Origin of the sequence: Roseovarius conchicola (assembly GCF_041403425.1) — a bacterium.
Classification (GTDB): domain Bacteria; phylum Pseudomonadota; class Alphaproteobacteria; order Rhodobacterales; family Rhodobacteraceae; genus Roseovarius; species Roseovarius conchicola.
The window spans coordinates 1124941-1179540 of sequence record NZ_JBGEHK010000001.1 but is presented as its reverse complement, the minus strand read 5'-3'; the positions used below and the strand labels follow the sequence as shown (position 1 = coordinate 1179540).

Annotated in this window: 61 protein-coding genes, 3 tRNA genes and 1 pseudogene (2 of these 65 cut by a window edge); 28 read left to right on the top strand and 37 right to left on the bottom strand. The window is 58.5% G+C overall.

The window, feature by feature from the left end:
• The 3 genes from V6N02_RS05785 to lpdA all read left to right on the top strand — a co-directional run.
• Positions 1-284: the 3' portion of an MFS transporter gene (locus tag V6N02_RS05785; RefSeq protein ID WP_371224541.1), read on the top strand. The gene continues 979 nt to the left of window position 1, outside the view; 284 of the gene's 1263 nt are visible here — the last part of the coding sequence; its start codon lies beyond the left edge, outside the window; its stop codon occupies positions 282-284.
• Positions 285-376: 92 nt separating this feature from the next.
• Entirely contained in the window at positions 377-961 is a 585-nt protein-coding gene (locus V6N02_RS05780) for a DUF924 family protein (protein WP_371224540.1), read from the top strand.
• Between the two features lie 122 nt (positions 962-1083).
• Entirely contained in the window at positions 1084-2478 is a 1395-nt protein-coding gene (gene lpdA / locus V6N02_RS05775; RefSeq protein WP_371224539.1) for a dihydrolipoyl dehydrogenase, read from the top strand.
• 20 nt (positions 2479-2498) lie between these two features.
• Here the strand turns inward: lpdA and V6N02_RS05770 are convergent, their stop codons facing one another.
• Entirely contained in the window at positions 2499-4040 is a 1542-nt protein-coding gene (locus tag V6N02_RS05770) for a calcium-binding protein (protein WP_371224538.1), read from the bottom strand.
• Between the two features lie 212 nt (positions 4041-4252).
• On the opposite strand from V6N02_RS05770, the gene V6N02_RS05765 reads away from it, so the two are divergent.
• Positions 4253-4819: a methyltransferase domain-containing protein gene (locus V6N02_RS05765; protein WP_371224537.1), complete on the top strand. Its 567-nt coding sequence runs from the start codon at positions 4253-4255 to the stop codon at positions 4817-4819.
• A 116-nt stretch (positions 4820-4935) separates the two neighbouring features.
• Complete coding sequence (uvrA, locus tag V6N02_RS05760; RefSeq protein WP_371224536.1) at positions 4936-7794, top strand: excinuclease ABC subunit UvrA; 2859 nt, start codon at positions 4936-4938, stop codon at positions 7792-7794.
• 27 nt (positions 7795-7821) lie between these two features.
• Here the strand turns inward: uvrA and V6N02_RS05755 are convergent, their stop codons facing one another.
• The 8 genes from V6N02_RS05755 to V6N02_RS05720 all read right to left on the bottom strand — a co-directional run bounded on the left by V6N02_RS05755 (position 7822) and on the right by V6N02_RS05720 (position 16150).
• A complete protein-coding gene (locus tag V6N02_RS05755; RefSeq protein ID WP_371224535.1) occupies positions 7822-8025 on the bottom strand; it encodes a YgaP family membrane protein in 204 nt (67 codons plus the stop codon).
• Between the two features lie 92 nt (positions 8026-8117).
• Positions 8118-9782, bottom strand: a complete 1665-nt coding sequence (locus V6N02_RS05750; RefSeq protein WP_371224534.1) for a glycosyltransferase family 4 protein — start codon at positions 9780-9782, stop codon at positions 8118-8120.
• 65 nt (positions 9783-9847) lie between these two features.
• Entirely contained in the window at positions 9848-10723 is an 876-nt protein-coding gene (mmsB, locus tag V6N02_RS05745; protein WP_371224533.1) for a 3-hydroxyisobutyrate dehydrogenase, read from the bottom strand.
• Positions 10720-11772 (bottom strand): enoyl-CoA hydratase/isomerase family protein, encoded by a 1053-nt coding sequence (locus V6N02_RS05740; RefSeq protein ID WP_371224532.1) that lies wholly within the window; start codon positions 11770-11772, stop codon positions 10720-10722. The genes mmsB and V6N02_RS05740 overlap by 4 nt, the downstream gene beginning before the upstream one ends.
• Positions 11769-12911: an acyl-CoA dehydrogenase family protein gene (locus tag V6N02_RS05735; RefSeq protein ID WP_371224531.1), complete on the bottom strand. Its 1143-nt coding sequence runs from the start codon at positions 12909-12911 to the stop codon at positions 11769-11771. Before V6N02_RS05735 ends, V6N02_RS05740 begins: the two co-directional genes overlap by 4 nt.
• An 80-nt stretch (positions 12912-12991) precedes the next feature.
• The gene (locus V6N02_RS05730; protein ID WP_371224530.1) at positions 12992-14125 is read right to left on the bottom strand and encodes a carboxylate-amine ligase; all 1134 of its coding nucleotides are present in this window, start codon (positions 14123-14125) and stop codon (positions 12992-12994) included.
• 71 nt (positions 14126-14196) lie between these two features.
• Entirely contained in the window at positions 14197-14580 is a 384-nt protein-coding gene (locus tag V6N02_RS05725) for a GFA family protein (protein WP_371224529.1), read from the bottom strand.
• A gap of 70 nt (positions 14581-14650) precedes the next feature.
• A complete protein-coding gene (locus V6N02_RS05720) occupies positions 14651-16150 on the bottom strand; it encodes a CoA-acylating methylmalonate-semialdehyde dehydrogenase (protein ID WP_371224528.1) in 1500 nt (499 codons plus the stop codon).
• Between the two features lie 104 nt (positions 16151-16254).
• On the opposite strand from V6N02_RS05720, the gene V6N02_RS05715 reads away from it, so the two are divergent.
• The 3 genes from V6N02_RS05715 (at position 16255) to coaD (ending at position 18231) form a co-directional block, all read left to right on the top strand.
• Positions 16255-17151 (top strand): LysR family transcriptional regulator, encoded by an 897-nt coding sequence (locus V6N02_RS05715; protein ID WP_371224527.1) that lies wholly within the window; start codon positions 16255-16257, stop codon positions 17149-17151.
• Between the two features lie 58 nt (positions 17152-17209).
• Positions 17210-17644 carry a CBS domain-containing protein gene (locus V6N02_RS05710; protein ID WP_371224526.1) on the top strand — a complete coding sequence of 145 codons (435 nt, stop codon included), beginning with the start codon at positions 17210-17212 and terminating at the stop codon, positions 17642-17644.
• Positions 17645-17739: 95 nt separating this feature from the next.
• Positions 17740-18231, top strand: a complete 492-nt coding sequence (coaD, locus tag V6N02_RS05705) for a pantetheine-phosphate adenylyltransferase (RefSeq protein ID WP_371224525.1) — start codon at positions 17740-17742, stop codon at positions 18229-18231.
• Here coaD and V6N02_RS05700 read toward each other — a convergent pair whose 3' ends face one another.
• From V6N02_RS05700 to gap (V6N02_RS05685), 4 genes are all read right to left on the bottom strand, one after another.
• Positions 18232-18657 (bottom strand): RidA family protein, encoded by a 426-nt coding sequence (locus V6N02_RS05700; RefSeq protein ID WP_371224524.1) that lies wholly within the window; start codon positions 18655-18657, stop codon positions 18232-18234. It lies immediately after the preceding gene.
• Complete coding sequence (gap, locus tag V6N02_RS05695; RefSeq protein WP_371224523.1) at positions 18654-19661, bottom strand: type I glyceraldehyde-3-phosphate dehydrogenase; 1008 nt, start codon at positions 19659-19661, stop codon at positions 18654-18656. The genes V6N02_RS05700 and gap (V6N02_RS05695) overlap by 4 nt, the downstream gene beginning before the upstream one ends.
• A 63-nt stretch (positions 19662-19724) precedes the next feature.
• The gene (locus V6N02_RS05690; protein WP_371224522.1) at positions 19725-19868 is read right to left on the bottom strand and encodes a hypothetical protein; all 144 of its coding nucleotides are present in this window, start codon (positions 19866-19868) and stop codon (positions 19725-19727) included.
• A 72-nt stretch (positions 19869-19940) separates the two neighbouring features.
• Complete coding sequence (gene gap, locus V6N02_RS05685) at positions 19941-20942, bottom strand: type I glyceraldehyde-3-phosphate dehydrogenase (protein ID WP_371224521.1); 1002 nt, start codon at positions 20940-20942, stop codon at positions 19941-19943.
• 172 nt (positions 20943-21114) lie between these two features.
• Between gap (V6N02_RS05685) and V6N02_RS05680 the strand changes: the two genes are divergently transcribed.
• The gene (locus tag V6N02_RS05680) at positions 21115-22077 is read left to right on the top strand and encodes a DUF808 domain-containing protein (protein WP_371224520.1); all 963 of its coding nucleotides are present in this window, start codon (positions 21115-21117) and stop codon (positions 22075-22077) included.
• Positions 22078-22087: 10 nt separating this feature from the next.
• Positions 22088-22681, top strand: a complete 594-nt coding sequence (locus V6N02_RS05675) for a dimethylsulfonioproprionate lyase family protein (RefSeq protein ID WP_371224519.1) — start codon at positions 22088-22090, stop codon at positions 22679-22681.
• Positions 22682-22689: 8 nt separating this feature from the next.
• On the opposite strand, the gene V6N02_RS05670 is transcribed toward V6N02_RS05675, so the two are convergent.
• Both V6N02_RS05670 and tkt read right to left on the bottom strand, forming a co-directional pair.
• The gene (locus V6N02_RS05670; protein WP_371224518.1) at positions 22690-23238 is read right to left on the bottom strand and encodes a DUF4329 domain-containing protein; all 549 of its coding nucleotides are present in this window, start codon (positions 23236-23238) and stop codon (positions 22690-22692) included.
• A gap of 25 nt (positions 23239-23263) precedes the next feature.
• On the bottom strand, positions 23264-25282 hold the full coding sequence (gene tkt / locus V6N02_RS05665; protein ID WP_371224517.1) for a transketolase: 2019 nt from the start codon (positions 25280-25282) through the stop codon (positions 23264-23266).
• 190 nt (positions 25283-25472) lie between these two features.
• Between tkt and V6N02_RS05660 the strand changes: the two genes are divergently transcribed.
• Together V6N02_RS05660 and V6N02_RS05655 are read left to right on the top strand one after the other, a co-directional pair.
• Entirely contained in the window at positions 25473-25967 is a 495-nt protein-coding gene (locus V6N02_RS05660; RefSeq protein WP_371224516.1) for a hypothetical protein, read from the top strand.
• Positions 25967-26353 (top strand): cell division protein ZapA, encoded by a 387-nt coding sequence (locus V6N02_RS05655; protein WP_371224515.1) that lies wholly within the window; start codon positions 25967-25969, stop codon positions 26351-26353. Before V6N02_RS05660 ends, V6N02_RS05655 begins: the two co-directional genes overlap by 1 nt.
• An 80-nt stretch (positions 26354-26433) precedes the next feature.
• On the opposite strand, the gene infC is transcribed toward V6N02_RS05655, so the two are convergent.
• The gene (gene infC, locus V6N02_RS05650) at positions 26434-26892 is read right to left on the bottom strand and encodes a translation initiation factor IF-3 (RefSeq protein WP_478013482.1); all 459 of its coding nucleotides are present in this window, start codon (positions 26890-26892) and stop codon (positions 26434-26436) included.
• A 291-nt stretch (positions 26893-27183) separates the two neighbouring features.
• Here infC and V6N02_RS05645 point away from each other — a divergent pair, with 291 nt between their 5' ends.
• A complete protein-coding gene (locus V6N02_RS05645; RefSeq protein WP_371224514.1) occupies positions 27184-27999 on the top strand; it encodes a translation initiation factor 3 in 816 nt (271 codons plus the stop codon).
• Between the two features lie 230 nt (positions 28000-28229).
• Here the strand turns inward: V6N02_RS05645 and V6N02_RS05640 are convergent, their stop codons facing one another.
• The 7 genes and pseudogenes from V6N02_RS05640 to cobA form a co-directional block, all read right to left on the bottom strand.
• Entirely contained in the window at positions 28230-29057 is an 828-nt protein-coding gene (locus V6N02_RS05640) for a class I SAM-dependent methyltransferase (protein WP_371224513.1), read from the bottom strand.
• A gap of 192 nt (positions 29058-29249) precedes the next feature.
• Positions 29250-30095: a ferredoxin--NADP reductase gene (locus tag V6N02_RS05635; protein WP_371224512.1), complete on the bottom strand. Its 846-nt coding sequence runs from the start codon at positions 30093-30095 to the stop codon at positions 29250-29252.
• An 82-nt stretch (positions 30096-30177) separates the two neighbouring features.
• Positions 30178-30582 (bottom strand): DUF934 domain-containing protein, encoded by a 405-nt coding sequence (locus tag V6N02_RS05630; protein ID WP_371224511.1) that lies wholly within the window; start codon positions 30580-30582, stop codon positions 30178-30180.
• On the bottom strand, positions 30579-31313 hold the full coding sequence (locus V6N02_RS05625; RefSeq protein ID WP_371224510.1) for a phosphoadenylyl-sulfate reductase: 735 nt from the start codon (positions 31311-31313) through the stop codon (positions 30579-30581). Before V6N02_RS05625 ends, V6N02_RS05630 begins: the two co-directional genes overlap by 4 nt.
• Complete coding sequence (locus tag V6N02_RS05620) at positions 31300-32967, bottom strand: nitrite/sulfite reductase (RefSeq protein WP_371224509.1); 1668 nt, start codon at positions 32965-32967, stop codon at positions 31300-31302. The genes V6N02_RS05625 and V6N02_RS05620 overlap by 14 nt, the downstream gene beginning before the upstream one ends.
• A complete protein-coding gene (locus V6N02_RS05615) occupies positions 32967-33269 on the bottom strand; it encodes a DUF2849 domain-containing protein (protein WP_371224508.1) in 303 nt (100 codons plus the stop codon). The genes V6N02_RS05620 and V6N02_RS05615 overlap by 1 nt, the downstream gene beginning before the upstream one ends.
• Position 33270: 1 nt before the next feature.
• Positions 33271-34098: pseudogene (gene cobA, locus V6N02_RS05610) on the bottom strand (uroporphyrinogen-III C-methyltransferase); the annotation flags it as partial.
• A gap of 111 nt (positions 34099-34209) precedes the next feature.
• Here cobA and V6N02_RS05605 point away from each other — a divergent pair.
• On the top strand, positions 34210-34671 hold the full coding sequence (locus V6N02_RS05605) for an Lrp/AsnC family transcriptional regulator (RefSeq protein ID WP_371224507.1): 462 nt from the start codon (positions 34210-34212) through the stop codon (positions 34669-34671).
• Between the two features lie 39 nt (positions 34672-34710).
• On the opposite strand, the gene tpiA is transcribed toward V6N02_RS05605, so the two are convergent.
• Positions 34711-35463 carry a triose-phosphate isomerase gene (gene tpiA / locus V6N02_RS05600; protein ID WP_371224506.1) on the bottom strand — a complete coding sequence of 251 codons (753 nt, stop codon included), beginning with the start codon at positions 35461-35463 and terminating at the stop codon, positions 34711-34713.
• A gap of 129 nt (positions 35464-35592) precedes the next feature.
• Between tpiA and V6N02_RS05595 the strand changes: the two genes are divergently transcribed.
• Positions 35593-36507 (top strand): isopenicillin N synthase family dioxygenase, encoded by a 915-nt coding sequence (locus V6N02_RS05595; RefSeq protein ID WP_371224505.1) that lies wholly within the window; start codon positions 35593-35595, stop codon positions 36505-36507.
• A 116-nt stretch (positions 36508-36623) separates the two neighbouring features.
• Here V6N02_RS05595 and V6N02_RS05590 read toward each other — a convergent pair whose 3' ends face one another.
• The 6 genes from V6N02_RS05590 to rimK all read right to left on the bottom strand — a co-directional run bounded on the left by V6N02_RS05590 (position 36624) and on the right by rimK (position 40577).
• Positions 36624-36827: a TfoX/Sxy family protein gene (locus tag V6N02_RS05590; RefSeq protein ID WP_371224504.1), complete on the bottom strand. Its 204-nt coding sequence runs from the start codon at positions 36825-36827 to the stop codon at positions 36624-36626.
• Between the two features lie 3 nt (positions 36828-36830).
• Positions 36831-37211, bottom strand: coding sequence for a HesB/IscA family protein (locus V6N02_RS05585; protein WP_371224503.1), 381 nt, complete (start codon positions 37209-37211; stop codon positions 36831-36833).
• 30 nt (positions 37212-37241) lie between these two features.
• Entirely contained in the window at positions 37242-37961 is a 720-nt protein-coding gene (locus V6N02_RS05580; RefSeq protein WP_371224502.1) for a DUF3307 domain-containing protein, read from the bottom strand.
• Positions 37958-38581, bottom strand: coding sequence for a MarR family transcriptional regulator (locus tag V6N02_RS05575; protein WP_371224501.1), 624 nt, complete (start codon positions 38579-38581; stop codon positions 37958-37960). The genes V6N02_RS05580 and V6N02_RS05575 overlap by 4 nt, the downstream gene beginning before the upstream one ends.
• Positions 38582-38632: 51 nt before the next feature.
• On the bottom strand, positions 38633-38995 hold the full coding sequence (locus V6N02_RS05570; RefSeq protein ID WP_371224500.1) for an SUF system Fe-S cluster assembly protein: 363 nt from the start codon (positions 38993-38995) through the stop codon (positions 38633-38635).
• A gap of 172 nt (positions 38996-39167) precedes the next feature.
• Positions 39168-40577: a 30S ribosomal protein S6--L-glutamate ligase gene (gene rimK, locus V6N02_RS05565; RefSeq protein WP_371224499.1), complete on the bottom strand. Its 1410-nt coding sequence runs from the start codon at positions 40575-40577 to the stop codon at positions 39168-39170.
• A 153-nt stretch (positions 40578-40730) separates the two neighbouring features.
• Between rimK and V6N02_RS05560 the strand changes: the two genes are divergently transcribed.
• The gene (locus tag V6N02_RS05560; protein ID WP_371224498.1) at positions 40731-41273 is read left to right on the top strand and encodes a hypothetical protein; all 543 of its coding nucleotides are present in this window, start codon (positions 40731-40733) and stop codon (positions 41271-41273) included.
• A 28-nt stretch (positions 41274-41301) separates the two neighbouring features.
• On the opposite strand, the gene V6N02_RS05555 is transcribed toward V6N02_RS05560, so the two are convergent.
• Together V6N02_RS05555 and V6N02_RS05550 are read right to left on the bottom strand one after the other, a co-directional pair.
• Complete coding sequence (locus V6N02_RS05555) at positions 41302-41580, bottom strand: NfeD family protein (protein WP_371224497.1); 279 nt, start codon at positions 41578-41580, stop codon at positions 41302-41304.
• On the bottom strand, positions 41580-42470 hold the full coding sequence (locus tag V6N02_RS05550) for an SPFH domain-containing protein (RefSeq protein ID WP_371224496.1): 891 nt from the start codon (positions 42468-42470) through the stop codon (positions 41580-41582). Before V6N02_RS05550 ends, V6N02_RS05555 begins: the two co-directional genes overlap by 1 nt.
• Positions 42471-42580: 110 nt before the next feature.
• Between V6N02_RS05550 and tgt the strand changes: the two genes are divergently transcribed.
• The 3 genes from tgt to lon all read left to right on the top strand — a co-directional run bounded on the left by tgt (position 42581) and on the right by lon (position 46939).
• On the top strand, positions 42581-43711 hold the full coding sequence (tgt, locus tag V6N02_RS05545; RefSeq protein WP_371224495.1) for a tRNA guanosine(34) transglycosylase Tgt: 1131 nt from the start codon (positions 42581-42583) through the stop codon (positions 43709-43711).
• Between the two features lie 47 nt (positions 43712-43758).
• Positions 43759-44154, top strand: a complete 396-nt coding sequence (locus tag V6N02_RS05540) for a hypothetical protein (RefSeq protein WP_371224494.1) — start codon at positions 43759-43761, stop codon at positions 44152-44154.
• 376 nt (positions 44155-44530) lie between these two features.
• On the top strand, positions 44531-46939 hold the full coding sequence (gene lon, locus V6N02_RS05535) for an endopeptidase La (RefSeq protein ID WP_371224493.1): 2409 nt from the start codon (positions 44531-44533) through the stop codon (positions 46937-46939).
• Positions 46940-47094: 155 nt separating this feature from the next.
• On the opposite strand, the gene V6N02_RS05530 is transcribed toward lon, so the two are convergent.
• Positions 47095-47292 carry a hypothetical protein gene (locus tag V6N02_RS05530; protein ID WP_371224492.1) on the bottom strand — a complete coding sequence of 66 codons (198 nt, stop codon included), beginning with the start codon at positions 47290-47292 and terminating at the stop codon, positions 47095-47097.
• 134 nt (positions 47293-47426) lie between these two features.
• Here V6N02_RS05530 and V6N02_RS05525 point away from each other — a divergent pair, with 134 nt between their 5' ends.
• The 5 genes from V6N02_RS05525 to V6N02_RS05505 all read left to right on the top strand — a co-directional run bounded on the left by V6N02_RS05525 (position 47427) and on the right by V6N02_RS05505 (position 49373).
• Positions 47427-47936 carry an HU family DNA-binding protein gene (locus V6N02_RS05525; RefSeq protein ID WP_371224491.1) on the top strand — a complete coding sequence of 170 codons (510 nt, stop codon included), beginning with the start codon at positions 47427-47429 and terminating at the stop codon, positions 47934-47936.
• A gap of 19 nt (positions 47937-47955) precedes the next feature.
• Positions 47956-48030: transfer RNA gene (locus V6N02_RS05520), tRNA-Val, on the top strand.
• Between the two features lie 30 nt (positions 48031-48060).
• On the top strand, positions 48061-48654 hold the full coding sequence (locus tag V6N02_RS05515) for a histidine phosphatase family protein (RefSeq protein ID WP_371224490.1): 594 nt from the start codon (positions 48061-48063) through the stop codon (positions 48652-48654).
• The gene (locus V6N02_RS05510) at positions 48651-49250 is read left to right on the top strand and encodes a histidine phosphatase family protein (RefSeq protein ID WP_371224489.1); all 600 of its coding nucleotides are present in this window, start codon (positions 48651-48653) and stop codon (positions 49248-49250) included. The genes V6N02_RS05515 and V6N02_RS05510 overlap by 4 nt, the downstream gene beginning before the upstream one ends.
• A 47-nt stretch (positions 49251-49297) precedes the next feature.
• Positions 49298-49373 (top strand) — tRNA-Val (locus tag V6N02_RS05505).
• 548 nt (positions 49374-49921) lie between these two features.
• On the opposite strand, the gene V6N02_RS05500 is transcribed toward V6N02_RS05505, so the two are convergent.
• Positions 49922-50377 carry a hypothetical protein gene (locus V6N02_RS05500; RefSeq protein WP_371224488.1) on the bottom strand — a complete coding sequence of 152 codons (456 nt, stop codon included), beginning with the start codon at positions 50375-50377 and terminating at the stop codon, positions 49922-49924.
• Positions 50378-51213: 836 nt separating this feature from the next.
• Here V6N02_RS05500 and V6N02_RS05495 point away from each other — a divergent pair.
• Positions 51214-51828, top strand: a complete 615-nt coding sequence (locus V6N02_RS05495; protein ID WP_371224487.1) for a hypothetical protein — start codon at positions 51214-51216, stop codon at positions 51826-51828.
• Here the strand turns inward: V6N02_RS05495 and V6N02_RS05490 are convergent.
• On the bottom strand, positions 51811-52539 hold the full coding sequence (locus V6N02_RS05490; RefSeq protein WP_371224486.1) for a helix-turn-helix domain-containing protein: 729 nt from the start codon (positions 52537-52539) through the stop codon (positions 51811-51813). The genes V6N02_RS05495 and V6N02_RS05490 overlap by 18 nt on opposite strands.
• 103 nt (positions 52540-52642) lie before the next feature.
• Between V6N02_RS05490 and V6N02_RS05485 the strand changes: the two genes are divergently transcribed.
• The 3 genes from V6N02_RS05485 (at position 52643) to V6N02_RS05475 (ending at position 53692) form a co-directional block, all read left to right on the top strand.
• Positions 52643-52873 carry a hypothetical protein gene (locus V6N02_RS05485; protein WP_371224485.1) on the top strand — a complete coding sequence of 77 codons (231 nt, stop codon included), beginning with the start codon at positions 52643-52645 and terminating at the stop codon, positions 52871-52873.
• Between the two features lie 149 nt (positions 52874-53022).
• Positions 53023-53099: transfer RNA gene (locus V6N02_RS05480), tRNA-Asp, on the top strand.
• A gap of 56 nt (positions 53100-53155) precedes the next feature.
• The gene (locus V6N02_RS05475; protein WP_371224484.1) at positions 53156-53692 is read left to right on the top strand and encodes a hypothetical protein; all 537 of its coding nucleotides are present in this window, start codon (positions 53156-53158) and stop codon (positions 53690-53692) included.
• On the opposite strand, the gene V6N02_RS05470 is transcribed toward V6N02_RS05475, so the two are convergent.
• Entirely contained in the window at positions 53685-54545 is an 861-nt protein-coding gene (locus tag V6N02_RS05470) for an alpha/beta fold hydrolase (protein ID WP_371224482.1), read from the bottom strand. The two genes, V6N02_RS05475 and V6N02_RS05470, sit on opposite strands and share 8 nt — an antisense overlap.
• A 27-nt stretch (positions 54546-54572) precedes the next feature.
• Positions 54573-54600: the 3' end of a M20/M25/M40 family metallo-hydrolase gene (locus V6N02_RS05465; RefSeq protein WP_371224481.1), read on the bottom strand. 1352 nt of this gene lie beyond the right edge of the window; only the last 28 of its 1380 coding nucleotides appear in the window; its start codon lies beyond the right edge, outside the window — the gene reads right to left on this strand; it ends in the stop codon at positions 54573-54575.

Below are 54600 nucleotides of genomic sequence, written 5' to 3'. Positions count from 1 at the left end.
GTCTTGTCTTCATCAACGGGTTGGGGGCCGTTGCCGGCCCCCTAATCACCGGTTGGTTGATGGGGCTTGTCGGGGCTTGGGGTTTCTTCCTGTTTATTGGGGTTCTGGCCTTCAGCATGGCCGGATATGCCGCCTACCGGATGACACAACGGGCCGCGCCGTCGGTGGACGATACCGAAAGCTATGCACCGGTGATGCCGTCCGCCTCGCCGCTGACGGTGGAATATGCCCAGGAATACGCCATCGAAGTGGCCCAAGAGCAACAGGACGAGCCAGATTCCTAATATGTCGTGTTGAAGCAAAACGTTACTGTTCCTATCTGCCCGGCTGACGTTAACGTTTTATGAAGCAGTTGCGACAAAGCGAGGAGCCTCGGATGGTTGCGCCGGAAGATGTGTTGAGTTTTTGGTTGGACGAGATCGGCGAGAAGGGATGGTACAATCCCCCCGATGGTCTTGATGATGACATCACCAATCGGTATTCCGATGCCTGGCACAGCGCAAACGACGGCACTTATGGCCTCTGGCTGACCTACCCATCCGGCACCTTGGCGTACATCATTCTGATGGACCAGTTTCCCCGCAATATGTTCCGAAACACAGGGCAGGCCTTTGCCACCGACAAGCCCGCACTGGCCGCCGCCAAGGTTGCGATCCATCGCAAATGGGACATGCGGATCGACGAACCTGCCCGGCAGTTTTTCTACCTTCCCCTGATGCATTCCGAGAACCTGTGCGATCAGGATCGCTGTGTGCGCCTGATGTGCGAACGCATGCCCAAGGGCGGAGAGGATAATCTGCTTCATGCCCGTGCGCATCGCGAAGTGATCCGCGAGTTTGGTCGCTTCCCCTATCGCAACGAAGCCCTGGGTCGTGCATCGACAAAGCTCGAACAGGAGTATGTTGCTTCCGGGGGCTATGCCAAAACCCTGCGCAGCCTGCAGACCAGCCAGGCCGCGTAAACCCGCATTTCCTCACAGACAATTACGTGGAACCGCGCTATATTGGCGCGGAGATACGTGGCGCGTTGTCGTGCGCAAAAAAATAGTTTAATACCAAACTAAATTTTGGGACGGAGAGAAACATGGCCGCTAAGACCTTTGATATGATCGTAATCGGCGCGGGCCCGGGGGGCTATGTTGCGGCCATTCGGGGTGCACAGCTGGGCCTGAACGTGGCCGTGGTGGAACGTGAGCATATGGGCGGGATCTGCCTGAACTGGGGCTGTATCCCGACCAAGGCGATGCTGCGCAGTTCGGAAGTGTTTCACCTGATGCACCGCGCGAAAGAGTTCGGGCTGAAGGCCGATGGCATCGGCTATGATCTGGACGCGGTGGTCAAACGCTCGCGTGCGGTTGCAAAACAGCTGAACGGTGGCGTGGCGCATTTGCTGAAGAAGAACAAGGTGACCGCCATGATGGGCGAGGCCACCCTGACCGGCAAAGGCAAGGTGTCGGTCAAAACCGATAAGGGCACGGAAGAGCTGACGGCCAAGAATATCGTTGTGGCCACCGGCGCGCGCGCGCGTGAGCTGCCCGGGCTTGAGGCCGATGGTGATCTGGTCTGGACCTATAAACACGCGCTGGTGCCGCCGCGTATGCCCAAGAAGCTGTTGGTCATCGGATCGGGTGCGATCGGGATCGAATTTGCCAGCTTTTACAACACGCTGGGTGCGGACACGACCGTGGTCGAAGTGATGGATCGTATCCTGCCCGTGGAAGATGCCGAAATCGCCGCCTTCGCCAAGAAATCCTTTGTCAAACAGGGCATGACCATCATGGAAAAAGCCATGGTCAAGCAATTGGACCGCGGTAAAGGCAAGGTCACCGCGCATATCGAGATGGGCGGTAAGGTTGAGAAGCACGAGTTTGACACCGTGATTTCCGCTGTCGGGATTGTCGGGAATGTCGAGGGGTTGGGGCTTGAAGAGATGGGCGTAAAGGTAGACCGCACCCATGTCGTCACCGACCCGCATTGCCGCACCGGGGTTGAGGGTATCTATGCCATCGGTGACGTGGCCGGTGCCCCTTGGTTGGCGCACAAAGCCAGCCACGAAGGTGTTATGGTGGCTGAGCTGATTGCAGGCGGCAAACCCCACGCGGTAGATCCGGACAGCATCGCGGGTTGCACCTATTGCCACCCGCAAGTGGCGAGCGTGGGCCTGACCGAAGCGCAGGCCAAGGAAAAGGGCATGGCAATCAAGGTTGGCCGCTTCCCCTTCATGGGCAACGGCAAGGCGATTGCGCTGGGTGAGCCCGAAGGCATGATCAAAACCGTGTTTGACGCCAAGACCGGCGAACTTCTGGGGGCCCATATGGTGGGTGCCGAAGTGACCGAACTGATCCAGGGCTATGTGGTGGGGCGCCAGTTGGAAACCACCGAAGAAGACCTGATGAACACCGTCTTCCCGCATCCCACCTTGAGCGAAATGATGCACGAGTCGGTTCTGGACGCCTATGACCGGGTGATCCACATCTGACGTTCGGTGCCCGGCTGCGTTCAGAGATTGAACGTCTCGAATACGCCGGTTTGAGGTGCGACATGCTCCACTTCCAGGGCCGGTGCTTGCGGATCGTCTTCTAGCGCCGGGAAGCCGTCTTGCGAGATGATCTGGCCATCGGACACAGCGCGCACGTGGATGCTGTCCAGATTGATATCGGCCGGCGTGACCCCGTTGAGCAAGATGAATTCCTCCTGCGCGTCAGGATCGTTTGGCGTTGTGCTGAAATCCGTATCATCCGGAAGCGCGATGCGCAGAGCCGTGGCTGGCCCGTCTGCATTCGAGATGTCGATAAGTTCGATCTCAAGCTCGATGGGCGCATCAGGCAGTTGGCCGTCAACGGTCGGAAACACGTCGAAATCGACGATCAATGTATCTTCGCTGCTGTCAAAATCGTTGATTTCAACGCGCGGCACATTCGATGCCAGCTCTGACACAGTGCCGTCATCGTTGAAGTCGTTGAAGAGGCTGCGGGTTTCCACAAACATCGTGTCTGCGCCCTCGCCACCGTTGACCATCACGACGCTGGTGATGTCCCTTGCATCTATCGTGTCATCGCCCTCGCCCCCCAAATAGTTGGCCTGACCGAAGTCGCTGACGAAGGTAGTGGCATTTGGTCCGGTGATCACATCGTCGCCAGCACCTCCGTCATAGGTGCGCTCGTCATTGATGTCAGCGCCGCCTGATCCGGCGTGAATCGTGTCATCGCCTTCGCCACCATAAAGATTGCTGAACTGTCCGGTTAGAACGTCATCGCCGTCATCGCCGAACACATTGGTTGCAACGCCTTCAAGGTGATCATCTCCGTCGCCGCCCGAGATCGTAAAGTTCGAGCTTGTGCCAGGAAAAAAGTCCGGCAGAAGCCGCTCAATAGCGTCCTGGCCATTGCCGAAAATCGTGTCGTCGCCTTCATCGCCAAAGCCGTTGCCCTGTAGAACGGTGATCACATCGTCGCCATCACCCCCGTGCAGATTGTTGCCAGCCTCCACCACATGGGGCGGAATTTCACGGGGTTCAAACGTGCCGTCCCCACCAAGGTCGACGAACTCTTCAGCGATGTCACCCAGCAAAGCTTCGTCCCAGTTTGACAGTACGTCTTCGCCGTCGCCGCCAAACCCGTCTCCATCGGTTACAAGGATCGTGTCATTCCCTCCCTCGCCAAAGAGATCTCCACCGTCCTCCAAAGTTACGCGCAGAATACTTTGTCCGCCGCCAATACCACGAAAGCTGCCGTCCGTGTTGATCGACCCATCAATCAGCAAATCGTCGCCATTGCCGCCGAACAATTGATCGTCGCCGCCTTCGCCGCGCAATGTGTCGTTGCCATCAAGCCCAGAGATTGTGTCATCCCCATCAAGGCCGAAAAAGCTTTCGTCCTCATCGGTTCCCATCAGCAGGTCATCCATCGTCGAGCCCGTGATCTCGATGTCATCCGGGGGCGTATCGTCCTCTGAGGTCGATGAGCTGTCGCCCGAAGCAATGCTGTCTATGATAAGGCCTGCTGTACCGACTGCGGCCAAGACGAGAAGAAATGAAAACATACCCGTGGATACCTTTTTGAACTCGTTCAAGATTCTTTGATGGCAGGGCCACTCTACTGGTCTATGCGACATCTTAAAGGATACAGGGTGCTTTTTTGTGTCCAAAACAATCACGGTTTGTTTCCAAAACGGATGCAAATACCACTCGACCTCTTTTCAACGAAAGATTGATCTGTGAACATATGAACGTTCTTCAGCGAGAAGTAGTTTGAATGGCCAGTTTGAATCGTATCGTCATGTCGCGAACGTCGCGCACTTGGTTCAAAAACCTGGACCTTGCGTCGATGGATGCTGCTGAAATCTCAGGCAAGCATGGCGGTCGCTATACGTTTAAAAGCTACAAGAGATTTCGTTATCCAAAGCATGATATCTGTGCCGGGCCTTTTACCAATGCCCGCGGTGATATCCTGCAATATGACATCATCCTCGCCAATCAGGTCTGGGAGCATCTGGACCGGCCTTATGCCGCCACCTGCAATGTGCTCGATATGTTGCGTCCCGGCGGGTATTTCTGGATCGCGGTGCCGTTTTTCGTTCCCTATCACGGCGCACCGGTGGATAATTCGCGCTGGTCCGCGCGGGGCCTGAAGAACCTGTTGATCGAAGCGGGTTTTGCCGAAGAACACATTCGCGCCGAGCAATGGGGCAACCGCGCCGCCGCCCTGCGGAATTTCGAGACGCCTTGGCCGCCCCCCTATGACGAGGGCACGGACGATCTGAACAATGATCCCGATTTCCCGATCTGCGCCTGGGCGCTGGCACAGAAAGTCGAAAGCTGATGACATCCTATGTCAGTAACGGTGTCGAATTGCGCCCGTTCACACTTTGTTCACAATTTTATCTTGGAAGACGACGCGCGCTCAACTATCTGTAATCCACCTGAGCGGGGATGCAGATGGCCGAGTTGAAAAATATCGAAGTGCGTGGTGCGCGAGAGCACAATCTCAAGTCCATTGACGTGGATATTCCGCGTGATCAACTTGTTGTAATCACTGGGCTTTCCGGATCCGGAAAATCCTCTCTGGCATTCGACACGATCTATGCCGAGGGCCAGCGCCGCTATGTAGAATCACTCTCGGCCTATGCGCGCCAGTTCCTCGACATGATGGAAAAGCCCGATGTGGATCACATCAGCGGTCTCAGTCCTGCGATTTCCATCGAGCAAAAGACCACCAGTAAGAACCCACGCTCGACCGTCGGCACCGTGACCGAGATTTACGACTACATGCGCCTGTTGTTCGCGCGTGTCGGCACGCCCTATTCTCCCGCCACCGGCAAGCCCATCGAGGCGCAGCAGGTGCAGGACATGGTTGACCGTGTCATGGCGATGGAGGAGGGCACGCGCGCTTTCCTGCTGGCCCCCATCGTGCGGGATCGGAAGGGGGAATATCGCAAGGAATTCCTTGAGTTGCGCAAGTCGGGTTTTCAACGCGTCAAGGTCGATGGGGCCTTTCACGAGCTCGATGATCCACCCGTTCTCGACAAGAAATTTCGTCACGACATCGATGTTGTGATCGACCGGCTGGTGATCAAGGAAGGGCTGGAAACGCGGTTGGCCGATAGTTTCCGCACAGCCCTTGATCTGGCCGATGGTATTGCGATCCTCGAGACGGCACCGAAAGATGGCGAGCCCGAGCGCATCACTTTTTCCGAGAAGTTTGCTTGCCCGGTCAGCGGCTTTACTATCCCCGAGATTGAGCCGCGCCTGTTTTCTTTCAACGCGCCCTTCGGGGCCTGCCCGGATTGCGACGGCCTGGGGATGGAGCTGTTCTTTGACGAACGCCTCGTGGTGCCTGACGAGGCGTTGAAAATCTATGACGGCGCGTTGGCTCCCTGGCGCAAAGGCAAATCGCCCTACTTCCTGCAAACCATTGAGGCGATTGCCAAACACTACGAGTTTGATCCCAAGACACCGTGGAAGGATGTGCCGAAACATATCCAACAGGTGTTCCTCTATGGCTCGGGCGATGAAGAAATCCAGTTCCGCTATGACGAAGGCGGACGCGTCTATCAGGTTTCGCGCGTTTTCGAAGGGGTGATCCCCAACATGGAGCGCCGTTATCGCGAAACCGATAGCAACTGGATCCGTGAAGAGTTTGAACGCTACCAGAACAACCGCCCTTGCGGGACCTGCGAAGGATACCGGCTGCGGGAAGAGGCTCTGGCGGTCAAAATAGCCGGCCTGCATGTCGGGCAGGTTGTGCAGATGAGCATCCGCGAGGCGTTCGACTGGTGCGAAACCGTGCCTGCCGCGCTGACCAAACAGAAGAACGAGATTGCCCGCGCGATTTTGAAAGAAATTCGCGAACGGCTTGGTTTCCTGAACAATGTTGGCCTGGAATATCTCACACTCAGCCGCAATGCGGGCACGCTGTCGGGCGGGGAAAGCCAACGCATTCGACTTGCCAGCCAGATCGGCTCGGGTCTGACCGGTGTGCTCTACGTGCTGGACGAACCCTCCATCGGACTGCACCAGCGCGACAACGGCCGCCTGCTTGAAACACTGAAAAACCTTCGGGATCAAGGCAATACCGTGATTGTCGTCGAACATGATGAAGAAGCTGTGCGCACCGCAGACTACGTGTTTGACATTGGCCCCGGGGCCGGGGTGCATGGTGGCAAGGTGGTCAGTCACGGCACGCCAGAGCATGTGGCCAGTGATGCCGCATCGATCACGGGGCAGTACCTGTCCGGCACTCGCGAGATTTCAATCCCGTCCACGCGACGCAAGGGAAATGGGAAAAAGCTGAGCGTTATCAAAGCGACAGGGAACAACCTCAAAAAGGTGTCTGCCGATTTCCCGTTGGGCAAATTCGTTTGTGTGACGGGCGTGTCCGGTGGTGGGAAATCGACCTTGACGATCGAGACGCTGTTCAAAACAGCGTCGATGCGCCTGAATGGCGCGCGCCAGACGCCTGCGCCCTGTGAGACGATCAAGGGGCTTGAGCATTTGGACAAGGTCATTGATATCGACCAGCGCCCCATCGGCCGTACCCCCCGGTCAAACCCGGCCACCTATACCGGGGCCTTTACACCGATCCGCGATTGGTTTGCCGGTCTGCCCGAGGCCAAGGCCCGCGGCTACAAGCCGGGGAGGTTCAGCTTCAACGTCAAAGGCGGGCGCTGCGAGGCCTGTCAGGGCGACGGCGTGATCAAGATCGAGATGCATTTCCTGCCCGATGTCTACGTCACCTGCGAGACCTGCCAGGGCGCGCGTTACAATCGCGAAACTTTGGAAATTAAGTTTAAAGGCAAGAGCATAGCAGACGTTCTTGATATGACAGTTGAAGACGCACAGGGCTTTTTCAAGGCTGTTCCCAGCATCCGCGACAAGATGGATGCGCTGGCCCGGGTCGGGCTGGGCTACATCAAGGTGGGTCAACAGGCCACGACCCTGTCAGGTGGCGAAGCGCAACGCGTGAAACTGTCGAAAGAGCTGAGCAAACGCTCGACAGGACGGACGCTTTACATCCTGGACGAGCCTACGACGGGCCTTCATTTCGAGGATGTGCGCAAGCTGCTTGAGGTGCTGCACGAACTGGTTGAGGGCGGTAACACCGTTGTCGTGATCGAGCATAATCTCGACGTGGTGAAAACCGCCGATCATATCATCGACATTGGCCCAGAGGGGGGGGATGGCGGCGGTGAGATCGTCGCCACCGGAACGCCAGAACAGGTCGCGGAAGAACCACGAAGTCATACGGGCCGCTACCTCAAAGAGATGCTGAACGCACGAAAAGTGGCGGCAGAGTAGGTCCCAAGTCCACTCTGTCGACAGTTACTATTTTTCGGTTTTGCAAGTGCTTACGCCGAGGATCGAGTAGGCCGGACAATTGCCCATCAATCCTGTGACCAGCGGAACAAGGCCGATAAGGTAAAGCCACCGATAGGTTGCGTCAGCGTTCAGGAAGAATCCGGCCAACAAGGCAACCCCAATCACCACACGCAGACCGCGTTCGATCTTACCAACATTTCTTTTTAGCATTGATATCTCCACAACTCACGCCCCTGTCACGGGGCCTTTGACTGCGCTCATTATCACATGCATAAATATGAATGTCTTTGATCTGGATCGAATTAAGCCGTCACATCTTCATGTCTGGCCAACCCGTACTTCATGAGGAAGACACACGCCCGCTCGACCCGGATCGCGGGTAGATTACAGATTGCAGACAGGGTGTCCGCATCTGCCCCGCCGGGCCCTGCCGCGCGCAACGCCTCAAGCACTTTTGTGACCCGATTGGCGGGCTCGAAGAACTGTTTCAAGGTTTCAAAACGACGTGCATCGTAGAGCGCCTCCATGTCCAGCGCGTTATCAGTGGCATAGAAACGCCCCTGGGCCGGTTTGATCTGCTGCGTGGGGTAGGCGCGAAACAGTGACATCGGCGAGGGGGCCATCGGTACTGGCCCGCGTCGTTTGTCGACCCCGGCAGCGGCGCGGATATCGGACAGTTCCGCCCAGAGATCCTGCATCTGTGGGATCACGACAGACCAGTCATAAAGGGTACGCGCGCGCGCGCGTCCGTCGGCGCCCATCCGGGCACGCAGATCAGGATTGGTAGCCAGATCAACGAACGCCCGGATCATGGTCGGCATGTCGGCGGCTGTCATCGCCGAGGCGTTGTTGCCATATTGCGCGTAACTCTGCCGACCCACCTGATAGCGCCACGATTCAAGCCCGGTATGGGTGCCTGAAACAGTGGTGGTCGGCACACGAATACCCACCTCATCGCTGATCGTATCGCGCATGCCATCCCAATCGGTGGTCACCACGGGCAAGCCGGCAGCCATCGCCTCAATCGGGGCAAGGCCAAAAGTTTCCTGTATGTTATCAATGGGAAAGGTGAAGATATCGGCGCCGGAAAGGGTCTCTTTTCGGGCCGTTGCGTCCATCCCATCCAGATGCAGATAACTGACATCTGGCATCAGCGTCCTGGCACATCCATCGAAGACTCGTTCGCTGTGGGTGTCGCCGTAAATCCCGCAGGCCAGCATGTGCAGTCTCGTGCCTTTGGGCAGTTGAGATTGTGCCTGTTGCAGCGCCAGGAACAGCGGGCCGGGATCGAATTTACCGTAAGGTACCAGCCGCGACAGGGTTGCGACCACGATGTCTTTTTCGCCCCATCCCATCCGGCGGCGCAGGGCCGAACCGGCTTTCTCATCCGGGGCAAAGGCATCGCAATCAATACCCAGCGGGATGACCGGCATCTGCGGTCGCGGCGGTACTTTGCCGAACCGTTCGCGCAGATGCCGCTCGGCCAGGTCCATGTTATAGCTGGTGGCGGCATGCACAGCCTTCGAGGTGCAAATCACCGCATCCCATTCCGCCTGAGGCCCCGCGCGCAGGTCGAACATGCCCTGCATCACCGCCGTGGTTGCCGTGGTATGGGTGATGCCGCAGATCGACCAGGCATTCATGCCAAAGCGTTGGCGCAACCAGCATTGCTCGGCGTAGTTGGGAGAGGGATAATACAATGTCCCCACCGGGGCCATCCCGCCGGGCGCGTCGGTGTAAACCGCGCGGTGGGGCAGGTCGCGGCCCGATTGCGACAGACGCTTGGCGAAGGCTGCTTCGCTCTTGCTGCCCTTGGTGAGCGAGACGAACTCGTCCACATTCGCGTGGCAAAAAAATCCGTTCAGGAAGGATGCACCTGCAACGCGGCGGCCATTTAACCCTTTGTTCTCAGGATCGTATCCATCGTCGGCGTACCAGATCACCGCGTTGCGATCAGAAATGCTCATGCTTGGCCCTGTCGTTTTGGGGCCAAGATAGCGGGCCGTACGGCCCCGTCATAGCGCAAAAGCGGTTAGCCCGAGTGTCCGCGCTTTTCAAACCGGGGCAACATCGCCGAGAAATCGCGTCCCGCGCCGTCCTCTTCCTCAACAAACTGCGCATAGAGCTGTGTGGCGGCCTGCCCAAGTGGAGTATCCGCATCGGCAGCCTTGGCTGCTTGCAGTGCCAGCCGAAGGTCCTTCAACATCAGATCGGCGGCAAAACCGGGTTGATAATCATTATCTGCCGGTGAGGTCGGTCCGATACCCGGGGCAGGGCAGTAGGCGTTCATGCTCCAGGAATAGCCGGAAGAGGTCGAGACGACATCAAACATGGCCTGCCGATCCAGACCCAGCTTGTCTGCCAGGGCAAAGGCTTCGCAGGTGACGATCATGGTGGCTCCCAGAATCATGTTGTTGCAGATCTTGGCGGCTTGCCCATTGCCGGAAGGGCCACAATGAACTGCCTTTTGCCCCATGATATCAAACAATTCAGAAGCAATGTTAAACCCTGCTTCGTCGCCCCCTACCATGAATGTCAACGTGCCATTGGTGGCCCCGCCGACACCGCCGGACACAGGTGCATCCAGGGCCGACAATCCTGCCGCCTGCGCCTGATCCGCCACGGCGCGTGCGCTTTGGACATCCACGGTCGAACAATCCAGCAAAACTGCGCCTGCCTGCATCACCGGGATGATCTGATCGGCGACGGCGCGCAGAATTTGCCCGTTGGGCAGCATTGTGACAACCACGTCGCGATCCGTCGCAGCCTCAGAGGCTGACGCGGCGCTGGCAACGCCCTCGATGCTGACGCCCGCCGTGTCAAACCCGGTGACCTGATGGCCCGCCTTTGCAAGATTGGCGGCCATAGGTCCGCCCATGTTACCCAAACCGATAAAGCCGATATTCATGAGATTTCCTTCGTGTTTTCAAAGGTTAAGCTATCAGTGCCCAGCGGCATGAGCATTTTGGTCGCCGCCAGTGCAGGGGGCGCATCAAGGCTGTGTTGCCACTGTGGCGCGCGATCTTTGTCGATGACGGCAGCGCGGATGCCTTCCAGAAAATCGCCGTGTTCCATCGCACGAAAGGTGAAACGGTATTCCAGTTCCAGGGCTTTGCGAATATCTGCGGTAGGCCCGCGCAAGCGGTGGATCATCTCGATCGCACAGGCCATCGACAGCGGTGAGTTTCGGGCAAGCTTTTTCAGAGTTTCGGCGGCAAATACGCTGTCGTCGGACCGTAAAGAGTTCAGAATGTCGATCAGGGTCTCACCCATGAAATGCGTGTCGATCTGCGTTTGCAGATCCCGCAAGCCAGCTTGAGGAGGCGTTGCGCTCTGCGCGCCAATCGTGGATGGGTCACCTGTCTGTTCCAACGTGGCGATCAGTGATGGCCACTGCGTCTCGGAGACATAAGTATCTGCAAAACAGCAATAAATTGCGTCTGATGCATCCATTCGAGCCGCCGTTGTCCCGAGATATTCGCCTATCCGCCCCGGTGCGCGGGCGAGGATAAGCGATCCACCCACATCAGGCACAAGACCGATGCCGACTTCGGGCATGGCGATCTGGCTGCTTTCTCCGACGATGCGGTGCGAACCGTGACAGGAAATGCCAACCCCGCCGCCCATGGTGAAGCCTTGCATGAAGGCGATGTAGGGTTTGGGGTATTCAGCGATCTTGGCGTTCAGACGGTATTCATCACGCCAGAACCGTTGCCCATAGGCAAAATCCCCGGCGCGCCCAGTGTCATATAATTGTTGGATATCGCCGCCCGCGCAAAACGCCTTGTCGCCCTCGGCGTCGATGATCACCAGTTTGACGGAGTCATTTGCCGCCCACTCGTCCAGCGCCTTTTCGATGAGGGTTGCCATGTCGTAAGTCATGGCGTTCAACGCCTGAGGGCGGGTGAGGGTGATACGCCCGGCACACCCGGTTACACGGATTGAAATGTCGCTCATGTTTCGGCCAGCAGTTGCCGCGCCACGATCAGGCGCATGATTTCATTTGTGCCTTCCAGAATCTCGTGCACCCGCAAATCGCGGACCAGTTTTTCGATTCCGTAGTCGGCCAGATATCCATACCCGCCATGCAGTTGCAGGCATTGATTGGCCGTGTTGCTGCCGGTCTCGGTAACAAAGCGTTTGGCCATGGCGCAGAACTTGGTCGCATCCGGCGCGCCGGTATCCAGCTTCCACGCAGCCTGGCGCAGGAAGGTACGCGCGGCTTGCAGTTCAATCTCCAGATCAGCCAGTCGGAATTGTAGCGCCTGGAACTGATCAATCGGTTTTCCAAAGGCTTTGCGTTCGCGCATGTAAGCCCGCGTTGAGTCGAGTGCAGTTTGCGCAGCACCCAGCGAGCAGGCGGAAATGTTCAAACGACCGCCATCCAGGCCAGACATCGCATATGTGAAACCCTTTCCTTCAATTCCTATCAAATTTTCGGATAAAATATCGCAATTGTCGAACTGCACTTGCCGGGTTGGTTGGCTGCGCCAGCCCATTTTGTCTTCCAATCCGCCAAAACTCAGACCTTTTGCGCCGTCTTCAACATAAACGGTTGAGACCCCTTTGGGACCGTCTTCGCCGGTGCGCACCATCACCACATAGGCGTCCGAATACCCCCCGCCCGAGATGAACGCCTTAGTGCCATTCAGGCGGTATCCTTCATTGGTTCGCTCCGCCCGGGTTTTGAGGGCTGCGGCATCTGACCCTGATCCCGGTTCTGTCAGGCAATAGGACAGTACGGTTTGCATCGACAACACGTCCGGAAGCAATCGCGCTTTCATGTCGTCGCTGGCATACATGTCGATCATCTTGGCGCACATATTGTGGATCGACAGGAAGGCCGCGACCGACGGACAGGCCATCGACAGCGCCTCGAAGACCAGTGTTGCATCCAGCCGGGTCAGGCCGGAACCGCCGCTGTCCTCGGATACGTAAAGCCCGCCAAAGCCCAGTTCGGCGATTTGTGGCCAAAGCTCTTTCGGGATGGTGCCTTCACGTTCCCACTGTTGCGCGAAGGGCGCGATATTGTCCTGCCCAAAGGCATAAGCCATGTCGAAAATGGCGGTCTGCTCTTCGCTCAGCGCGAAATCCATGGTCGTCCCCCCGGAGTGCTTGAATTGAACATGTGTTTAATTACGAAACCTTGCAGGAGTTTTGCAAGAGGGCAGCCCGATCAGAGATCGGCGTGATATTCCTCGATCAGATGGCGCACGACCGCGCGCAGGGCGCCAGCAGTGTCATCTTCGGCTTCGATGGCGTCGGTAAAGGCGTGTCGTTGGCGCCCGGCGCTGGATTGGCTGCTTATCATCTCGCGGGCGGTTTCGATTTCGGCGACCGAGTCGAAGAACAGTGCATCCTCGGCGACCAGTTCAAACATCTCTTCCAGTAATTCATCAAAGGGCACGATTTCTCCCCGGCCAAAGTCAATCAGGCCGCGAGTGGTGCCGTAGCGTTGGGCACGCCAGCGGTTCTCGGCCAGAAGGAAACTGTCATAGGTGCGCCAGCGCTGGTTGTGTTGTGCCAATCGCCACAGCATGCGTGTAAGGGCTTGGGTTAGCGCCGCCAGCGTCAAGGTGTGTTCAAGCCGGGGCTGGACATCACAAATCCGGCTTTCCAGCGTTGGAAACTTCGAGGAAGGCCGCAAATCCCACCAGATTTTCGAGCTGTCTTCGATCACGCCCAGATCCGTCAGGATGTGAACCGAGCGTTCAAATTCACCAAAACTGTCCATTTGGGGTGGCAGGCCGGTGCGGGGCAGGTTGTCAAATACGGTCAAGCGATAGCTGGCCAGCCCGGTGTCATGCCCTTGCCAGAAGGGCGAGGAACAACTGAGCGCCAGCAGATGCGGCAGGAAATAGCTGAGCTGGTTGATCAGGTCGATGCGCCGGTCCGGATCGCCGATGCCCACATGCACATGCATCCCGCAGATCAGCATGCGCTGTACCACGCCCGCCAGATCCGAAGACAGGTCGTTGTAGCGGTCCTTGTCCGTATGGGCCTGATCGCGCCAGTCGGAAAACGGATGGCATGAGGCCGCAATCGGCGCAAGGTTGTGCTCGGCGGCATGTTTCGACACACAGGCGCGCAGGCGTTTGAGGTCGTCGCGGGCCTCGTCCACGGTGCGGCAGACCTTGGTGCCGATCTCGATCTGGCACTTGAGGAATTCAGGCGCGACCTGATCCTGCAGTTCCGCGGCACATGCCTCCATCAACCCATCTGGCGCCTCGGCCAGAGCGAGGCTGTCGCGGTCCACCAGCAGGTATTCTTCTTCGATGCCGATGGTGAAATCAGGGCTGGTGTCGGCCATTTTGCGTGCTCCGCGTTGGTTATCTGCCTAGCAAAGCGCGGAAATGTCGGGGTGCCAAGGACTAATTTACATCAGTTTCCGGTGTCGACCTTCCACCATTTCGGGCGTTTAGAGACGTTCGAGTGTGATGTCGGGCGCAGGGCGACCGCGCCGGGCTTGTCAAAAACACCCAAAGTCAGGGCGATCACCGGATCGTCATCTATCGCGCCCAACGTGCTGCCGCAGATGGCGCAAAACGCGCGGGATGAGCCCGTGGAGGATCGCCATTTCGCAGGTTCGCCGCCCGGGCCGGTCCAACTGACGTGATCGGCCGGGAACTCCACCCAGGCTACCGTCAATGCGCCGGAGTGGCGCTGGCACATGGTGCAGGAACAGGTGTGGGGCCAGTCGGCCGGGGGCTGTGCGCTGAACCGGATATTGCCGCACAAACAGCCACCTTCGTAGGGTTTTGGCATCGAAACCTCCTCATCAAAAAGGGCCGCGACATGATGCGCGGCCCTTGAAAGATAAAGCGGTTTCGGGATGTTAGTCCATCGCTTTGAAGTTGAATTCGCCGCCTTCCTTGATGCCGCTGGGCCAGCGGGCCGTCACGGTTTTGGTGCGGGTGTAGAACTTGAAGCTGTCCGGCCCATGCTGGTTCAAATCGCCGAACATGGATTTTTTCCAGCCGCCAAAGGTGTGATAGGCCAGAGGCACGGGTATTGGCACGTTGATGCCGACCATGCCGATGTTGATGCGGTGCGCAAAGTCGCGCGCGGTGTCGCCATCGCGGGTGTAGATCGCGGTGCCATTGCCATATTCGTGATTCATAGCAAGGCCGATCGCCTCTTCATAAGACCCCGCACGCACGGTCGACAGGACCGGGCCAAAGATTTCCTGCTTGTAGATATCCATATCGGGGGTCACCCGGTCAAACAGGTGCGGGCCGACGAAAAACCCGTTTTCATAGCCCTGCAGCGAGAAGTCGCGATTGTCCACGACCAGCTCGGCGCCCTGATCAACGCCCGACTGGATCAGGCCCAGAATGCGTTGTTTGGCCTCGGCCGTGACAACGGGACCGAAATCGACATCCTCACCATCGGTGTAAGGGGCAACGCGCAGTTTCTCGATCCGCGGCACCAGCTTTTCGATCAGACGATCAGCGGTTTCCTCGCCCACGGGAACAGCCACCGAAATCGCCATACAACGTTCGCCAGCAGCGCCAAAACCTGCACCCACAAGCGCGTCAGCGGCCTGATCCATGTCCGCATCGGGCATCACGATCAGGTGGTTCTTCGCTCCGCCAAAGCATTGTGCACGTTTGCCGTTTGCCGTGGCGCGGGCATAGATATACTGCGCAATCGGGGTAGAGCCCACGAAGGACACACCGCCAATGATGTCATGATCCAGCAGCGCATCCACCGCTTCTTTATCGCCGTTCACAACCTGGAAACAGCCTGCGGGCAGACCGGCCTCAACAAACAATTCCGCCAGCATCAGGGGCACCGACGGGTCGCGCTCGGACGGTTTCAGCACAACCGCATTGCCGCAGGCCAGCGCCGGGCCGACATGCCATAGCGGCATCATCGCGGGGAAGTTGAAAGGCATGATCGCGGCCACAACGCCCAAGGGCTGGCGCATCGAATAAAGGTCGATCCCCGGACCAGCGCCATCGGTATACTCGCCCTTTAGCATTTGGGGAGCACCGATGCAGTACTCAATCACTTCCAACCCACGTTGCAGATCGCCGCGCGCATCCGGCAGGGTCTTGCCGTGTTCGCGGCTCAGCGCCTCGGCCAGCTTGTCCATGTCGCGGTTCATCAGGCCGACCATGGCCATCATCACCCGGGCGCGGCGCTGCGGGTTGGTGGCGCCCCATTCCACCTGCGCTTTGGCGGCACGCTCGACCACATCGTTGGTCTCAGCCGCCGTGGCGATGGGCAGTTTGGCCTGAACCTCGCCCGTGGCCGGGTTGAAGACGTCCGAGAAACGCCCGGATGTGCCTTTGGTCATGGCACCGTCGATGAAATGAGTCAGCTCTTGCATGGAATCCTCCCTTGGGGTGTTTGGGCGCACAGTATCCTTGCAAATTTAATTGGAACAGGGGCAATGTTCCAAAAAGGTCATGCAAAAATGCAAAGGTTGAGGGCATGAGCGCGCAATGGGATGATCTGAAAGTGTTTTTGGCCGTGGCCCGCAGCGAAAGCCTGTCTGGCGCAGGGCGTGTGCTGAAGGTTGACCCGGCTACGGTGGGACGCCGGGTGGCCCGGCTTGAGGCCGACTATGACACGCCATTGTTTGGGAAGTCTCCGGGCGGTTACGCGCTGACCGACGCAGGCCAACGCCTGATGGCCCATGCCGAGAAGGTCGAACAGGCCATGGAAGAGGCGGCCGACGAGATGGCGGGGCAATCCGGTGGGATGAGCGGGCAGATCCGCATCGGTGCCCCTGATGGTAGCGCCAATTTTCTTCTGCCACAGGTCTGCGCCAGGATTTCCGAGGACAATCCCGATCTGGAAATTCAGATACTGGCCTTGCCGCGCGTGGTGAACCTGACCCGGCGCGAGGCCGATATGGTGGTGGCGGTTAGCCCACCCAATGCAGGGCGATTAAGCGTGCAGAAAATCTGTGATTACAAACTCCACCTTGCCGCCGCCGAGACTTACCTGCAGCGCCATCCTCCAATCACCGGTGTCGAGGACCTGAAGGATCATCAGATCATCGGCTATATTCAGGACATGATTTTCGACAAAGAGCTGGACTACATGAGCGAGGCAGGGCTGGGGCGTGTCGATCTGGCGTCCAATTCGGTATCGGTTCAGATCAACTGGGTCCGGCAGGGGGCCGGTGTCGGTGTTGTGCATGATTTCTCATTGCCATGGACACAAGGTGTGCAGAAATTACTGGCCGATCAGATCAGTCTGACGCGCAGTTTCTACCTTGTGCGTCATGCCGATGATCGTCGACTCGAGCGGCAAAACCGCTTTGCCGAGGCACTGGTCAGCGGCATGCGCGCTGAAGTGACACGTCTTGAGGCGCTGACTTGACAGGCACCGACATATGGCGGACCTTTGTTGAAAAGCATAAACCGACCGGAGGGACATGATGCTGGTTCAACAGATCCTGCAAGCCAAGGACAGCGATGGAGTGGTCACGATCACCCCCGGCACGCTGGTGTCAGAGGCTGCGAAAATCCTGGCCGAGCGCCGCATCGGCGGCCTGGTGGTGTCACGCGATGGCGACAGCGCCGATGGCATCCTGTCAGAGCGTGATATCGTGCGTTCGATGGCGGTGCGCGGGGCGACCTGCCTGACCGAAAAGATCGACGAGATGATGACCCGCAACCCGGTCTGTTGCCACCCGGAGGACAGTTCCGACGCCGTGCTGGCGCAGATGACCGATGGTCGTTTTCGCCATATGCCTGTGGTTGACGAGGGCAAACTGGTGGGCATTGTCACCATCGGTGATGTGGTCAAGGCCCGCTTGGAAGAATTGTCGATGGAGAAAAATGCCCTCGAGGGCATGATCATGGGCTTCTGATCCCAGCTATTTCTTGAAACAAGGGCGGCAGGGATGCTTGCAACCCGGCGACCGGTATAGTTGCTTGGGCGCACTTGAATATAAGGGGCACCGGCATGCGCATTGGTCTTTATCCCGGAACTTTTGATCCGATCACTTTGGGGCATGTGGATATCATCCGGCGCGCCTCGGCCTTGGTGGATCGTTTGGTAATCGGCGTAGCGATCAACCGCGACAAGGGGCCGATGTTCAGCCTCGAAGAACGGGTAGAGATGATCGAAACCGAATGCGCCAAGCTGAGCGCGCAGACCGGGACCGAGATCGTCGCGCACCCGTTCGAGAACCTGTTGATCGACTGCGCCAAGGATGTCGGGGCACAGATCATCATCCGGGGCCTGCGGGCTGTTGCGGATTTTGAATATGAATTTCAGATGGTTGGAATGAATCGGGCGCTGGATTCTTCGGTCGAGACCGTGTTTCTGATGGCGGACGCCAATCATCAGGCGATTGCCAGTAAGCTGGTCAAAGAGATTGCAAGGCTGGGGGGCGATGTCTCGAAATTCGTTACCCCGGCGGTGCATGACGCGTTGGCCGAGAAATTGAGCTAGTCAGACTTCGCTGCGAAAACGGGTTTCGGGAATGACCGCGATCACGGTCAATTCGACCAAGATCTCGGGAGCCCAGAGACCAGCCACGCGCACACCGGTTGCCGCCGGGCCGAATTCCGCCTTCAGCCTTGCCGCGCGGGCGCGTGAGATGGCAGCCTGATCCCCGTCGCGCGTGAAATAGGTCGTGAGTGAAACAATGTCATCCAAAGTGCCTCCAAGGGCATCAAGGATGCGCTCGATGTGATCCAGAGCGGCATGGGTCTGTGCCTCTGCATCCGTGCCGCCGATCAGATTGCCATCCGCGTCCCAGGCGACCTGCCCAGTGAGATGCACCCGGCGGCCGACTGGTTCGGCGACCGCGTGGTTCATGGGAAACCCGTCGCGCGGCCAGCAACCATCGGGATTTGCGTTGATACGATCGGTCATATGAGCTGTCCCATAGCTGCCGCTGTATCCAGCATACGGTTGGAAAACCCCCATTCGTTGTCATACCACGCCAACACCCGTCCCATCGTGCTGTCCAGCACCCGGGTCTGATCCGCATCGACAATGCAGGAGCGTGGATCATGATTGAAGTCACGAGATACAAGCGGGGCCGCGCTGAGCCCGAGAACACCCGACAATGGACCGTCCGCAGCTGTTTGAACGGCATCAAAGATGGTTTGTGGCGTCATGCTCTTGCGTGTCTCGAAGGTGAAATCTATGGCCGAGACATTGGGGGTCGGCACACGGATCGACATACCGTCCAGCTTTCCGGCGAGGGCCGGCAATACCAACCCCACCGCGCGGGCGGCTCCCGTGGTGGTGGGGATGATATTTTCGGCCGCAGCACGGGCCCGGCGCGGATCTTTGTGGCCCCGGTCAAGCAGGTTTTGAGAGGCCGTGTACGAATGGATCGTGGTCATGAACCCACGTTTAAGTCCAAAGGCGTTGTGCAGAACATGGGCAAGCGGGGCCAGGCAGTTTGTGCTGCAGGATGCGTTCGAGACGATGTGATGCGACGCCTCAAGCGTATCGTGGTTGACGCCGTAAACAATAGTCGCATCCACTTCCTTGCCCGGCGCGGAGATCAGCACACGCCTGGCCCCGGCCTGCAGATGCAGTGCGGCCTTGTCCCGCGCGCGAAAGAAACCTGTGCATTCCAGAACGATATCCACGTTCAGTTCGCCCCATGGCAGCTCCGACGGATCGCGCTGTGCGGTGACGTGAATGGAGGTCTCGCCGACCTTCAAAGTGTTTTCATCAATGTTGATCTGAGCGGGAAAGCGCCCGTGGACCGTATCGCGCTCCAGCAGCAATGCACTGGTACTCAGCGGTGTGAGATCGTTGATCGCCACAACCCGCAGGTCGGTGCGCCCGGACTCAACCAAAGCCCGCAGGATATTGCGGCCAATGCGCCCGAAACCGTTTATGGCAAGGTTTACAGTCATGGTGTCACCCCATTGTCAGTTCCCCCAACTAAACGAAGGGGGCAGGGGTGCGTCAACAGCGGCTCAGCGCCAGAAGGCAAGCCATTCGATCAGCTCGATCAGCTTGCGGCCAAGAAAGACAGTATTGCCCCATTCAAAAAGCATGTAGTCCAGCCCAAGCGCCAACAGGATAAGGGCGGCAAGGCCGATAGCGAGCGTGTTGGTCATAAGGCGTGGTCCACTGCAAGACGGTCCCGCCGGGTATGCCCGACGGGACCGTCTGGATCAAGTAAGTGAGATTTACCCCAGTTTGCCCATGGCCACGGCCACATCCGCCATACGGCAGGAGAAGCCCCATTCGTTGTCATACCAGGCCAGCACCCGCACAAGGCGGTTCCCGATAACCTTGGTTTGAGCAGGTGCAAAGACCGAGCTTTCCTCGGTGTGGTTAAAGTCGATCGAGACCTTGGGTTCCGGGTCATAGCCCAGAACGCCTTTCATCGGACCGTTCGCGGCGGCTTCCATCGCGGCGTTCACCTCGGCTTCGGTCACGTCCCGGCTTGCAACAAAGGTCAGGTCGACAGCCGATACGTTCGGCGTGGGCACACGAATGGCCGAGCCGTCCAGCTTGCCTTTCAACGCCGGCAGCACCTCGCCCAAAGCTTTGGCCGCCCCGGTGGAGGTGGGGATCATGCTCATCGCCGCAGCACGGGCGCGGTAGAGGTCTTTATGGCGACGATCCAGCGTGGGCTGATCGCCGGTATAGGCGTGGATCGTTGTCATGATGCCGCTTTCGATCCCAAAGCTGTCTTGCAGAACCTTGGCCACGGGGGCCAGGCAATTGGTGGTGCAGGACCCGTTCGAGATCATCCGTTCCCCGGCCTGCATTTCGCTGTCATTGACGCCAAAAACCACGGTGCGGTCGACATTCTTGCCCGGAGCCGACAACAGAACCTTGGCGGCACCTTGCTCCAGATGCTTGCTGGCCTTTTCACCGTCGTTGAACTTGCCGGTGCATTCCAGCAGCACATCAACACCGGACCAGTCCAGCTCATCAAGCTCGTAGGTAGAGAACATCTGCATCGGCCCGCGGCCTAGGTCCATCGTTCCGTCACCCAGCGTGATTTCGTTCGGGAAACGGCCATGCACGCTGTCATACTTGATCAGGTGCGCTGCGGTTTCCAGCGGGCCGGTGGCATTGACCTTGACCACTTCGATATCGTCCCGTCCGGTGGCTGCGATATGGGCCAGAGTGCAGCGGCCAATGCGGCCAAACCCGTTGATGCCGACTTTGATGGTCATGGGGCGTCTCCTGAAAATGCTGATTTTGAGGGCGTAATAGGGGGGCTGACAGGCAGGGGAAAGGGGGAAACACGCTGGTAGCGATAACCGTTTGCGCAAAACGGGCTGGAACATGGGCGCACTCTGGAGTGTTATAGGGCAAACAGGCAGTTGGTTTGCGAAAGGGGCAGGTATGAGCGGTTTGATGGCATTGCTGGATGATGTGGCAGGGATTGCCAAACTGGCGGCCGCCTCGGTTGATGATGTGATCGGGCAGGCGGCCAAGGCGGGCTCGAAAGCGGCGGGTGCTGCGATTGATGATGCGGCCGTGTCGCCCAAATACGTGCAGGGATTCGCGCCAGCACGGGAATTGCCCATCGTCTGGAAGATCGCCAAGGCATCGCTGAAGAACAAGCTGTTGTTCCTGTTGCCTGCGGGGCTGGCTCTATCGGCGTTCGCGCCGTGGATGATCCCACCTCTCTTGATCCTCGGAGGGTGCTATCTGTGCTATGAGGGGGCCGAGAAGGTCGCGCATGTTCTTGGGTTCGGAAAGGGGCATGGCGGCCCGGATGGCAGCCATCACGAAGGCGATAAGGCGCATCTGGAAGAAGAAAAAGTGGCGGGGGCGATCAAGACTGATTTCATCTTGTCGGCCGAGATCATGACCATCGCCCTTGCAGCTATCCCCGATAGCAATTTCTGGATGGAAGCGGCCACATTGGCGGTCGTGGCTGTTGGCATTACGGTGCTTGTCTATGGCGCGGTTGCGCTGATCGTGAAGGCCGATGATCTGGGTCTGCTGATGGCCCGTGAGGGCCACTGGGGCATCACCCGTCGCTTGGGCCGCAGCATTGTCTGGGCGATGCCCTATTTCATGAAGCTGCTGATGTTTGTTGGTACGGCGGCGATGCTGTGGGTGGGGGGCTCAATCATCCTGCATGCCCTGCATGAGATGGGCTTCCACGCGCCTTATGACTGGGTTCATCACGTTGCTGTTGGTGTTGCCGATGGTATGGCAGATGCCGCCGGATTTGCCGAATGGGCGGTTACGGCTGGTTTGGACGGTATCTTTGGTCTGACTCTGGGCATGTTACTGATCCCTGTCGGAGTGAAGGTGATCAAGCCGATCTGGACCCGGCTTAGCCCGGCGACATAGGAGCACGGCAATGAGCGTGCAGACACCGATAGAGGCCTTCGTCGCAGCCGCCTCATCGGCGTATCACAGCCACGTTCAGGATGCCGAAGGGCGCCGATCGATCAAACAGATTTTCGCTGGCCTCGAAGGGGCACTGGAGCCGCGCGATACACCCGGCAAACGGTTGCCCGTATGTCGTTATCTCGATGATACCTGTGTGCCTGACGCTTTTGCCGACCCGTCATTGCACGCGCTGATGGCGGCATTCCGCGCCATGGAACCTCAACTCAACTGGTATCTGCGGGGCGGGGATCAGACCGGGGCCAACGAAGCCTATGCGACAGGCCATGCCAATGCGATGATCATCGGTCCGGGCGGGTTGGTGCGCCACAAAAGCGTTTGGTTGGGAGTGTCGCTGCTTGCACCCGCTGTGCGTTATCCAGACCACCGACATCCACCGGAAGAAACCTATCTCGTGCTCAGCGAGGGCGCGTTCTATCAGGAGGGGCGTGGCTGGTTCACGCCCGGGATCGGTGGAACTTTTTACAATCCCCCCGGCATTTTACACGCCATGCGCTCGGGCCAGACGCCGCTCTTTGCGATGTGGGCACTCAGGGCCACCTGACGGCAGGTTCAGAACCCGGCTTCGCGCTGTTCTAAGGTGGCAATCGTGTAACGGTTGGCAATCGGTCCATAGAGGCCGGGCGTAAACTCGGGGTCCATAGTGATGCATCCCCGTCCGCATAGAAGTGTCGCCGCCCCGTCCTGACTGAACCAGATGCGGCCACCCGGCGTGCTGATATAGCCCACCACCCCTTCTTCACGATCCGCGCGCAGATCATAGGAAGAGGGCACCTCGGTATCGACATCCTCGTCATGCGCGCCATGCGAGTGATAAGACGCGAAAACATTGAATCCCTCGGCCGGATCAGGCGTGCGACAGCTGTCGACCCGACCCAGTATGGGTGGCGTGGCGATGACATAGCCATCGGTATCGCGCCCGAAAATGCCGCAGAACTCGCGATCCGCTGCGAAGGAACGCGCCTGCATCTGGTCCAGAAACGCCTTGGCAAAGGCATCTGCATCCCTGGTGCGTGGACCAGCGATCGGATCAGAGTAGATCTGGGGCGCTTCGCAACTGGCAAGGGCAAGCACGATGAGAGCGGAGAAAATCCTTTTCATGCCGCAGCGTATCTTGCGAGAGCGATTACAGCAATGATTGCACCTTGTCGGCCACGGCTTCTGCGGTGATGCCGAATTTTTCATACAAAGTACCGGCCGGGGCCGAGGCTCCAAAACTGTCCATCCCGACAAAGCCTGCACGTGCCTCTCGGCCCCGCTCGCCGCATAGCCAGCGATCCCAGCCGGTGCGCACAGCGGCCTCGATACCCACGCGCACGGCCTGCCCACCGGGGAGAACGCGTTTGCGATACGCCTCATCCTGCGCCTCAAACAGCTCCCAGCAGGGCATGGACACAACGCGGGTGCCGATACCCTTGGCCTGCAGCAGGTCACGCGCTTCCATGGCAATCGCCACTTCCGAACCGGTGGCCAGCAGGATTGCCTGACGCTTTCCTTCGGCCTCGGCCAGAACATAGGCGCCCTGGGCGGTCAGGTTCTTGTTGCGATGCTCCAACCGCAGGGTCGGCACGCCCTGACGGGTCAGGGACAGCACCGAGGGCGTTTCCTTCGCACTCAGCGCCATTTCCCATGCTTCGGCGGTTTCAACCGTGTCACAGGGGCGGAACACCATGGTGTTGGGGGTCGCGCGGCTGATTGCCAGATGCTCGACCGGTTGGTGGGTGGGGCCATCTTCGCCCAGACCGATGCTGTCATGGGTCATGACAAAAACGGTCGGCACCTTCATCAGGGCCGCCAGCCGCATCGCGGGGCGTGCATAATCGGTGAAGCACATGAAGGTTCCCCCGTAAGGCCTTATACCTCCATGCAAAACCATTCCGTTCATCGCCGCGGCCATGCCGTGTTCACGGATGCCCCAATGGATGTAACGACCTTTGCGATTGTCGATGTCAAAAACACTCATATCGCCAGATTTGGTGTTGTTTGAGCCTGACAGGTCTGCTGACCCGCCCACGTTTTCCGGCATGATCGGGTTGACCACTTCCAGCACCATCTCGCTGGACTTGCGGGTGGCCACTTTCGGGGCTTCTTCGCTGATCTGTTTTTTCAGCGCCTCAATACGGGCCGACAGTTTGTTGGGCACGTCACGATCGAAAATGCGGGCGAATTCGGCCTGGCGTTGCTTGGACGCCTCGGCCAGACGCGCTTCCCACGCTTCGCGCGCGGGGATACCGCGTTTGCCGATCTCTTCCCATTGCGCCTTCACATCGCCGGGCACTTCGAACGGTCCGGTGGTCCAGCCATAGGCAGATTTCGCCGCCGACATCTGATCGGGATCGGTCAGCGCGCCGTGACCTTTGGATGTGTCCTGCGCCGCGTGGCCCAAAGCAATATGGGTTTTACAGGCGATCATCGTGGGTTTCTGGGTCGATTTCGCCTTGGTCAGCGCGGCATCAATCGCCTCTGGGTCATGCCCGTCGATTTCCAGAACATGCCAGCCCGACGCCTTGAAACGCTGTACCTGATTGGTGCGATCGGCCAGATCGACGGTGCCGTCGATGGTGATGTTATTGTTGTCCCACAGCACGATCAATTTGCCCAGACGGTGCCGACCCGCGAGGCCGATCGCCTCTTGGCTGACGCCTTCCATCAGGCAGCCATCGCCAGCAATCACATAGGTGTGGTGATCCACCAGCTTCTTGCCATAACGCGCGCGCAGGATTTCCTCGGCCATGGCAAAGCCGACGGCGTTGGAAATGCCCTGACCCAGCGGGCCGGTGGTGGTCTCGATCCCCGAGGCGTGGCCATATTCGGGATGCCCGGCCGTGATCGCGCCCCATTGGCGGAAATTCTTGACCTGCTCCAGTGTCATGTCGGCATAGCCGGTCAGGTGCAGCAGCGAATAAAGCAGCATCGAGCCATGACCCGCCGACAGGATGAACCGGTCGCGATCCGGCCAGTTTGGCGCCGAGGCGTCAAATTTCAGATGCTTTTCGTAGAGCACCGTGGCCACATCGGCCATGCCCATTGGCATGCCGGAATGTCCGGAATTGGCAGCATGAACCGCATCCAGTGTCAGGGCGCGAATGGCGGTGGCGCGCATCCAGTGATCGGGGTTGGCGGCGCGCAGGGCAGCGATATCCACGTCGATGTCATCCTTTGATCGGGGCGTCAGTTAAACGCCTGCATATCAGGCGCAGACCAAAGATCAAGCACGCCTCAGGGACGATCCCGCAAAGGGGGGGCGTTTTTGTCGGTTTGTCTGTAAACTTGGGTGCACGAGGGGGCAGGGCGATTCGCCGATGCCGCGAAGACCAAGGTTGAGGTGTGAGGATATGAGCCAGATAGACGAGCTGCAGGGCCGGATCACGGCGGCGCTTGATCGGATCAGTCAGGGGCTGGAAGCCGCAGGATCATCAGGCGGCGCGGATGCCGAAGAACTGGCGGCGCTGCAACAACAACTGGACGATGAGAAAACCGTCAGTGCGCAGCTTGAAGAGCGTAACAAGCGAATGAAGGCGCATCTGGACGAGATCGAGGCGGCCACGAAATCCGCCCGGGACGAACAGCGCCAGACGATGCAAAAGCTGGATAGTGAACTTCAGGGGTTGCGCCGCGCCAACCAACAGCTGCGCGACAATAATCAGGCCCTGCGCGAAGCGGTTGAAGCAGGCGTGGCCGAACCACACCTGATCAACAAGGCCATGCTGGCCGAGCTGGAAGGGCTGCGCGCCGCGCGCAATGCGGATCGCGCGGAAACGGATGCGGTCATGGGCGAGCTGACGCGACTGTTGAACGGAACGGCTTCACCCGAATCGGAGGATGCATAATGCCGGAAGTGAGTATCGAGATTGGCGGACGCAACTTTGACGTGGCCTGTCAGGATGGTGAAGAGCATTACCTGCACTCGGCCGCCAAGATGCTGGACGAAGAGGCCGAGGTGCTGGCCGCCCAGATCGGGCGCATCCCCGAGTCGCGCATGTTGCTCATGGCCGGGCTGATGTTGGCCGACAAGACGGCAGGGTTGCAGGACAAGCTGCGGGATATCGAAGATCGCATGGCCGAGAAAGAGGCCGAGTTGAACCAGTTGCGCGCACAACCCACACCTGCACCCGAGCGGATCGAGGTGCCCGTGGTGCCATCCAATGTCACCGATGCCCTGGCCGAGATCGCCGCGCGCGCCGAGGCCTTGGCCGAAACCGTCGAGCCCAGATAGGCGAACAGGCATAACCGCGATAAAAAACGCCCGCCGGAGAGATTCCGGCGGGCGTTTTTATTCCGTGCTTTCGTGTTGGCTTACTTATTGGTCGGGCCGATGATCATGATCATCTGGCGGCCTTCCATCTTCGGCATATGTTCGACTTTGCCGTGATCCTTGGTGTCCTCGGCCACCCGATCCAGCAATTCGCGGCCCAGCTGTTGGTGCGCCATTTCACGACCGCGAAAGCGCAGCGTGATCTTCACCTTGTCGCCATTTTCCAGAAATTTGAAAACGTTGCGCATCTTGACGTCATAATCGTGGGTATCGGTGTTGGGGCGAAACTTCACCTCCTTCACCTCGATCACTTTTTGCTTTTTGCGGGCTTCGGATTCGCGTTTTTGCTGTTCGTATTTGTACTTGCCGAAATCCATGATTTTACAGACAGGCGGGCTGGCATTGGGCGAGATTTCGACCAGATCCAACCCAGCATCGTCGGCCATTTCCATCGCGCGGGCGGGTGAAACCACACCCACATTTTCGCCATCCGCGCCAATCAGGCGGATTTCGTCAGAGGTGATGCGTTCATTGATGCGAGGGCCGGTGTCGCGCGTGGGCGGCGCGTTGTGGGGTCTGCGGGCTATGATTTTGTTCCTTCGGTGGTTCTAAAATGTTGAGGCTGCAAGGTAAACGCGCCCCCGGCGTGATTCAAGCGCGAATATCGGCTGTTCTGAGCCGAAAAGCGCGACATTCCCCCTTGTGGCTTTTCTTTTCTGACGGCATCTGGTTCTCACAACCATAATGGCCCGTGATCAAGTCTGGGCCTCATGTTCTAAGGGGAAAGTTTTATGAGAAACCTGCTATGGATTGTTCTGGCCATCGTCGTTCTTACGGGCGGTTATATGCTGTTCACCGGCAAGTCGGTGGAAGAGATCACAGAGACCGTGACCAGCGGTGCCGAAAGTGTTGCGGATACTGCCGGTGATGCCGCAGATGCCGCGGCCGATACTGCTGGCGATGCGGTCGATGCAACCACCGAGGCGGCCAGCGATGTCGCTGACACCGTGACTGAAGCTGCGGATGCGGCGGCAGATGCGGCCGCGGATGCCGTTGACACCGCAGCCGAGACGGCGGGTGATGCAGCGGATGCCGTGACCGATGCAGCGCAAGGCGCTGTGGATACGGCCACCGAGGCGGCCAATGATGCCGTGGACAGCGTAACCGAGGCTGTCGACGGCGTCACAGGCGCGGCGGACGACGCTGCCGCCGAGGCGACCGACACGGCGACAGAAGCTGCAGATGCGGCGGCTGATACCGCAACCGAAGCAGCGGACACGGCCGCTGAGGCTGCCGATACGGCGGCGGAGGCTGCAGACACCGCGACCGAAGCTGCTGATACTGCAACAGAAGCGGCAACCGAAACGGCCAGCGAAGCTGCTGATACAGCCAGCGAAGCAGCGACAGAGACCGCTGCTGAAGCGGTCGACGAGTCGCTGCTGACGGTTGACGGCTTTAACATGGAGAAAGTCAGCGAACTGATCGCGAACTCGGACATTGGCGATCTGCAACAGAACGTGCTGACCGAAAGCCTCAAAGCCGCGCAGGATAATCCTGAATTGCTTCAGGCCGCTTTGGACGCTGTGAAGAGCGCGTTGGGCATGTAAGCTTTTACGCAGCAAAAAAGGAAACCCGCGCCGGGAAACCAGCGCGGGTTTTTTCATGGCGATTGTCGGCGAGGTTTGGAAAGCGGACGCCTTTCATATCCTCGCAGTCATGGCTTGCCGCTGTCCCGGCCCTCTGCCGCACCGCCTTTTTTCGGGGTGTTTGATTACGCTGTCTCCGAACCACCGCGGGTCCAACCAATTGGCACCGATGTCAGGCAACGCCAGAACCTTTAGTTCGGCACGATTCCTTCGGCGAAACAGGCTGAATACCATAGGGCGGAGGAGGGGCTTGCCTTCCAGCGTCTCAACTCGTCAATGGACGTATCGAAGGCCGTTTCGTCCAGCAGGTTGCCCGACATCATAGCATCCTTCGCCCCGAGAAACGCCGCTATCAAGTTGTCGGCAATGGCGTCAAACCTGCCATCGCCAGCGCAACCGCCAAAGAACACGCCACCATTGCGAACAGGGATCAGCCCGGCCCCGGCAAGCAATGACACCAGTTTGCGCCCGACATATGGGTCATTGCCAAGCGTCTCGAACGTTCCGACATAGGCCCGCCAAATAGCGCGGAAGCCCTCTGGCTCGGGCCAGGGCCGGAAATCGCCATGATCATCGTCGCAGAGAACAACTCGCCCGCCCGGACGCACGGAGCGCGCCATCTGTTCAACCACCCCTGCCGGGCGTGACACATGCTCCAGCAGAAACCGCGCATGGGCCATATCGAATGATCCCCATTCGGAATTGTGCAGGGGAAGCGCCATGGCATCACCCTCCCGAAATTCGACAAGATCAGCCTCGCCCGCCTCTTCCGCCAGCTTTCGCGCCTGCGCGAGTTGCTCCGGATCCCGCTCAATCCCCATGGTACGGGCCTGACCACCGGCTGTCTGCGCCATCAGGCGTGTGAATTGACCAAGCCCGCTGCCGATATCCAGAATGCTCTCTCCTTGCCGGAGGTCGAGTTCCCGCAGGCAGGATTCGTTCAGGATGGTATTGAGCAAGGACAACCGGTGTCGTTCCTGCGGTGAACTGCCATGAATGTATTTAGATGTGTCTGACATTCCATCAAACATACGCTTCTGTCTTTGCTATTGCCAGAAGCATGCAGGTCTGCACAGCCCCATCAGCCGAATGCCCCGAGCAAAAGCGTCGGTGAAGAATGGGTCGTATCGGTCATAAGAACCGCTTCGAGACAGGCTATCCCGAAGCGGAGATTCGAGCCGTGAGTTTACGGGGTTTCGTGTGCGCCGGGCTTAATCCAGAAACGCCTTCTCAACCACGTATTGCTGCGGATCGGAATTGGCCCCTTCGGTCAGCCCGTATTCCTCAAGCATGTCCTTCAGTTCCAGATTGAATGCCAGGTTGCCGCAGATCATCGCGCGATCATGCTCGGGGCAGAGCGGGGCCACGCCCAGATCCTCGAACGCCTCGCCCGAGCGCATCAGGTCGGTGATCCGGCCCATCTTGGGGCTCTCTTCACGGGTGGTTGTGGGGTAGTATTTGATCTTTTTCCAGAAGCCTTCGCCGATCACCTCGTTCAGCAATTCATCATGCTGCAGGCTTTCGATCATTTCGCGCCCATAGGTCAGTTCACCCGCCTCGCGACAGGTATGCGTGATGATCACCTCGTCGTAATCCTCATAGGTCTGAGGTTCGCGCAGAAGCGAGGCGAAAGGCGCAAAGCCGGTGCCGGTGGCAAAGAACCAGATGCGCTTGCCCGGGAGCAACGCGTCATGCACCAGCGTGCCCACCGGTTTGGGGCGCAGGATGATCTCATCGCCCGGCTGGATATGTTGCAAGCGCGAGGTCAGCGGGCCGTCCTGTACCTTGATCGAATAAAACTCAAGCTCTTCATCCCATGACGGCGAAGCAATGGAATAGGCCCGCAGCAGGGGTTTCTCACGGCCTGTCTTTTCATCGGTCTGCATCAACCCGATCATCACGAACTCGCCCGAGCGGAAGCGCAAAGAGGCAGGCCGTGTGACCCGGAAGGAAAACAGACGGTCGGTCCAGTGTTTCACCTGCGTCACGGTTTGTGCGTCGGGCAGGGTCGGGGCCTTGATAGGCTTGGCTTCGGTCACAGGCGTGATCTCGTTCATAATTCATCCAGTGCCGATCTGTTAAACCGACATCCTTTAGTAATCTTTGATCTGGGTCAGGTGAAGGGGCTTTGCCCCGGACTTATCCGCGCAGGCGGGCCTGATAGTCATGCACCTGCCAATCGGCGCGGAACAGCCAATGGGATTCCGGCTGACGCTCGGCCATCTCATCGCTGATTTCGACCTCGTCGAACCCGGCGCGGCGCGCCATGGTGTATTGGTCGGCGATGATATGGCCCCGGGCGCGCAGGCGGCCCTTGTATCCCATCAGGCGCAATTGGCGCGCGATGGTAAAGCCCCGGCCATCCGAAAAGCTGGGAAAATCCACGCGGATCATCGGGATATCCTCCAGCCGACCGGCCAGTTCAACCGGGTCATTGCTGGATGCCAGGTCAATCGCCACATCGGGGCGCGCGTCGTTCAGGGCGGCGAATTCGCCGTCCCAATCGTCACTCTCAAAACCAGTGTCTTTGACAAGAATGCTCATGCTCTCTCTCCTTGGGGTACGAACTTGCCATCCACCATGTGAATGCCGCATTCGGTTTTGTCCTGACCGCGCCAGCGGCCGTTGCGTGGGTCTTCGCCGGGGGCAACCGGCGTGGTGCAGGGAATGCAGCCAATCGAAGCATACCCGCGCGCGACCAGCGGATGCCGGGGCAGGCGGTTTTCTTCCATGTAGGTCTGCACGTCGTCGCGGGTCCAATGGGCCAGTGGGTTCACTTTCATGCGTCCCGTGCCCTCTTCAGTTTCAAAGAAATCAAGGCTGGCGCGCGTGCCACCCTGATAGCGTTTGCGCCCTGTGATCCAGCCGTCAAACCCTTGCAAAGCGGCTTGCAATGGGGCGGCTTTGCGCAGCGCACAGCAGGCATCGGGCGCGCGTTGGTGCAGCGTGCTATCGGGATCCTGGGCGCGCAAGTCGGCTTGGCTGGCGCGGATAATACGCAGATCGGCAAGGCCCAGACGCTCGGCCAGTTCCTGCTGATAGACCAGCGTTTCGGTGAACAGCATTTCGGTGTCGATAAAGATCACCGGCGTCTCGCGCTGGATCACCGAAACCATATGCAGCAGCACCACGGATTCCGCCCCGAAACTGGACACCAGCGCCAGCTTGCCTGCCTCTTGCGAGGTGAGCGCATGGCTGAGCACGGAGGTGGCCGAGTTCAGCCGGTACCATTCGTTCAGCCCCGACACACGGGTGGTCAGATCACTCGGCAGCATGTGTCTGGGCCTGCTCGTAAAGGGCGGCTTTGAACGGGTCCATGCCGACACGGCGGAAGGTGTCAAGGAAGGCCTCCTCGGGTCCGGTGCGCAGATCGAGATAAGCATAGATAATACGCTCGATCGCCGGGACGATTTCATCATAGGCAAAGCCGGGGCCGGTCCGCTGACCGATGGCCGCATCCTGCGTGTGATCACCACCCAACGTGATCTGGTAGTTTTCCACGCCGGCACGATCCAGCCCAAGAATGCCGATCTGACCCACATGGTGGTGGCCACAGGCATTGATGCAGCCCGAGATCTTGATCTTCAGATCGCCGATATCCTGTTCCAGTTTCAGCTCGTCAAACCGGGTGGCAATCTCCTGAGCAATTGGGATCGAGCGGGCGGTGGCCAGGGCGCAGTAATCCATGCCGGGGCAGGCGATGATATCGGAAACCAGCCCGATATTGGCCGTGCCCAGCCCGTTTTTTTTCAGCACCGCATGCAGCGCGGGCAGATCGGATTTGTGTACATGGGGCAGGATGACGTTCTGCTCGTGGCTGATGCGGATGTGATCATGGCCGTAAGCCTCGGCCAGATCGGCCATGACGCGCATCTGCTCAGCCGAGGCATCGCCCGGTGTCGCCCCATGCGCCTTGAGGCTGATCTGTACGATCGCGTAACCCGGTGCGCGGTGTTCGGCCAGGTTGGTGTCAGACCAGGCCCGGAAGATCGGATCGGTCTTATAGGCGGTCTCAAAGATCGCCGTACTATCCTTGCGGAAGGCCGGGGGCGCAAAGGCGGCCTTGATGTCTTCAAACAGCACTGTGTCGATACCGGTAAAGGTGGGGCGGATCACGGCAAACCGGTCTTCCACGCGGGCACGGATATCGTCGATGCCATGCTCATGCACGGTGATCTTGATGCGCGATTTGTACTTGTTGTCGCGCCGGCCCAGCAGGTTCCAGACGCTGACCACGGCTTCGATGTAAGGCAGCAGATCGTCCTGAGAGACGAAGTCACGGATCACTTTGCCGATCATCGGGGTACGACCAAGGCCTCCGCCAACGATGACACGGTAGCCGATCTCGCCGTCCTGCTCGACGATCTGCAACCCGATGTCGTGTGCCATGGTCACGGCGCGGTCGTTCGGCGCACCGGTCACGGCGATCTTGAATTTGCGCGGCAGGAACTGAAATTCCGGATGATCGGTCGACCATTGCCGGATCAGTTCGGCCACCGGGCGCGGATCGGCGATTTCATCCGCGGCCGCGCCAGCAAAGTGATCGGCGGTGACATTCCGGATGGTGTTGCCCGATGTCTGGATGGCATGCATGCCCACCTCGGCCAGCGCATCCAGCATATCGGGCACATCATTCAGCTTGGGCCAGTTATACTGGATGTTCTGACGGGTGGTGAAATGGCCATAGCCCTTGTCCCACCGCTCGGCGATCATTGCCAATTGGCGCATCTGGCGGCTGTTGAGCGTGCCATAGGGGATCGCCACGCGCAGCATATAGGCGTGCAGTTGCAGATAAAGGCCGTTCATCAGGCGCAGGGGCTTGAACTCGTCCTCGGTCAGCGCGCCGGAAATGCGGCGTTCCACCTGGTGGCGGAACTGGCGATTGCGCTGCGCGACGAAGGCGGCGTCAAATTCGGAATAATCATACATCAGTTCAACTCCGCCTGTTTGCCGTGGAAGTAGTTCGAGGGGCCGGTGCGCCGAAACGCCTCGCGGAAATGGGTGGGTTGCGGGCCATCCGCACTTTCGACAGCATCGGCCAGGTAGGGTCCAACCACGATATCGGGCTGTCCTTCTGCCATCAGCAGGCGCAGATTGGCGTGGCCTTGATCGGTCAGCAACTCGGCCTCGGAGAGATCGCGGGTCCAGTCATCATCGGTTGTGAGGTAAATCACGTCGCCTTCGATCAGGGCGTTTCCAGTGACAACTTTAGGGGTAAATTCGCGGGGCATATCAGGCAAGCTCCTGTGCTGGGATGTGGGGCAGGGCGGTTTGGGCGGCACGGGGCGCAAGGCCGAAAAGGGTAAGGGCGGGTCCAGTCAGATCGGCCTCGGCCAGATCGCCGGGCAGTTGTGCAAGCGTGGTTTCGATGATGCGCTGATCCGGTCCGGACGCATTTTCAACCAGGGTGATCGGCGTGACGGGGGCGGCACCATGCATCAGCAGGCGACCCTGAATAAAACGCGATGCCGTTTTGCCCATGTAGATCGCGGCGACTTCGTCGGGGCGGGCCAGGGCGCGCCATTCATGATCGGCAAAGCCTTTCATATCGTGACCTGTCAGAATACGGATCGACGCATTTCGGCCCCGCTTGGTCAGGCTTTGACCTATTGCGGCCACCGAGGCGGAGGCGGCAGTGATACCGGGCACGATATGCCAATCGATTCCCGCCGCCGTCAGAGCATCAATTTCTTCGTCCAGACGGCCAAACACGGTTGGATCGCCGCCTTTCAGGCGCACGACGCGTGCACCGGACAGGGCATGATTGGCAATCAAAGCGTTGATATCGCTCTGGCGCGTTGAAGGACCAAAGCCCTTTTTCCCGGCATCAATCAGCCGCGCGTGTGGGCCAGCAAGATCCAGCACGTCGCGCGACACAAGGCGGTCATGGATCACCACCTCGGCCGCTTCGAGCGCGCGCAGGGCCTTTACCGTCAAAAGCTCGGAATCCCCCGGTCCGGCGCCGACAAAGGCCACCTGGCCCGGTGCGGGGCGCGCGCGGCGCTTGAGGTAGGAAAAAACGGACATAGCATGGCCTGCTGTTTCGATTGACTTCCTGCCCAATATAGAAAATATTCCCGGAATTACGCCAGTATGTCGGGCGAATAAGGAAAATTGTTCTAGTTTGGACGTCGTCCAACCGGGGTGTTCCATGAAAAAGGAAAAATCGAAATGTCTGTTCGCCTGGATGAACTTGACCGGAAAATCCTTGTGCAACTGCAAGCCGACGGAGGGCAATCGCTGGACGATATTGCCAAGTTGGTGGGCAGTTCAAAGACGCCGGTGTGGAACCGGATTCGCAAGATGCGCGAGGGCGGAATCATCAAACAACAGACCTATCTGCTGGATGCCGAGGCGCTGGGGTTTGAGGCCTGTTTCTTTGTGCTGATCCGCACGTCAGAACATGATGCCGATTGGCAGGCGCGGTTCCTGAAAGCTCTGCGGGACCGCCCCGAAGTGCAAGAGGCGCACCGGCTGGCCGGGGATATCGATTATATCCTGAAGGTGCGCGTGGCCAATGCACGGGCCTATGACACGTTCTATCAGGCGCTGATCTCCGAGGTGAAGGTACACAACGTGACGGCCTTGCTGTCGATGGAAGAGATCAAGTCGACCACCATGTTGCCGCTGTAGGGGCAAGAAAACTCGTGCGAATTTTCTTGGGTGCTCGTCTTACGCGTTGGTTTCCAAGGCTTTGATAATGGGGGTGAAATCGGCCTCTGACAGGCTGGCTCCGCCGACCAACGCACCATCGACATTGGCTACGGCAAAGATGTCGGCGGCATTGGCAGGTTTCACCGACCCCCCATAAAGCAAGCGCACCGCATTGCCGATCTCTGCGCCAAAACGCCGTTCCAGACGGGCGCGGATGAAATCATGGACCTCACCGATCTGCTCGGTTGTAGCGGTCAGACCGCTCCCTATGGCCCAGATCGGTTCATAGGCAATCACTGTGTTTTCCCCGGTACTCGTATCGGGCACAGACGATGACAGCTGACCTGCGATGATATCCAGTGTGTTTTGCGCCTCTCGCTGGGCCAGGGATTCGCCAAGACAGATCACCGCCATCATTCCGGCCTCATGCGCCGCGCGGGCCTTGGCACGCACCATCTCGCTGCTTTCCTCGTGATCTTCCCGCCGCTCGGAGTGGCCGACGATGACAGCCTTCGCCCCGGCATCCGCCAGCATCGGGGCTGACAGATCGCCGGTATGTGCCCCCGCCGCATCAGGGTGGCAATCCTGTGCGCCGACCATCACAGGGGTATCGGCCAAAAGCCCATCGGCCGAGGTAATCAGCGTGGCGGGCAGGCACAGCAGCACATCGGCGCCGGGCGAGGGGTGCGCGGCTGCAATTGCCTGAGCCTCGGACAGGGACGCGCGTGTTCCGTTCATCTTCCAGTTTCCGGCGGCCAGCTTGCGTCTCATCGATGTGTGCCTATCTGTAAGGATGTAAGTGAGGGGTTTGTTTCGTGAACCGCCCTGCCAGTCAAGAGCAGGTTGCAGTTGCAATCATGGCGCGGCATACCCCGGTTAACAGTCGTTATGAGGTATACCATGATCCCGCAGATTGACCTTCAGGCCGTTATGGACCGCGATGCCGCCACGTTGACCCGTTTGAGGGAAGGCGCGGAAGAGCTCGGTTTCCTGACCGTTGTGAATACCGAGCTTGGCCGCAATGAGGTAGAGCAGGTGATCGAGGTTTACCGCGATTTCTTTCAGTTGCCCGAGGCCGAGAAGGCGCAGGTGGATATGGCCCGCACCGGATCAAACCGCGGATGGGGCGCCTCAGGCTCTGAACAGGTCGATCCCAACGCCAATGCCGATTACAAGCAGGTGTTTGATTGCGGGTTTGAGCTGCCCGAAGGCGATGCATTGCGCCAATCCGGCCTGGGGGTGTATGCGCCCAACCAGTGGCCGCAGGACCGCCCCGAGTTCAAAAAGACCATCGCGGGCTATTATGACAAGGCGATGCGCGTCTCCATGCAGATTTTGCGCGGGATTGCCACGGCGACGGGCGAGGATGCGGATTACTTTGCCGACAAGTTTGACCGCCCGATGGCGTTGCTGCGTGGCAATTACTACCCTGAACGCCCCGAGTGGGCAGGTGAGAAGGATTTTGGCATCGCCACGCACACTGATTACGGTTGTCTGACCTTGCTGGCCACTGATGGCACACCGGGTCTTGAGGTGCGCAAACGCGGTGGGGGCTGGATCCCGGTCACAGCCGAGCCGGGCACGTTTATCATCAATTTCGGCGAAATGCTGCAAATGTGGACCGACAAGCGTGTGGTGGCGACGCCCCACCGCGTGAAAGGCACCAAGGCGGAACGCATCTCGATCCCGATGTTCTTCAACCCAAATTACAACACCAATGTTGCCCCGCGCGGATCAGATCAGGTGATCCTGGCTGGTGAGCATCTGACCAAACGCTATGAAGAAACCTATCTGCACCTGAAAAACGCCGGTTAAAGGTAACGCAAAGCCTCGCGAGCTAATGCTGAGGCCTCATCCGGGTCATCCTGTGCACTCTCGGGCAGGCGCCAATAAGGCATTTGCGCGGTCTTTCCGTTGTCGCGGGTATAGGATCAGCGGGAGCACCCCATGTCCTCAAGCCGGTCCTGAAACGCACCGGCGCCTTTGATCATGATGCCAAACTCGGAATGCAGGATCGCGAAGATCGTGCCTTGGTGATAAAGGCACAGGCCGCCCATCATCTTGCGGGTGGTAATCTCTCCAAGGTCCGAGAAAAGATCGGTGGCGAAGGCAATCTCTTCGTCACTGACAGCCATGGGTCAGCCCTGGCCGTTCTCGGCTTCCAGCTCGTCCACATCTTTGAACTTGATGCTCTCGCCACAGCCGCAGGCTTCGGTCACGTTGGGGTTGTTGAACCGGAAACCGGATTCGAGCAGCGAGGTTTCATAATCAATCTCGGTCCCGAACAGGAACATCTGGGCCATGGGCGCAATCATCACCCGCGCGCCGTCTTGTTCGACCAGTTCATCATTTGGATCGATCTCTGACACGTAATCCATGGTATATTCCATGCCCGCACAGCCACCCTTCTTGACGCCGATGCGCAGGCCCTTGGAGCCACCCTTTTCCATCAGTTGCGCGATTTGCGCCGCCGCCTTGGGCGAGATAGTCACAGCCTGTTTTCCCGGAATGCCAAACATGGTCCGTCCTTTTGCGCGTTTGGAGTAAATCTAGGGCGACTTGGGCATGATCTCAAGCGGGGGCAGGGCAGAAAGCAGACCTTGGATGCCGATTGTGATCGCGATGGCCCATCCGAACGAGGCCAGCGTGCCGATGATCACGTATTCGGCGGTGCGCTGATCGCGGCTGGCGGTGCCAAAGCGCAGGATGGATTTTGCAGCGATCAAAAAGCCCACCCCAAGTGGGTGATTGGCCAGGATCATCACGTAAATCAGCCCGCGTTCCAGCAAGCCGATCAGGCGCCCGCCTTCGCGCAGGCCGACATTGCGGATGCGTTGGCTATGTGGGCGCATCAGCAGGCCGACAGCATATTGCCCGGCCGTCAGGCTGAGGATGAGGCCGCTCAGAAGGGCCATCAAGGGCAACAGGGTCGGGCAGGTGGCCCATTGCCCGCTTTGCCACAGCGTGGGCGCGTAATAGGTGGCGGCCAGAAGGGTGACCCCATGGGCCCCCTGATCGGTGACAAAGGCTGTCAGGCTGCGAAACCCACCCCATGTCTTGATCCCGTCAATCACCAGATGCGCGGCGGTCAGCACGGCCAGTGTCGGGTCATAAACCTGCCCCAACGCGGCATGGGCCGTGATCCAGACAATCGCACCATGCAGCAGCATCACATGGGGTTTGGCCTTGTTTTTATTGATCCAATTGGTCTGAAGCGCGAAGTCGGCCAGCACATGGGCGAACAGAAGGGCGGTGAATGTCTCGATCATTCCAATGCGGCCTCCACTGCTTCAATGGCGTCCATTAGGGCCGGATAGCCTGCCGCATTCAAGGCTTGATCGACCGCCTGACGCGAGATTCCCAATTGCTTGGCGGCCACCCGCCGAGGGCCTGCGCCGGGGGGCAGCATCAGGCAGAGTGCGCGGGCCTGTGCTTGGGTCCAGCCTTGTGAAATATGATCGGCCAGGCGAAACGCCGCGTCCAGTGCGCCGCCATCGGCATGGGCCATCAGGGTGCGGTTGTCCAACTGCTCGAGCAAGCGACCTGAGGCCTGAAAAGCAGGGCCATGGGCACTGTTGAGATCGGGGTCAGGGACGTCGGGCACATGGCCTTCTCCAGTGGCCACCGCAATCCGGGTGCTCGCCCCGTTGGCTTTGATATTTGCTTGTAAAAACAACGCGATGCGCAGGGAAAAGACCGGGCGGGACATCGCCATTTGCCAGCCATCTCCACCCCTCCGGGACAGGTGTATTTTCACGGCGGCGTTTGGAAATGTCCAATCCGCAACATCCGCCGGGATCGCAGCAAGGGCCGCCATCACAGCATCCAGATCGGCCGATGACATATCGGACGAATCTACAATATCTCCGGTGAGAACGGCCCAGCGCATAAGCAAGTTATAGTGCTTGCATTTTAAAAAGGCAAGTAAATTGACTTGCGATTACATGAAGCCCAGTTCTAGGCGGGCCTCATCGCTCATCATATCCATGCCCCAGGGCGGTTCCCATGTCAGTTCGACATCCACCTGTTTGACGCCGGGCATCGGCTCGATCGCTTCGGCCACCCAGCCGGGCATTTCGCCCGCAACCGGACAGCCGGGGGCGGTCAGGGTCATGATGACTTTGACTTCGCTTTCCGCATTGATATCAATGGTATAGATCAGGCCCAGATCATAGATATTGACCGGAATTTCCGGGTCAAACACAGAGCGGCAGGCCTCGACCACCTGATCGTAAAGCGGGTGATCCGTGGTGGAGGGTGCGATCAGCGGGGCACCTTCAAGCGGTTCGGGGCTGTGGGTCATCTGCGGGTCCTGCGATGTCATTCCTGACCAAACATATAGGGTTTATCTGATGCGGCGTCCAGAGGGGCGCGCAGATGGGTTTTGTACATTTTGGGGTGAGTTCCGGACGGCCAGAACCCATTTTGTACAATGGTTAAGAGCGCATAAACCTGGCGCCTGTGATGCGATGGTCCTACGATTTGGCCGCGGCTTTGCGTCGACGGATCGGGGCAGGGCGGACCCGAGTTTCGATGGTCTCATAGAGCAGCCCGGCGATGTTCTTGCCGGAGGCGTTTTCGATCCCCTCCAGCCCGGGGGAGGAATTGACCTCCAAGACTTTCGGACCGGCCTCGGAGCGCAGCAGATCGACACCGGCCAGGTTCAGGCCGAACACCTTGGCGGCCTTGAGCGCGGTTTCGCGCTCGGCCTTGGTGATGCGCACGGATTTGGCCGACCCGCCACGATGCAGGTTCGAGCGGAAATCGCCCTCGGCCCCGGTGCGTTTCATCGAGGCGACAACCTTGCCGCCCACCACCAGACAGCGGATATCCTCGCCCGCCGCTTCCTTGACGAAATCCTGCACCAGAAAGTTGGCCTTGAGGCCCCGGAAGGCGTCGATCACCGACTCGGCGGCTTTTTTCGTCTCGGCTAAGACAACGCCTTTGCCTTGGGTGCTTTCCAAAAGCTTCACGATCAAAGGTGCCGTGCCGACCAACCCGATCAGGTTGCCGGTGTCCTGCGGCGAGGCGGCAAAGGCGGTGTTGGGCATGCCGATCTTGGCGCGCGACATCAGTTGATGGGCAAACAGCTTGTCCCGGCTGGCGGTGATGCCGGCCGAGGGGTTCACGCAATAGGTGCCGATGGTTTCAAACTGCCGGATAATTGCGGTGCCATAGGGGGTGATCGAGGCGCCGATGCGCGGGATCACCGCATCGAACCGGGGCAGGCGCTTGCCATCGTAATGCACCTCGGGGGCCAGGGTGTTGATCGCCATGTAACAGCGGGTCGTGTTGATCACTTCAACGGAATGGCCACGGGCTTCGCCTTCCTCCACCAGTCGGCGGGTCGAATAATTGTCCTCGCGCGACAGCACGGCGATGCGCAAGGCACGTTTGGGTTGGGCATGGCGCATCTTCGAGGAATGATAGACATCGTAACTCAGCTCGGGCTGCAAGAAGCGGTCGGTTGCCACGATTGAAATGTGATCCTTCAGGGCCTGACGCCCGAGCAACATGCGCGACGACATGGTGGAGCGGTTGGTCAGCGTGATCTCGATCGGCCAGCTGTCGCCATTCACCGACAACGTGCTTTCAATCACGTAGCGCGACTCTTTTTCGCCATTGGAGGACACCACATCGCGCCGGTCCACGATCGGGGCCGAACAAGGGATCACCAGATCATCGCGGCCCGGAATAGGGTGGACAGTGAAGCGCACTTTGGGTTTGGCGGCAGACCCGAAGGTTTCGATGTCAAACGCATGCAACGCACTGGTGCGTGCGCCTGTGTCGACCTTGGCGCGCAGGGCCGGAACGCCGAGGTCGGGCAGGGCAATCCACTCCTCCCATCCGAATTGGAGGGTTTGTGGCTCGTCTTGATCACTCATTTGAATGTCCCTGCTTGTTCATCGCGTTTGTTATCCGGGCATCATCGGGACAACCGATAGGGGATGCAAGCAAGTGGCCGCTGAGACTGTGCAACGCTCTTGTGCGCGGCATCCTCCTGCGCGACACTGCACGCGATGGAGATGGAGGTTGCCATGCGCCGTACCGCACTTGTGTTGGGTCTTGCCCTTGGCGGGTTGAGTTTTGCCCCGGTTGCCGAGGCGGGCCCAAACGTGACGCTGGGGGCCAACCCGACGCTGGGTGGTGGTGTCTTTACCACCGGTGGCGGCATCAGCGTGGCCCTTGAGGCACGCAAGATTAACGGCGCACCGCATCTCTGTGGTGTCTGGGCGCGCAGCAAGCACCTGTCAGGCTATGTGACCCATCAGGTGCGCGATGTGCTGAACAGTGGCGTGGTGCTGTCGGGAAATGATATATTACTGAGAGATTTCAGAGTGTTCCGTCAGGTTCCTGTAGCAGAATCCTATGGCGGTGCGGAGGCCAATTGCGTGCCCGTGCCCCGCCAGGTGAGTGATCTGACGATACACATTCCGAACCAGAACCTGTCAAACGATCATGGGCCGGGCGGGCCTGACGATGTCAGGTTCAAGCGCTCCGGGCTGGTCAATCCGGCCTATTCAAACGGCTCGATCCAGCAATGGATTGCCTCGCAGTTCGATGGAAGCGGCGCGAACTGAGCAATCGTGCCCGTCCGCGCCGTGCAGTTTACTTGTTGATGTCTTCGCGGATCACGCGGGTCTGGTCATCCGGCGTCTTGAACAGGCGGCGCAGCACGATCCATGCAATCAGCGACAGGATCGCGAAGATGGCCAGCAGGGCGGTCAGGCCCAGCTCGATCGGCAACAGCACCACCAGCGCTGTGACCGCCGCGCCAATTGCAAACCCGAGGAAGACAAAGCCCGGCACAGCCACCTCGAGGATGGCCAGACCAAGGGCAGCCGCCAGCCAGACCCACCAGAGGCTCCACAGGGCGACACCGGCCATCACGATTTCCCTTTCAGCATGTTGAAGGCGTTGCCAAAGGCCTCAAGCGCGTTGGCGGGGACCAGAATCGTGTTCGAGGACGGGCTGCTGCCCATGGCGTTCAGCGATTCCACCTGTTTCAGGGCGACCTGATACTGCGCAGCCTCAAGCCCGTTGGCCTGAATGGCGGCGGCGACGACACCGGTGGCATAAGCCTCGGCATCGGCCTCGATCCGGCGGGCCTTGGCGGCTTGCTGCGCGGCGTAAAGCTCGGCATCGGCGTTCAGCTCGACCGCGCGTTTGGTGCCTTCGGCCTCGGTCACCTGGGCACGGCGGGCGCGCTCGGCGTTCAGCTGTTGCAGCATGGCGTCGCGGGTGGCCTGATCCAGGTTCACATCCAGAATTTCGGCGCGGGTCACTTCGATGCCCCAGTCATCCACGGCACTTTCCACCAGCGTCTTGATGGTCGAGATCAGTTGATTGCGGTTGGCCTGTACATCATCCAGATCCATCTTACCGATCTCGGCGCGCACGATCCCGGCCACGGTGGTGGCAATCGCGGCGTCCACGTCCCGGATGCGGTAAACGGTCTTTTCGGGTTCGGTGATGCGGTAAAACACCGAGGTTTCCACCTGCACCAGCACGTTATCCTTGGTGATCGCATCCTGGCTGGCATTGGGAAGCTGACGTTCAAGGATCGAGATCTTGTGCCGTACCACATCGAGAAACGGCACGATCAGGTTGATGCCCGGTCCCAACACCTTGTGCAGCCGGCCAAAGCGTTCCACGACATGCTGTTCGGATTGCGGGACGATTTGAACGCCCTTGAAAATAACGACGATCACAAGGATCGCGAGCAGCAGGTAAATCAGGTTCGACGATATAAGATCCAGAATAATCTCTTCGGTCATGAAGGTCCCTCTTTTTGTGTATGCAATAGTATACAGATGGGGTTGCTACGAGTGTTTTGCAAGGCAGAGTAAACCGCTTTATGGAGGGGCAAAAGGGATAAAGCCGGGATATGGGCGTGAAATTTTCGTTTGAAAAGACTTCTGAAGACGGTGCTGCGCGCGCTGGCGTGATCACCACACCGCGGGGTGAAATTCGCACGCCCGCGTTTATGCCCGTGGGGACGGCGGCGACGGTCAAGGCGATGCTGCCGGAAAGCGTGCGGGCAACGGGGGCGGATATCCTGCTGGGCAATACCTATCACCTGATGCTGCGTCCCGGGGCCGAACGGATCGCGCGGCTGGGGGGCTTGCACAGGTTCATGAACTGGGAGAGGCCTATCTTGACGGATTCAGGGGGGTTTCAGGTGATGAGCCTAGCGGATCTGCGCAAACTGACCGAAGAGGGGGTGACGTTTAAGTCCCATATTGACGGCTCCAAACATATGCTGAGCCCCGAAAGTTCGATGGAAATTCAAAGGCTTCTGGGCAGTGATATCGTGATGTGTTTCGATGAATGCCCGGCACTGCCGGCGACAGACGAGGAGGTCGCCAAATCCATGCGCCTGTCGATGCGGTGGGCGGCCCGGTCGAAAGAGGCGTTCGGAGATCGCCCCGGACATGCGCTGTTTGGCATTATGCAGGGCGGCGTCACACCTGAGCTTCGCGCCGAAAGTGCCGAGAAACTAAAGGAAATCGGGTTTGATGGCTATGCGGTTGGCGGGCTGGCCGTGGGCGAGGGGCAAGAGGCGATGTTTGGTGTGCTGGATTACGCCACTGACATGCTGCCCGAGGATAAGCCGCGCTATCTGATGGGCGTGGGCAAGCCGGATGATATCGTTGGCGCGGTGAAGCGTGGCATTGATATGATGGATTGCGTTCTGCCCTCCCGCTCGGGGCGCACGGGGCAGGTGTTTACCCGGCGCGGGGTGGTCAACATCAAGAATGCCCGTCATGCCGATGATCCGCGCCCCTTGGACGAGGATTGTACATGCCCGGCCTGCCGCAACTATTCGCGCGCCTATCTGCACCACGTTTTCCGGGCGCAAGAGATGATTTCCGGCATGCTGCTGACCTGGCATAATCTGCATTATTATCAGGAAATAATGCACGGAATGCGCACAGCGATTGCGCAAGGTTCATTCGACAATTGGGAAGCGGGCTTTCACGCCACCCGAGAAGCCGGGGATATCGAGCCGATTTGAGATCAATTGGTGCCGGGATCAGCTGTCCATGACAAGGAGCACCGACAATGTTCGCATTTATTTTCACGATTATTATGTTGGTGGTGGTGCCGACGGTGGTGCTTGGTTGGCTCAGCGCCGCCGGGCTACTTCGCCGTATAACCCTGGCACTAGCCTTCAATTTTGCTGGTGTGTTCTTGGCGACAATGATTGGCCTATTGCTGGTGTATGAAATTGAAATGGACCTTATTGGAAGGTCTTTGGGACTTGATCCTGACGGTATTTGGCCACTTGAGGGCACACCAGAACAGGAAGCATATATCCAACGGCGGGTTGGTGATGCTTGGAAGGTCATGTCGATACCGTTTAGTTTAATCTTGGCGACTGTTCATTCGATTGTACTGGCTGGTCTCCTGGTTGTTCAGCGAGGCCGCCGACAAAATCCGGCGCGCCAGAAATCCTAAAGTCAAATGGTACGAACAGCTAAAAATTTAGGAGGTAAGGAAAACCTCTATAGGCGGTGTTAAGGATTCGACGTATACTCATCGGCATTTGATGAGGGGATTAATTATGCTGCTTAATATTACACTTTTCGCGCTGGGTTGGGGTTGTGTGACGGTATTTGCGGTTCTGTTGCTGAGTTAGACACAATTGACGCAAAACCGATGCCAATTGCTGCCAATTGCGCCTTGCCCCTGCGGGCAGCGCAAGGCATTGTGACCAGCAACGCTGTTGAAAGGGGGCCATGAGAGCCCCAGATACTCGTTTACGGAAACGGAGATGACCGAAGGCTGCCGCCAAGCGGGGCCAGTGTTGTCTTGCTAAAACAGGAAAATGAGCATGCAAGAACCTTTAAACGCCTCGTACCCGGTATTGCCGCTGCGCGATATCGTGGTGTTCCCGCACATGATTGTGCCGCTGTTCGTGGGGCGTGAGAAATCGGTCCGCGCCCTTGAAGAGGTGATGCAGGACGATAAGCAAATTCTGCTGTCCAGCCAGATTGACCCGGGTGATGACGATCCCGAAAGCGATGGCATCTACGACGCCGGCGTGTTGGCCAATGTGCTGCAACTGCTGAAACTGCCCGACGGCACCGTCAAAGTGCTGGTCGAAGGGGTGCGCCGGGTGCGCATCACCCACTATCTTGAAAATCCCGACTTCTTTGAAGCCAGCGCCGAGCCGCTGAGCGAAATGCCGGGCGATGCGGCGACGATCGAGGCGCTGCTGCGAACGGTCACGACCGAGTTTGAACGTTACGCCAAGGTCAAGAAAAACATTCCTGAAGAGGCGCTTACCGCTGTGTCGGAATCCACCGAATCCGCCAAGCTGGCCGATCTGGTGGCCGGGCATCTGGGCATCGAAGTGGGCCAGAAACAGGACCTTCTGGAAACGCTGAGCGTGTCTGAGCGGCTTGAGAAGGTTTATGGCCTGATGCAGGGCGAAATGAGCGTTCTGCAGGTCGAGAAAAAGATCAAAACCCGCGTCAAATCCCAGATGGAACGCACCCAGCGCGAATACTATCTGAATGAGCAGATGAAGGCCATTCAGAAGGAATTGGGCGATGGCGAGGATGGCGAAGGCGAATTGGCCGAGCTTGAAGCGAAGGTGGCCAACACCAAGCTGAGCAAAGAGGCCAAGGAAAAGGCCGAGGCCGAGCTGAAAAAGCTGAAAAACATGAGCCCGATGTCGGCCGAGGCCACCGTCGTGCGCAACTATCTGGACTGGATGCTGGGCCTGCCCTGGGGCAAGAAATCTCGCGTCAAGAAAGACCTGCACCGCGCCGAGACCATCTTGGACAAAGACCATTACGGTTTGGAAAAGGTCAAAGAGCGGATCGTCGAATACCTCGCCGTGCAACAGCGGTCCAAAAAGCTGAAAGGTCCGATTCTGTGCCTTGTCGGCCCTCCGGGTGTGGGTAAAACCAGCCTCGGGAAGTCCGTTGCCAAGGCGACGGGGCGCGAGTTTATTCGCATCTCGCTGGGCGGTGTGCGGGACGAATCTGAGATCCGCGGCCACCGTCGGACCTATATCGGGTCGATGCCTGGCAAGATCATCCAGTCGCTGAAAAAGGCCAAGACGACGAACCCGCTGATCCTGTTGGATGAGATCGACAAGATGGGGCAGGATTTCCGGGGTGACCCGGCCAGCGCCATGTTGGAAGTGCTTGACCCGGAACAGAATTCCACCTTTGTGGATCACTATCTGGAGGTCGAATATGACCTCAGCGACGTGATGTTCCTGACCACGGCCAACAGCTACAACATGCCCGGGCCGTTGCTGGATCGGATGGAGATCATCCCGCTGGCAGGCTATACCGAGGACGAAAAGCGCGAGATCGCCAAACAGCATCTGATTGCCAAGCAGATCAAGAACCACGGTCTGAAGAAGGGTGAGTTCACGCTGTCTGACGAGGCGCTGACCGGCATGATCCGCCACTATACCCGCGAGGCGGGGGTGCGGAACCTTGAGCGTGAGATCGCCAAGGTGGCGCGCAAGGCGGTGACCATGATCATCAAGAAAGAAGCCGACACCATCGAGGTGACGGATGACAATCTGAATGATTTCCTAGGCGTGAAAAAGTTCCGCTATGGTCTGGCCGAAGATGCCGATCAGGTGGGCGTGGTGACCGGGCTGGCCTATACGTCGGTGGGTGGTGAATTGCTGAACATCGAAGCATTGCGCCTGCCGGGTAAGGGGCGGATGAAGACCACCGGCAAGCTGGGCGACGTGATGAAGGAGTCGATTGATGCGGCCTCGTCTTACGTGCGTTCGGTCAGCCCGCAGATCGGGGTGAAGCCAACGAAGTTCGACAAGATCGACATCCACGTGCACGTCCCCGACGGGGCCACGCCCAAGGATGGTCCGTCGGCCGGTCTGGCCATGGTGACGTCGATCGTGTCGGTGCTGACGGGAATTCCGGTGCGCAAGGACATTGCCATGACGGGCGAGGTTTCGTTGCGTGGGAATGCCATGCCGATTGGTGGCCTGAAAGAAAAGCTGCTGGCGGCGCTGCGTGGCGGGATCAAGACCGTTCTTATTCCTGAAGAGAACGAGAAGGACCTGGCCGAGATTCCCGATAACGTGAAAGAGGGGCTCAAGATCATCCCTGTCAGCCACGTCACCGAGGTGCTGGAACATGCGCTGGTCAGCAAGCCCGAGGCCATCGAATGGGATGAAGCGGCCGAGGAAGCGGCGGCTGCGGCGCTGGCGGCCAAGTCCGGAACCGGGGACGGCGCCACCGCGCATTGATCACACGCCCCGCGTTTGAGAACAGCAAAGGCCGCCCGGACGGGGCGGCCTTTTTACATATTGCGGTTCAGGCTGTTGAATAAGCGGCGGCCCGGAACGGCATTCAACACCTTGTAGCGGTCCCGATAGCGTTTTGTGTTATTCACCTGAGCGGCTTAAAAAGCGCCGCCTGCCGTCGCAGCCAGAAGCATCAGCGCAACCATGACGATCAAACCATCTTCTTTGGCAGAATCACGTTCGGCTTCGGCGATGACAAGATCTGCCTCGACAACCGGATCATCCAGACTTCCGGCAGAGACAGGGGCGGTGGCAATGGCCGTCGCAAGGCACGACGCCGCAAGTAATTGTTTCAAAACTGTCCCCCAATACAGCTAAATCACTGTTGCCTGTTTACCTGTTTTATTGGTGTTTCGTCAACATATGGGTGGTTTGCGCGGGGATAACCCCGTATGCTGTTGCAAAACGAGAAACAATCCAGAGGCAGATCATGGCAAAGGCCCCTACCAAATCCACTCGCTCCACTTCGGCAAAAAATCCTGCGGTAAAGCGCGGCACAGCCAAAAGCCGCGCCGCAACAGCAACGTCCGGAGCGACCCGCGCCGCGCCCAAGGCAAGCAGTGCCGAACTCCGATCCAAGATTCCGCCCCCTCCCGCCAAACCGGCAACATCGCTGCGACCTGCCACATCTGCGGGGGGCGCCAGCGAAGTGTTGAGCGAACCGGAGCTGAAAAAGCAGGAGTTGCTGCAAAAGGTGGTGGATAAATCGGGGATCAAGAAGAAAGATGCCAAGCCTGTCGTCGAGGCCATGCTTGAGGTTCTGGGCGAGGCCCTGGCCGATGGGCGCGAGTTCAATCTGCAACCCATGGGCAAGCTGAAACTGAACCGCACCAAGGAAACCCCCAACGCACGGATTATCGTTGCCAAAATCCGCCAAAGCAAACGCACAGGCGGGGGTGGCATGGGGCCTAAAGACACGGTTGCAGCCGCTGCCGAGTGACGCTAAAACCCGCGAGGCCGGGTGATTAGCTCAGTGGTAGAGCGCTTCGTTCACATCGAAGATGTCAGGAGTTCGAATCTCTTATCACCCACCATCTTCCTGCTTTTGACCCAAAGGTGCGGGCATGGATCTGCCTAAACTGATCATTCTGCGCCATGGCGAGACGGCCTGGAATATCGAGGGCCGCGTGCAGGGCCGTCAGGATTCCGCGTTAACTGAAACGGGCCGTGCGCAAGCCGCAACACAGGGCCGCCTTTTGCAGGGCCTGCCCGAAGTGAAATCCGGCTCTGTTCGTGTGCTGTGCAGCCCTTTGGGGCGTGCCCGCGCGACCGCGACGATTGCATTGCGGGGGTTGCCGCTGGCCATCAAACTGAATGCGCGTCTGCAAGAGGTATCGGCCGGGGACTGGGAAGGGCGCACCCGCGACGATCTGTTTGCCGAATTCGGGGGTGAGGGGGGCATCACGAACGAGTTCGACCTGTTTACATCGGCACCGGGTGGCGAGCGCTATGACGATCTGGAGGCACGGTGCCGGGCGTTTTTGAACGATCTGAGTGGCCCGACCGTGGCCATCACCCATGGCGTGACAAGCCTCATGCTGCGTGGCCTGGCCTGTGGCTTGAGCCGTGCGGCGATGGAGGCTTTGCCGCGGGGGCAGGGGTGCCTTTATGTGATTGATCAGGGCCGCGAGACCTGCGTGAGCGAAACCGCGACATGAGCGGCGCGAAGAATTGGCCCAAGATCTGGTTCCTCCGCCATGGCCAGACCTACTGGAATGCCGAGCGACGCATACAGGGACAGCTTGAATCAGAGCTGACGCCCCTTGGCGTGCAACATGCCCATGCACAGGCCCGGATCATGCGGCCCATTCTGCAACAGCGCCCGCCCTGTTTTGTTTCGCCTCTGGGCCGCGCACAGCAAACGGCGCAGATTGCATTGGGCGGCCTGCCGTTCCAAAACGATGATCGCCTTGCCGAAGCCCATGCCGGCGATTGGCAGGGATTGCTGCGCGATGATGTGATCCGTGATCACGCCGCCACGCTGCCCGCAGATATCTCGGCGCTTGAACTGTTTCTGGCGGCCCCCGGTGGCGAAGGGTTCGAGGCATTTGAAGGGCGGATCGCCGCCTTTCTTGACGATCTGACGGAGCCCAGCGTGATAGTGGCACACGGGTTGCTGGGGCAGGTTTTGCGTGGATTGATCCGCGGGTTGCGCCGGGCCGAGATGGGCGCGCTGCCCAATGAACAGGCCTGCGTCTACCTTCTGGAGGAGGGCCGGGAAGCCGCCCTGCGCGACGACGACAAAGCAGAGTGATTTCGCCTCTTGCGTCGCGCGCCCGGCTTGGGTAAACCGCACGGCACGGGTCGTTAGCTCAGTTGGTAGAGCGCTTCGTTTACACCGAAGATGTCGGGAGTTCGAGCCTCTCACGACCCACCATTTCTTCTGCGCAATATCAGTCACTCAAGAAGTTTGCACAATCCATGTAAACCTTGTGTTTACGTGTCCGTTGCGCCTTCGCTGTACTTAGACGCTGAAGATATCTCCAAACAATGGAGATACAGGCTATGGCCACAGTGAACAAAAGATCCAGCGGCAAATGGTAGTCAACGGTGCGAAGGGATGACAGAGCGATGTCCAGATCGTTCAGCAAGCGTGCCGATGCCTTGAAATCCCGGCTTCCTGTTCCTTGATCATCCCGATATCTGTGCCTCGGTAAAACGGCTCTTTCGCATTTGTTTGCTTCTTCATAAGGTTGAGCAAACTCTACATCAGAACGAGGGAAGTTTCGGGGGGCAGGTCACCTGTCTCATCAATTTTCTGAATCAAATTAGAATAAAAGCTCGGCATGAGTGAAATAGGACCAAGATGTGGTAACGCGCGAGCTATCGAAGGATGAGGTGTTGAGAGATAACCTCCCAGAAAATCAAGAACTTCTCCAGTTAGAACAATCGGGCCCGTATTTGTATCGCTCTGGTTTGCCACAGTCACGGTTTCTTTCCTTCACGTTTGACATCAAGAAAATCAGCAACAGCTGTAAGCGCCATCACTTGAACAAAAATGATGCTCCCAAGATATGATCCGGGACTGGCTGTTCTGGAGAGCTCGGTATTTGTTATGCTATCTGCTGCAAAGGGAGCAGCCAAAGCGCTAATAAATAAAGCGGCAAGATACCAACCCATAAAGACTACAGCTATAGGAGCGCGGTCTTCCGAAAAGGCAGGTAAACGATTATCCTTTGCATGCAGATAAACCAATCTGGCTAGAAATAGAAAAAGCATGCTTGAAAATATACCGATTAACCTGTCCCAAAAAGCACTGCTGCTAACAAAAAAAGAAAGCGAAACCGTACAAAAGAGAAAAATTGGAACCGCTGAAAGTAGTTTTAAATAATACCAGTCTGTTTCGATTCTTCGACCGTACATTAGCGCAAGTCTAATCATAAAATATGCTCCTCGGATTATGCCGCAAGCCGGGGACGGTCCTGCCGACATCCCGCCCTAACCACCAGCTCCTTACACCCAGCCTGGGTTTCAGAGCTAAAAAGCTGGGAGATATGGGCCGTGAGCACTAAAGCCTAACTTTCAGTTAGGAAGATACCCAGCACCACCAGTAACTCATTAAGTCTCCACTTTCAGCTGACGGGGGCTGACATTCCACCGAAATAGGCTTGGATTGGCTAGCAAGAAAAAATGGGATACTTTTACTCACTCCTATCTATGCTTACTAGAAGACACGTTCCCCCCTTACCCCTATCGCTGAGCCACCGCTGCACTCGGACAACGTTACTTCACAGATAGGACGGGTGGGTCAACAGACATTAGACGTTTTCTAATGCGGGTGGTGACAGCGGGCAAGGTGCGTTGATATGCACGCAGAACTGGCTAGGTGGGTAGAGCGCTTCGTTTACACCGAAGATGTCGGGAGTTCGAGCCTCTCACGACCCACCATTTACCCAGCCGCAACAAACCAGCCTGATCCGCGATGATCCGTTGCATTGATGGTGTTCGACTTTCTCCTGCCTCGTTTTTGCCTCGAAAGCACCATTTTGCTTTTGACCTGAACTGGTCTAAAGCGGACAGCATCTCAGCAGGCATGTAGGTGTCCCATAAAAGGGATCGAAGCGCGCGGCGTGGGGTGAAGTCTGTTTCGTTAAGTGATCCGTATTGTTTTGCGGGCAGGTGAAGGCGATAGCTAGGGCAGAAATATGGGGACTTCCCTGGATTTGATTAAAGTCGGTGGCGCGTGCATTAACGCGCTGGCCCAAAAAGACTGCGAAGTGGAAATGATAACCGATTTCCGCCAGGCCGAAGAGCTGACCGAGGCCATGGGCAAAGACAGTCAGACGGCAAAACTGTCCTCCAAATTCAATGACTTCACCGAAGAGAGCGGCTTTTGGTTGTTCATGAAGCAGCGCGGCGAATACGTCACTGCCGTGGCGACGCGATATGACAATGTGGGGCGCGAGAGCATGGGGGATTACATGATCCGCACCATGCGCCGCCATTACCCCCATGACAGTGGTGAGACCCTGCTGGAATTCACGGATGCGCTGCCGCCGGGTTTTCACGGCCGCCTTGCCTATATCGGGGAGTTGTTCGTGCATCCCGAGCATCGCGGTTCCCGGCAGAAACTGCGGTATTTCATGTTCCTGCTGCACACCTGCATTGCCACGAAATGGAAGGTCGACTGGACCTATGCGATGATGCGCGACCGCGACGTCAGGGCCGGGTTTTCCACGTCTTACGGGTTTTCGATCCAGTTGCCGGGCGTTGCGAAATGGGCCGATCCACCCCCGCCGGGGCGGGGTGATGCCGAATGGCTGGTGGCGCTGTCAGAGCCCCATTTGCAGCATATGATGGATTACTATGCGCACTCACTCGAGAGCTTGTGAGTAATTCAGAACATACCCGTTGCCCTGCGTGTCTTTTACCGGCAGCAACAGCCGTTTGTAGGTGAAGCGCAGCGGAAACGTGTGACCGGGCAGGGTGACGTCGATTTCCTGAATGGAGAGTTGTGGATCGCCCTTGGTGGTCTCGACATGGGCCAGGGTGACGCTCTCGCTTAGCTTGGATTCGAACGTGGTAAAGAGATGGCGCAGATGTTCGGCCGAGTTGATGCCGAATGAGCGTGTCGCCAGGCTTTGCTCGCCGATCTTATAGGGATCGGGCAGGCGCGCATCCGGGCGCGGTGCGCGGTAGAGATCGACATGTTCGGACAAGGCATCGAAATTGGCCAGTATGCCACCTTGCTGATGCCACCAGGTCAGAACATCGTCCAGCAGGGGCTGTGCGCCGCGACTGGCCAGCTTGCGGTGGGCCTCTTTGGTGACGGCTGTCAGGATACGTTCGGCATGGGCAGACACGACCCGCGTATCCGCCTCGGTTCCTGCCAGGGTGATCTGATCGTCGAGCCCGGCAATCTGGTTGGGCGTCAACCCCAGGGCCGAGCAGATTTTAACGACGCTGGAATACCCCGGATCACTCTGGTTCGAGAGAAGATTCGAGATGTACCGCTCGCCCTGTCCGATTTTCAGGGAGAGGCTTTTGTAGTCATACTCCGAATCCTGAATCAGAGCTTTGAGGCGATAATGAAAGTCGGTCACTGGTACGGTTATCCTAAATTACGGACTGTGAGTCATTTATATTGACGTTGCTGCCCCCACGTCAATTATAGAATTTATGATCAGGGTAACGGTTGAGTTAAGTATGCAAAAGAACCAGACGTATCTCAATGCGCGGCGTGAAGGTCTGTTGGTCGACATTCAGGATCGCCTTTTGAGAGGAGAGCGCCGGGCCCTGAAACCGCAAGACATCCCCTTTCTGCTGGAATGGATCGTTGAAAGCGAGGATGCGGATCAACGTGCGGAGTTGCTGAAGCTGTTTCATCGGTTGGGCGGTCTTGATCTGGTGCGGGCGGCCCTGTCGGATTACCACTAGGGCCCATTCAAACGACCCGCCTTGCCGGTAAAGAGGACTGTGATCGGGTGAACTTTCTGATTGTGCCCTCCGCGGGTCAACTTCTTTCAGAGGTTTCACGATTTGCCCATTGACGGGCGCGCCGGGCTGGATTAATCAGCCCCTCACGCGCGGTTGTAGCTCAGTTGGTTAGAGTACCGGCCTGTCACGCCGGGGGTCGCGGGTTCGAGCCCCGTCAACCGCGCCATTTTTTTCCTTACATCACAATAGACGTTACCATGATCGAAGGGCTATGTCCGGCGGGTGATTGGCGGCGTCCCGTCCCCTCTGTTTTTTCAGATCAACGTCAAGTTGTGGCCATTTTTCGAACCCATACTGCCTTTTAAGCTGGAGATGGGTATGACACAGGCGAGTTTTGCGGAACGATTGAAGCGGATTGAAGCATCGGGCGGGGAGATCGTCATGCATGTCGGGATTGCAGAAGAAGGCAATGCCGCGCCAAGTCAAAACAAGGTCCGCGCCTCGTCGGGCGTGCTGCGTTTTGTTTTTGGTGCCGCTTTGATGTTTGTCGTGAGCAGACTGCTGCTGGATATGAACGCCGTGCAGGCCTGGGTGGATCGCTCGCCGGTATTGCTCCCTTATGAAAATGGTGTGATGGGTGCCCTCACGGTGGGCATCGCGATTACAATGCTTTTCTTTGCATTCAAGATTGGGCGGGCTGCGATGCGGATCAGAACACAGCCGCACCGCCTGCCTTTCGCCTGTGGTATGGTGATCGGCTTCGTGCTTGGCATGGGGCCGGATGTGTTTCTTGCCGAACTGACTGAGCGGTTCAGCTGAAAAATCGCTGTAGGGCAGTGTGAGTTGCTGTCGGGTTTGTATCAGGAAAGAAATGCCCGCCGGGAATGGCCTGCGTTGTCATATCTGTGCATTTCCCGGCCCATGTTGCGGCCACATCATAGGCCTTTGCCATCACACCATCGGCACCGTAAAGGATCAGCGTGGGGCAGGGGATGCGCGCACCGAGATCGGCGGTGTCGTGCTCCATGTCATGGACCAGCGCGGCGCGATAATCGTCGCACATCGCCCGGATCGTTTGGGGCTGCCGCCAGGCGCGGCGATAGGCCTGTAACTGATCCGCCTCGAAATCCTCCAGCGTGGCCCCGCCCCAGCCCAGAAGGCAGGATTGATAATAGGCATCCGGGTCATGGCCAATCAGGGTTTCGGGGAAAGGCGTTGGCTGAGCCAGAAAAAACCAATGGTAATAATCGGTTGCCACGTCCTGACGCAACTCGGATAGCAAGGTGTGCGTGGGGACGATATCCATCAGGCACAGACGGGTGACCCGTTCGGGCGCATCCAGTGTCAGGCGATGTGCCACCCGCGCGCCGCGGTCATGGCCAGCCAGCGCGAATTGATCGAACCCCAGATGGGTCATCAGAGCCAACAGGTCCTTGCCTATTGCGCGAAAACTGTAATTCTCCACGCCCTCGGGTGTGCCGCTGTCACCATATCCGCGCAGGTCGGGCGCGATCACCGTGTGCGTTTTTGCCAGTTCCGGGGCGATTCGCGCCCACATGGCCCGCGTCTGGGGGAATCCGTGCAACACCAGCAAAGGCGGGCCATCGCCGCCCATCGACCAGCTGACGCGGCATTCGTTCAGATCCTGTGAGTGATGCGTGAACCCTTTCATTGTTCCCCAAATACGCGAAAACCCCGGTTAACCACGCGCCAGCCTGTCCAGAATA

Bases quoted from the DNA above. Each gene is read 5' to 3' on its own strand.
- V6N02_RS05550 (WP_371224496.1), bottom strand. From the start codon at position 42,470: ATGACCGAAGAGATTATTCTGGATCTTATATCGTCGAACCTGATTTAC.
- V6N02_RS05630 (WP_371224511.1), bottom strand. From the start codon at position 30,582: ATGAGCATTCTTGTCAAAGACACTGGTTTTGAGAGTGACGATTGGGAC.
- V6N02_RS05500 (WP_371224488.1), bottom strand. From the start codon at position 50,377: ATGATTAGACTTGCGCTAATGTACGGTCGAAGAATCGAAACAGACTGG.
- rimK (WP_371224499.1), bottom strand. From the start codon at position 40,577: ATGAGTGATCAAGACGAGCCACAAACCCTCCAATTCGGATGGGAGGAG.
- V6N02_RS05680 (WP_371224520.1), top strand. From the start codon at position 21,115: ATGAGCGGTTTGATGGCATTGCTGGATGATGTGGCAGGGATTGCCAAA.
- V6N02_RS05660 (WP_371224516.1), top strand. From the start codon at position 25,473: ATGAGCCAGATAGACGAGCTGCAGGGCCGGATCACGGCGGCGCTTGAT.
- V6N02_RS05625 (WP_371224510.1), bottom strand. From the start codon at position 31,313: ATGCTGCCGAGTGATCTGACCACCCGTGTGTCGGGGCTGAACGAATGG.
- V6N02_RS05655 (WP_371224515.1), top strand. From the start codon at position 25,967: ATGCCGGAAGTGAGTATCGAGATTGGCGGACGCAACTTTGACGTGGCC.
- V6N02_RS05560 (WP_371224498.1), top strand. From the start codon at position 40,731: ATGCGCCGTACCGCACTTGTGTTGGGTCTTGCCCTTGGCGGGTTGAGT.
- V6N02_RS05640 (WP_371224513.1), bottom strand. From the start codon at position 29,057: ATGTCAGACACATCTAAATACATTCATGGCAGTTCACCGCAGGAACGA.
- V6N02_RS05750 (WP_371224534.1), bottom strand. From the start codon at position 9,782: ATGAGCATTTCTGATCGCAACGCGGTGATCTGGTACGCCGACGATGGA.
- V6N02_RS05770 (WP_371224538.1), bottom strand. From the start codon at position 4,040: ATGTTTTCATTTCTTCTCGTCTTGGCCGCAGTCGGTACAGCAGGCCTT.
- V6N02_RS05605 (WP_371224507.1), top strand. From the start codon at position 34,210: ATGTCTGTTCGCCTGGATGAACTTGACCGGAAAATCCTTGTGCAACTG.
- V6N02_RS05635 (WP_371224512.1), bottom strand. From the start codon at position 30,095: ATGAACGAGATCACGCCTGTGACCGAAGCCAAGCCTATCAAGGCCCCG.
- V6N02_RS05690 (WP_371224522.1), bottom strand. From the start codon at position 19,868: ATGACCAACACGCTCGCTATCGGCCTTGCCGCCCTTATCCTGTTGGCG.
- V6N02_RS05715 (WP_371224527.1), top strand. From the start codon at position 16,255: ATGAGCGCGCAATGGGATGATCTGAAAGTGTTTTTGGCCGTGGCCCGC.
- V6N02_RS05595 (WP_371224505.1), top strand. From the start codon at position 35,593: ATGATCCCGCAGATTGACCTTCAGGCCGTTATGGACCGCGATGCCGCC.
- lon (WP_371224493.1), top strand. From the start codon at position 44,531: ATGCAAGAACCTTTAAACGCCTCGTACCCGGTATTGCCGCTGCGCGAT.
- V6N02_RS05765 (WP_371224537.1), top strand. From the start codon at position 4,253: ATGGCCAGTTTGAATCGTATCGTCATGTCGCGAACGTCGCGCACTTGG.
- V6N02_RS05615 (WP_371224508.1), bottom strand. From the start codon at position 33,269: ATGCCCCGCGAATTTACCCCTAAAGTTGTCACTGGAAACGCCCTGATC.
- tgt (WP_371224495.1), top strand. From the start codon at position 42,581: ATGGGCGTGAAATTTTCGTTTGAAAAGACTTCTGAAGACGGTGCTGCG.
- V6N02_RS05735 (WP_371224531.1), bottom strand. From the start codon at position 12,911: ATGGATTTCGCGCTGAGCGAAGAGCAGACCGCCATTTTCGACATGGCT.
- gap (WP_371224523.1), bottom strand. From the start codon at position 19,661: ATGACTGTAAACCTTGCCATAAACGGTTTCGGGCGCATTGGCCGCAAT.
- V6N02_RS05590 (WP_371224504.1), bottom strand. From the start codon at position 36,827: ATGGCTGTCAGTGACGAAGAGATTGCCTTCGCCACCGATCTTTTCTCG.
- lpdA (WP_371224539.1), top strand. From the start codon at position 1,084: ATGGCCGCTAAGACCTTTGATATGATCGTAATCGGCGCGGGCCCGGGG.
- V6N02_RS05645 (WP_371224514.1), top strand. From the start codon at position 27,184: ATGAGAAACCTGCTATGGATTGTTCTGGCCATCGTCGTTCTTACGGGC.
- uvrA (WP_371224536.1), top strand. From the start codon at position 4,936: ATGGCCGAGTTGAAAAATATCGAAGTGCGTGGTGCGCGAGAGCACAAT.
- V6N02_RS05670 (WP_371224518.1), bottom strand. From the start codon at position 23,238: ATGAAAAGGATTTTCTCCGCTCTCATCGTGCTTGCCCTTGCCAGTTGC.
- V6N02_RS05755 (WP_371224535.1), bottom strand. From the start codon at position 8,025: ATGCTAAAAAGAAATGTTGGTAAGATCGAACGCGGTCTGCGTGTGGTG.
- V6N02_RS05515 (WP_371224490.1), top strand. From the start codon at position 48,061: ATGGATCTGCCTAAACTGATCATTCTGCGCCATGGCGAGACGGCCTGG.
- V6N02_RS05620 (WP_371224509.1), bottom strand. From the start codon at position 32,967: ATGTATGATTATTCCGAATTTGACGCCGCCTTCGTCGCGCAGCGCAAT.
- tpiA (WP_371224506.1), bottom strand. From the start codon at position 35,463: ATGAGACGCAAGCTGGCCGCCGGAAACTGGAAGATGAACGGAACACGC.
- V6N02_RS05510 (WP_371224489.1), top strand. From the start codon at position 48,651: ATGAGCGGCGCGAAGAATTGGCCCAAGATCTGGTTCCTCCGCCATGGC.
- V6N02_RS05700 (WP_371224524.1), bottom strand. From the start codon at position 18,657: ATGACCGATCGTATCAACGCAAATCCCGATGGTTGCTGGCCGCGCGAC.
- V6N02_RS05710 (WP_371224526.1), top strand. From the start codon at position 17,210: ATGCTGGTTCAACAGATCCTGCAAGCCAAGGACAGCGATGGAGTGGTC.
- coaD (WP_371224525.1), top strand. From the start codon at position 17,740: ATGCGCATTGGTCTTTATCCCGGAACTTTTGATCCGATCACTTTGGGG.
- V6N02_RS05555 (WP_371224497.1), bottom strand. From the start codon at position 41,580: ATGGCCGGTGTCGCCCTGTGGAGCCTCTGGTGGGTCTGGCTGGCGGCT.
- V6N02_RS05580 (WP_371224502.1), bottom strand. From the start codon at position 37,961: ATGATCGAGACATTCACCGCCCTTCTGTTCGCCCATGTGCTGGCCGAC.
- gap (WP_371224521.1), bottom strand. From the start codon at position 20,942: ATGACCATCAAAGTCGGCATCAACGGGTTTGGCCGCATTGGCCGCTGC.
- V6N02_RS05585 (WP_371224503.1), bottom strand. From the start codon at position 37,211: ATGTTTGGCATTCCGGGAAAACAGGCTGTGACTATCTCGCCCAAGGCG.
- V6N02_RS05780 (WP_371224540.1), top strand. From the start codon at position 377: ATGGTTGCGCCGGAAGATGTGTTGAGTTTTTGGTTGGACGAGATCGGC.
- V6N02_RS05740 (WP_371224532.1), bottom strand. From the start codon at position 11,772: ATGAGCGACATTTCAATCCGTGTAACCGGGTGTGCCGGGCGTATCACC.
- V6N02_RS05720 (WP_371224528.1), bottom strand. From the start codon at position 16,150: ATGCAAGAGCTGACTCATTTCATCGACGGTGCCATGACCAAAGGCACA.
- V6N02_RS05575 (WP_371224501.1), bottom strand. From the start codon at position 38,581: ATGCGCTGGGCCGTTCTCACCGGAGATATTGTAGATTCGTCCGATATG.
- V6N02_RS05485 (WP_371224485.1), top strand. From the start codon at position 52,643: ATGCAAAAGAACCAGACGTATCTCAATGCGCGGCGTGAAGGTCTGTTG.
- mmsB (WP_371224533.1), bottom strand. From the start codon at position 10,723: ATGAATATCGGCTTTATCGGTTTGGGTAACATGGGCGGACCTATGGCC.
- V6N02_RS05730 (WP_371224530.1), bottom strand. From the start codon at position 14,125: ATGGCCGACACCAGCCCTGATTTCACCATCGGCATCGAAGAAGAATAC.
- V6N02_RS05725 (WP_371224529.1), bottom strand. From the start codon at position 14,580: ATGCCAAAACCCTACGAAGGTGGCTGTTTGTGCGGCAATATCCGGTTC.
- V6N02_RS05570 (WP_371224500.1), bottom strand. From the start codon at position 38,995: ATGACCCACAGCCCCGAACCGCTTGAAGGTGCCCCGCTGATCGCACCC.
- V6N02_RS05540 (WP_371224494.1), top strand. From the start codon at position 43,759: ATGTTCGCATTTATTTTCACGATTATTATGTTGGTGGTGGTGCCGACG.
- V6N02_RS05525 (WP_371224491.1), top strand. From the start codon at position 47,427: ATGGCAAAGGCCCCTACCAAATCCACTCGCTCCACTTCGGCAAAAAAT.
- V6N02_RS05470 (WP_371224482.1), bottom strand. From the start codon at position 54,545: ATGAAAGGGTTCACGCATCACTCACAGGATCTGAACGAATGCCGCGTC.
- V6N02_RS05675 (WP_371224519.1), top strand. From the start codon at position 22,088: ATGAGCGTGCAGACACCGATAGAGGCCTTCGTCGCAGCCGCCTCATCG.